Annotated in this window: 49 protein-coding genes, 3 pseudogenes and 1 riboswitch (2 of these 53 cut by a window edge); of the genes and pseudogenes, 15 read left to right on the top strand and 37 right to left on the bottom strand. The window is 71.8% G+C overall.

Annotated features, from left to right (window positions below; translation table 11 throughout):
* From IG90_RS0103575 to IG90_RS0103555, 5 genes are all read right to left on the bottom strand, one after another.
* Positions 1 to 1466, bottom strand: the 5' portion of a protein-coding gene (locus IG90_RS0103575) for a sensor histidine kinase (protein ID WP_030577319.1). Its footprint begins 1078 nt before the window's first position; the window shows 1466 of its 2544 coding nt (coding positions 1-1466); the start codon lies at positions 1464 to 1466; the stop codon falls past the left edge of the window.
* 181 nt (positions 1467 to 1647) lie between these two features.
* The gene (locus IG90_RS0103570; RefSeq protein WP_030577316.1) at positions 1648 to 2382 is read right to left on the bottom strand and encodes an ABC transporter ATP-binding protein; all 735 of its coding nucleotides are present in this window, start codon (positions 2380 to 2382) and stop codon (positions 1648 to 1650) included.
* Positions 2383 to 2515: 133 nt separating this feature from the next.
* Positions 2516 to 3289 (bottom strand): DUF3710 domain-containing protein, encoded by a 774-nt coding sequence (locus IG90_RS0103565; protein ID WP_030577313.1) that lies wholly within the window; start codon positions 3287 to 3289, stop codon positions 2516 to 2518.
* Position 3290: 1 nt separating this feature from the next.
* Positions 3291 to 3821, bottom strand: a complete 531-nt coding sequence (dut, locus tag IG90_RS0103560) for a dUTP diphosphatase (RefSeq protein WP_030577310.1) — start codon at positions 3819 to 3821, stop codon at positions 3291 to 3293.
* A complete protein-coding gene (locus IG90_RS0103555; protein ID WP_030577306.1) occupies positions 3818 to 4402 on the bottom strand; it encodes a PaaI family thioesterase in 585 nt (194 codons plus the stop codon). The genes dut and IG90_RS0103555 overlap by 4 nt, the downstream gene beginning before the upstream one ends.
* 58 nt (positions 4403 to 4460) lie before the next feature.
* On the opposite strand from IG90_RS0103555, the gene IG90_RS0103550 reads away from it, so the two are divergent.
* Positions 4461 to 4919, top strand: a complete 459-nt coding sequence (locus IG90_RS0103550; protein WP_030577302.1) for a DUF3093 domain-containing protein — start codon at positions 4461 to 4463, stop codon at positions 4917 to 4919.
* 30 nt (positions 4920 to 4949) lie between these two features.
* Here the strand turns inward: IG90_RS0103550 and IG90_RS0103545 are convergent, their stop codons facing one another.
* The 4 genes from IG90_RS0103545 to IG90_RS0103530 form a co-directional block, all read right to left on the bottom strand.
* A complete protein-coding gene (locus tag IG90_RS0103545; protein WP_030577299.1) occupies positions 4950 to 5912 on the bottom strand; it encodes a hypothetical protein in 963 nt (320 codons plus the stop codon).
* A gap of 13 nt (positions 5913 to 5925) precedes the next feature.
* Positions 5926 to 6222, bottom strand: a complete 297-nt coding sequence (locus IG90_RS0103540) for a DUF4193 domain-containing protein (RefSeq protein WP_030577297.1) — start codon at positions 6220 to 6222, stop codon at positions 5926 to 5928.
* Positions 6223 to 6626: 404 nt separating this feature from the next.
* On the bottom strand, positions 6627 to 7871 hold the full coding sequence (locus IG90_RS0103535) for a sensor histidine kinase (protein WP_030577294.1): 1245 nt from the start codon (positions 7869 to 7871) through the stop codon (positions 6627 to 6629).
* Positions 7872 to 7876: 5 nt separating this feature from the next.
* Positions 7877 to 8530, bottom strand: a complete 654-nt coding sequence (locus IG90_RS0103530) for a response regulator transcription factor (RefSeq protein ID WP_030577291.1) — start codon at positions 8528 to 8530, stop codon at positions 7877 to 7879.
* Positions 8531 to 8915: 385 nt separating this feature from the next.
* On the opposite strand from IG90_RS0103530, the gene IG90_RS44670 reads away from it, so the two are divergent.
* The gene (locus tag IG90_RS44670) at positions 8916 to 9089 is read left to right on the top strand and encodes a hypothetical protein (protein WP_164493914.1); all 174 of its coding nucleotides are present in this window, start codon (positions 8916 to 8918) and stop codon (positions 9087 to 9089) included.
* Positions 9090 to 9194: 105 nt separating this feature from the next.
* On the opposite strand, the gene IG90_RS0103520 is transcribed toward IG90_RS44670, so the two are convergent.
* Together IG90_RS0103520 and IG90_RS0103515 are read right to left on the bottom strand one after the other, a co-directional pair.
* Positions 9195 to 9995: an inositol monophosphatase family protein gene (locus tag IG90_RS0103520; RefSeq protein ID WP_030577289.1), complete on the bottom strand. Its 801-nt coding sequence runs from the start codon at positions 9993 to 9995 to the stop codon at positions 9195 to 9197.
* A gap of 36 nt (positions 9996 to 10031) precedes the next feature.
* The gene (locus tag IG90_RS0103515) at positions 10032 to 11159 is read right to left on the bottom strand and encodes a ferrochelatase (RefSeq protein ID WP_030577286.1); all 1128 of its coding nucleotides are present in this window, start codon (positions 11157 to 11159) and stop codon (positions 10032 to 10034) included.
* Between the two features lie 217 nt (positions 11160 to 11376).
* On the opposite strand from IG90_RS0103515, the gene IG90_RS0103510 reads away from it, so the two are divergent.
* Positions 11377 to 12624 (top strand): MFS transporter, encoded by a 1248-nt coding sequence (locus IG90_RS0103510; protein WP_030577282.1) that lies wholly within the window; start codon positions 11377 to 11379, stop codon positions 12622 to 12624.
* Positions 12581 to 13903 (top strand): D-arabinono-1,4-lactone oxidase, encoded by a 1323-nt coding sequence (locus tag IG90_RS0103505; RefSeq protein ID WP_030577278.1) that lies wholly within the window; start codon positions 12581 to 12583, stop codon positions 13901 to 13903. Before IG90_RS0103510 ends, IG90_RS0103505 begins: the two co-directional genes overlap by 44 nt.
* Before the next feature lie 96 nt (positions 13904 to 13999).
* Here IG90_RS0103505 and IG90_RS0103500 read toward each other — a convergent pair whose 3' ends face one another.
* Positions 14000 to 15055: a hypothetical protein gene (locus IG90_RS0103500; RefSeq protein ID WP_030577275.1), complete on the bottom strand. Its 1056-nt coding sequence runs from the start codon at positions 15053 to 15055 to the stop codon at positions 14000 to 14002.
* A 576-nt stretch (positions 15056 to 15631) separates the two neighbouring features.
* On the opposite strand from IG90_RS0103500, the gene sepH reads away from it, so the two are divergent.
* Complete coding sequence (gene sepH, locus IG90_RS0103495; RefSeq protein ID WP_030577271.1) at positions 15632 to 16687, top strand: septation protein SepH; 1056 nt, start codon at positions 15632 to 15634, stop codon at positions 16685 to 16687.
* Positions 16688 to 16774: 87 nt separating this feature from the next.
* On the opposite strand, the gene IG90_RS0103490 is transcribed toward sepH, so the two are convergent.
* Positions 16775 to 17605, bottom strand: coding sequence for a sulfurtransferase (locus IG90_RS0103490; RefSeq protein WP_030577269.1), 831 nt, complete (start codon positions 17603 to 17605; stop codon positions 16775 to 16777).
* Between the two features lie 233 nt (positions 17606 to 17838).
* Between IG90_RS0103490 and IG90_RS0103485 the strand changes: the two genes are divergently transcribed.
* Positions 17839 to 18633, top strand: coding sequence for a VOC family protein (locus IG90_RS0103485; RefSeq protein WP_030577266.1), 795 nt, complete (start codon positions 17839 to 17841; stop codon positions 18631 to 18633).
* A gap of 180 nt (positions 18634 to 18813) precedes the next feature.
* Here IG90_RS0103485 and IG90_RS45495 read toward each other — a convergent pair.
* From IG90_RS45495 to IG90_RS44200, 3 genes and pseudogenes are all read right to left on the bottom strand, one after another.
* Positions 18814 to 18915, bottom strand: a pseudogene (locus tag IG90_RS45495) (thymidine kinase); the annotation flags it as partial.
* Positions 18914 to 19354, bottom strand: coding sequence for a hypothetical protein (locus IG90_RS44665; RefSeq protein ID WP_030577263.1), 441 nt, complete (start codon positions 19352 to 19354; stop codon positions 18914 to 18916). The pseudogene IG90_RS45495 and the gene IG90_RS44665, both read right to left, overlap by 2 nt.
* A gap of 2 nt (positions 19355 to 19356) precedes the next feature.
* A complete protein-coding gene (locus IG90_RS44200) occupies positions 19357 to 19509 on the bottom strand; it encodes a hypothetical protein (protein ID WP_157846337.1) in 153 nt (50 codons plus the stop codon).
* Between the two features lie 13 nt (positions 19510 to 19522).
* Between IG90_RS44200 and IG90_RS47015 the strand changes: the two are divergent.
* Positions 19523 to 19588, top strand: a pseudogene (locus IG90_RS47015) (integrase); the annotation flags it as partial.
* 45 nt (positions 19589 to 19633) lie between these two features.
* Here the strand turns inward: IG90_RS47015 and IG90_RS0103470 are convergent.
* From IG90_RS0103470 to IG90_RS0103450, 5 genes are all read right to left on the bottom strand, one after another.
* Positions 19634 to 20206, bottom strand: coding sequence for an O-methyltransferase (locus tag IG90_RS0103470; protein ID WP_033893627.1), 573 nt, complete (start codon positions 20204 to 20206; stop codon positions 19634 to 19636).
* Between the two features lie 276 nt (positions 20207 to 20482).
* On the bottom strand, positions 20483 to 21133 hold the full coding sequence (locus IG90_RS0103465; RefSeq protein WP_030577256.1) for a thymidine kinase: 651 nt from the start codon (positions 21131 to 21133) through the stop codon (positions 20483 to 20485).
* Between the two features lie 47 nt (positions 21134 to 21180).
* Positions 21181 to 22368: an alkaline phosphatase family protein gene (locus tag IG90_RS0103460; protein WP_030577253.1), complete on the bottom strand. Its 1188-nt coding sequence runs from the start codon at positions 22366 to 22368 to the stop codon at positions 21181 to 21183.
* Positions 22368 to 22964 (bottom strand): DUF5998 family protein, encoded by a 597-nt coding sequence (locus IG90_RS0103455; protein WP_030577251.1) that lies wholly within the window; start codon positions 22962 to 22964, stop codon positions 22368 to 22370. The genes IG90_RS0103460 and IG90_RS0103455 overlap by 1 nt, the downstream gene beginning before the upstream one ends.
* 51 nt (positions 22965 to 23015) lie before the next feature.
* Positions 23016 to 25946: a bifunctional acetate--CoA ligase family protein/GNAT family N-acetyltransferase gene (locus IG90_RS0103450; protein WP_030577249.1), complete on the bottom strand. Its 2931-nt coding sequence runs from the start codon at positions 25944 to 25946 to the stop codon at positions 23016 to 23018.
* Positions 25947 to 26120: 174 nt separating this feature from the next.
* On the opposite strand from IG90_RS0103450, the gene IG90_RS0103445 reads away from it, so the two are divergent.
* Positions 26121 to 26402, top strand: a complete 282-nt coding sequence (locus IG90_RS0103445; RefSeq protein WP_007449776.1) for an HPr family phosphocarrier protein — start codon at positions 26121 to 26123, stop codon at positions 26400 to 26402.
* Between the two features lie 161 nt (positions 26403 to 26563).
* Here the strand turns inward: IG90_RS0103445 and IG90_RS0103440 are convergent, their stop codons facing one another.
* The 4 genes from IG90_RS0103440 to IG90_RS0103425 form a co-directional block, all read right to left on the bottom strand.
* The gene (locus IG90_RS0103440) at positions 26564 to 27271 is read right to left on the bottom strand and encodes a GntR family transcriptional regulator (protein ID WP_030577246.1); all 708 of its coding nucleotides are present in this window, start codon (positions 27269 to 27271) and stop codon (positions 26564 to 26566) included.
* A 177-nt stretch (positions 27272 to 27448) separates the two neighbouring features.
* On the bottom strand, positions 27449 to 28264 hold the full coding sequence (locus IG90_RS0103435) for a M23 family metallopeptidase (protein WP_030577243.1): 816 nt from the start codon (positions 28262 to 28264) through the stop codon (positions 27449 to 27451).
* Positions 28265 to 28277: 13 nt separating this feature from the next.
* Positions 28278 to 28444: riboswitch (cyclic di-AMP (ydaO/yuaA leader) on the bottom strand.
* Positions 28445 to 28667: 223 nt separating this feature from the next.
* Positions 28668 to 30038, bottom strand: coding sequence for a M16 family metallopeptidase (locus IG90_RS0103430; RefSeq protein ID WP_030577240.1), 1371 nt, complete (start codon positions 30036 to 30038; stop codon positions 28668 to 28670).
* A 26-nt stretch (positions 30039 to 30064) separates the two neighbouring features.
* On the bottom strand, positions 30065 to 31438 hold the full coding sequence (locus IG90_RS0103425) for a M16 family metallopeptidase (protein ID WP_030577237.1): 1374 nt from the start codon (positions 31436 to 31438) through the stop codon (positions 30065 to 30067).
* Positions 31439 to 31706: 268 nt separating this feature from the next.
* Here IG90_RS0103425 and IG90_RS0103420 point away from each other — a divergent pair, with 268 nt between their 5' ends.
* Complete coding sequence (locus IG90_RS0103420; protein ID WP_030577234.1) at positions 31707 to 34160, top strand: DNA gyrase/topoisomerase IV subunit A; 2454 nt, start codon at positions 31707 to 31709, stop codon at positions 34158 to 34160.
* Between the two features lie 37 nt (positions 34161 to 34197).
* Here IG90_RS0103420 and IG90_RS0103415 read toward each other — a convergent pair whose 3' ends face one another.
* Positions 34198 to 35343: a CobW family GTP-binding protein gene (locus IG90_RS0103415; RefSeq protein ID WP_030577231.1), complete on the bottom strand. Its 1146-nt coding sequence runs from the start codon at positions 35341 to 35343 to the stop codon at positions 34198 to 34200.
* Positions 35344 to 35366: 23 nt separating this feature from the next.
* The gene (locus IG90_RS0103410; protein WP_030577228.1) at positions 35367 to 36521 is read right to left on the bottom strand and encodes a citrate synthase/methylcitrate synthase; all 1155 of its coding nucleotides are present in this window, start codon (positions 36519 to 36521) and stop codon (positions 35367 to 35369) included.
* A gap of 109 nt (positions 36522 to 36630) precedes the next feature.
* Here IG90_RS0103410 and IG90_RS0103405 point away from each other — a divergent pair, with 109 nt between their 5' ends.
* The 3 genes from IG90_RS0103405 (at position 36631) to IG90_RS0103395 (ending at position 40386) form a co-directional block, all read left to right on the top strand.
* A complete protein-coding gene (locus IG90_RS0103405; RefSeq protein WP_030577225.1) occupies positions 36631 to 37881 on the top strand; it encodes a citrate synthase in 1251 nt (416 codons plus the stop codon).
* A gap of 142 nt (positions 37882 to 38023) precedes the next feature.
* The gene (locus IG90_RS0103400; RefSeq protein ID WP_030577222.1) at positions 38024 to 39715 is read left to right on the top strand and encodes an ATP-binding protein; all 1692 of its coding nucleotides are present in this window, start codon (positions 38024 to 38026) and stop codon (positions 39713 to 39715) included.
* A complete protein-coding gene (locus tag IG90_RS0103395) occupies positions 39712 to 40386 on the top strand; it encodes a DUF7342 family protein (RefSeq protein ID WP_030577220.1) in 675 nt (224 codons plus the stop codon). The genes IG90_RS0103400 and IG90_RS0103395 overlap by 4 nt, the downstream gene beginning before the upstream one ends.
* 12 nt (positions 40387 to 40398) lie before the next feature.
* Here IG90_RS0103395 and IG90_RS0103390 read toward each other — a convergent pair whose 3' ends face one another.
* From IG90_RS0103390 to IG90_RS0103380, 3 genes are all read right to left on the bottom strand, one after another.
* The gene (locus tag IG90_RS0103390) at positions 40399 to 41991 is read right to left on the bottom strand and encodes a solute symporter family protein (protein ID WP_030577218.1); all 1593 of its coding nucleotides are present in this window, start codon (positions 41989 to 41991) and stop codon (positions 40399 to 40401) included.
* Entirely contained in the window at positions 41988 to 42455 is a 468-nt protein-coding gene (locus tag IG90_RS0103385; RefSeq protein ID WP_030577215.1) for a DUF485 domain-containing protein, read from the bottom strand. The genes IG90_RS0103390 and IG90_RS0103385 overlap by 4 nt, the downstream gene beginning before the upstream one ends.
* A 230-nt stretch (positions 42456 to 42685) precedes the next feature.
* Positions 42686 to 44812: a DNA gyrase/topoisomerase IV subunit B gene (locus IG90_RS0103380; RefSeq protein WP_030577212.1), complete on the bottom strand. Its 2127-nt coding sequence runs from the start codon at positions 44810 to 44812 to the stop codon at positions 42686 to 42688.
* Positions 44813 to 45259: 447 nt separating this feature from the next.
* Between IG90_RS0103380 and IG90_RS0103375 the strand changes: the two genes are divergently transcribed.
* Complete coding sequence (locus tag IG90_RS0103375) at positions 45260 to 45496, top strand: DUF7455 domain-containing protein (protein WP_030577209.1); 237 nt, start codon at positions 45260 to 45262, stop codon at positions 45494 to 45496.
* Between the two features lie 121 nt (positions 45497 to 45617).
* Here IG90_RS0103375 and IG90_RS0103370 read toward each other — a convergent pair whose 3' ends face one another.
* From IG90_RS0103370 to IG90_RS0103345, 6 genes are all read right to left on the bottom strand, one after another.
* Entirely contained in the window at positions 45618 to 46448 is an 831-nt protein-coding gene (locus tag IG90_RS0103370) for a S1 family peptidase (protein WP_030577206.1), read from the bottom strand.
* A 95-nt stretch (positions 46449 to 46543) separates the two neighbouring features.
* Positions 46544 to 48091, bottom strand: a complete 1548-nt coding sequence (locus IG90_RS0103365; protein ID WP_030577203.1) for an RNA polymerase sigma factor — start codon at positions 48089 to 48091, stop codon at positions 46544 to 46546.
* Between the two features lie 323 nt (positions 48092 to 48414).
* Positions 48415 to 49281: a FadR/GntR family transcriptional regulator gene (locus tag IG90_RS0103360; protein ID WP_030577199.1), complete on the bottom strand. Its 867-nt coding sequence runs from the start codon at positions 49279 to 49281 to the stop codon at positions 48415 to 48417.
* A 181-nt stretch (positions 49282 to 49462) separates the two neighbouring features.
* Positions 49463 to 51199 (bottom strand): ATP-binding cassette domain-containing protein, encoded by a 1737-nt coding sequence (locus IG90_RS0103355; RefSeq protein WP_030577196.1) that lies wholly within the window; start codon positions 51197 to 51199, stop codon positions 49463 to 49465.
* A 144-nt stretch (positions 51200 to 51343) separates the two neighbouring features.
* Positions 51344 to 52102, bottom strand: a complete 759-nt coding sequence (locus tag IG90_RS0103350; RefSeq protein WP_030577193.1) for an NUDIX hydrolase — start codon at positions 52100 to 52102, stop codon at positions 51344 to 51346.
* A gap of 168 nt (positions 52103 to 52270) precedes the next feature.
* Positions 52271 to 53650 carry a DUF4192 domain-containing protein gene (locus IG90_RS0103345; protein ID WP_030577190.1) on the bottom strand — a complete coding sequence of 460 codons (1380 nt, stop codon included), beginning with the start codon at positions 53648 to 53650 and terminating at the stop codon, positions 52271 to 52273.
* Between the two features lie 168 nt (positions 53651 to 53818).
* On the opposite strand from IG90_RS0103345, the gene IG90_RS46605 reads away from it, so the two are divergent.
* Both IG90_RS46605 and IG90_RS41375 read left to right on the top strand, forming a co-directional pair.
* A complete protein-coding gene (locus IG90_RS46605; protein WP_267958696.1) occupies positions 53819 to 53947 on the top strand; it encodes a hypothetical protein in 129 nt (42 codons plus the stop codon).
* A 171-nt stretch (positions 53948 to 54118) separates the two neighbouring features.
* Positions 54119 to 54335: pseudogene (locus IG90_RS41375) on the top strand (recombinase RecQ); the annotation flags it as partial.
* Between the two features lie 199 nt (positions 54336 to 54534).
* Here IG90_RS41375 and IG90_RS0103330 read toward each other — a convergent pair.
* A protein-coding gene (locus tag IG90_RS0103330; RefSeq protein ID WP_030577187.1) for a leucine-rich repeat domain-containing protein crosses the window boundary here: on the bottom strand, positions 54535 to 56786 show its 3' portion. The gene runs 43 nt beyond the window's last position; only the last 2252 of its 2295 coding nucleotides appear in the window; its start codon lies off the right edge, out of view — the gene reads right to left on this strand; the stop codon is at positions 54535 to 54537.

Raw genomic sequence — 56786 nt, 5'->3', positions numbered from 1 at the left:
AGCCGGGCGGCCTGGTGGGTGCGCCGGGCCGCGAGGTCGACCACGGAGGAGACCGCCACCGCCACCGCGAAGAAGATCACGATGGCGACGAGGTTCTCGGGGTCCTGGACGGTCAGGGTGTGGGTGGGCGGGGTGAACCAGTAGTTCAGCAGCACGGAGCCGACGGCGGCGGAGGCCAGCGCGGGTCTCAGTCCGCCGAGCAGGGCCGCGGCCACCGTCAGGAAGAGGAAGAGCAGGACGTCGTTGGCGAGGCCGGGCGCGTCCTCCATGCTGCGCAGCACCACCGCGAGCAGGACCGGGCCGAGGACGCCGACGAGCCAGCCCCAGATGATCCGGGCGCGGCCGAGCCGGGCGCCGCGGGCCATGGGCAGTCCGCGGCCCTTGGCGACCTCTTCGTGGGTGACGATGTGGACGTCGAGGTCGGGACCGGACTCACGGGCGACGGTCGCGCCGACCCCGGGGCCGTAGATGTACTGCCAGGACTTGCGGCGGCTGGAGCCCAGCACGATCTGGGTGGAGTTGACGCCGCGGGCGAACTCCAGCAGGGCGGCCGGAATGTCGTCGCCGATGACGTGGTGGAAGGTGCCGCCGAGGTCCTCGACCAGGGTGCGCTGGACGGCCAGTTCCTTCGGGGACGCCGAGGTCAGGCCGTCGCTGCGGGCGATGTAGACGGCGAGGATCTCACTGCCGGAGCCCTTGGCCGCCATCCGGGAGGCGCGGCGGATGAGGGTGCGGCCCTCGGGCCCGCCGGTCAGCCCGACGACGATGCGTTCGCGGGCCTGCCAGGGGGTGCGGATGTTGTGCTCGCCCCGGTACTGCTGGAGGTACTCGTCGACCCGGTCGGCGACCCAGAGCAGGGCCAGCTCGCGCAGGGCGGTGAGGTTGCCGGGGCGGAAGTAGTTCGAGAGCGCGGCGTCCATCTTGTCGGGCTGGTAGATGTTGCCGTGTGCCATCCGGCGGCGCAGTGCCTGGGGCGACATGTCGACCAGCTCGATCTGGTCGGCCCGGCGGACCACCTCGTCAGGTACGGTCTCGCTCTGCCGGACGCCGGTGATCGACTCGACGACGTCGCCGAGCGACTCCAGGTGCTGGATGTTGACCGTGGATATGACGTCGATCCCGGCCTTGAGGAGCTCCTCGACGTCCTGCCAGCGCTTGGCGTTGCGGGAGCCGGGGACGTTGGAGTGGGCCAGCTCGTCCACCAGGGCCACGGCCGGGGCGCGCGCCAGGACGGCGTCGACGTCCATCTCGGTGAGGACGGTCGAGCGGTAGCCGATCTCGCTGCGCCGGACCTGCTCCAGGCCGTGCAGCAGCGCCTCGGTGCGCGGCCGGGCGTGGTGCTCCACGAACGCCACCACGCAGTCGGTGCCGCGCTCGACCCTGCGGTGGGCCTCGGACAGCATCGCGTACGTCTTGCCGACGCCCGGTGCCGCGCCCAGGTAGATCCGGAGTGTGCCGCGTCCCATGGCCCCATTGTCTTCTTCCGTCCGGCGGCGTCCTGTCGACGGCCGGTGGCGCCCGGTGCGGCTGCCGCCCTCGACGCTACTCCGCCGCGGGCGATGGTTCGGTGCCGGGAGTGCAGGTGGGGGGCGTATTGACGGAACCCTGATACGCGGCGGGGCGGGTGCGGGCGGTGCTACGGGGAGGTCAGCCGTGTTCGACGATGTGGCCGTCGCTCAGCTCCAGGACCCGGTCGGCGAGGCCCAGCAGCTGGGGGTCGTGGGTGGCGACGAGGGCGGTGACGTTCTCACTGCGGACGACCGCGCGGAGCAGTTCCATCACGGCGAGCCCGGTCTCGGCGTCGAGCTGTCCGGTGGGCTCGTCGGCGATCAGGAGGGCGGGACGGTTGGCGAGGGCGCGGGCGATGGCGACGCGCTGCTGCTGGCCGCCGGAGAGCTCACCGGGACGCTGCTCGGCGTGGTCGGCGAGGCCGACGAGGGAGAGCAGCAGGGCGACCCGCTCGTCACGCTCGGCCGGGTCGGCCTTCCGTAGCCGCAGGGGTACGCCGACGTTCTCGGCGGCGGTCAGGATCGGGATGAGGCCGAAGGACTGGAAGATGAAGCCCACCCGGTCCCGGCGCAGCTCCAGGAGGCCCTTCTCGCCGAGCCCCGCGAGCTCGGTGCCGTCGACGGTGATCCGGCCGTCGTCCGGGGTGTCCAGGCCGCCGACCAGATTGAGCAGGGTGGTCTTGCCGGAGCCGGAGCGGCCCTTGAGCGCGACCAGCTCACCGCGGGGGATCTCGAAGGAGACGCCGCGCAGGGCGTGCACGGCCGCAGCTCCGGTGCCGTACGAGCGGTGCAGGTCCTCGACCGTGACCATGACCGGACGCGCCGGGTCCTCGGCAAGGGCCGTGCCGGACTGCCCGCCGGTGCTCTCGGTCATGCTGCTCCCCGTACTCGCGTGGCCTGCGTCGTCGCCCGTCAGTATGTGCGTGTGGCCCACACCCGGGCAATGGCCGGTGGGCCGCACCCTTGGGAAAGGGCGCGGCCCACCGGCCTGTGCTGAGAAACACGCCCTAGCGGACCTCGGTGATCTCGGGGCCGCGCTGGAGCTGGCCCATGCCGCCGGAGAACTTCGAGCTCTCCTGGTCCTCCTGCTGCACGCCCTCGGGCACCATCTGGGCGTCGTTGGGGAGCTTGAGTACGATCGGGTCGCGGGGGGCCATCGGGCCGTCGCCGCGGACGACCACGGTGTCCCGGAAGATCGTCTCCAGCAGCCCGGCGGCCTCCGGCTGGACGGCGCCCTGGCCGGAGATCACCCCGCGCAGGAACCAGCGCGGCCCGTCGACCCCTACGAAGCGCACGAGCTGCACACCGCCCGTGCCGTCCGGAAGCTGTACGGGGACCTGCGCGCGCAGCTCCCAGCCCAGCGGACCCTCGACCTCGTCGATGACGCCGCCCTGCTGGGTGATGCCCGAGGCGATCTCGTCGCGGACCTCGCCCCAGATGCCCTCTTTCTTGGGGGCGGCGAAGGCCTGCAGCTGGACCGCGCTGTCGCGCAGCACCACGGTGGCGGCGACGATCGCGTCGCCGGCCACCTCGACGCGCAGTTCCATGCCCTCGACCCCGGGGACGAAGATGCCGCCCAGGTCGACCCGGCCCTCGCCGGGCTGGGAGACCTCGGTGCTGTCCCAGGGTCCGTCCGGCCGGGGGGCCGGCGGAAGGTTCATCCGACGGGTGCCCTCGGCGGCACCGTCGCCGCCCTCGGGCTCGTCGGCGACCTGCTCGGCCTCGCGCACCTCGTCCGCCGCGTCCTCGGCGGAACCACTCTTCTTGCGACGTCCGAACACGTCACTGTCCTTCCCGGTCGGATACGACCGAAGCGTAGCTGTTCCCACCGTGGGTGATCCCGCCCTCGGCGCCGTCCACCGACGCGTGGCCGCCGGTGGACCCGAAGCCCCCTTCGGCCCGCGCCGAGCCGGGAAGTTCCGCCACCTCGTGGAAGCGCACCTTCTCGACCTGCTGGACAACCAATTGGGCAATCCGGTCGAACCGTTCGAATCGCACGCTCTCGCGTGGATCGAGGTTGACCACGATCACCTTGATCTCCCCACGGTACCCGGCATCCACGGTCCCTGGGGCATTCACGAGGGCCACTCCGCAGCGGGCTGCGAGGCCTGAGCGCGGGTGCACGAACGCGGCATACCCGTCGGGCAGGGCGATCGACACACCGGTGGGCAGCACCGCGCGCTCGCCGGGGGCGAGTTCGGCGGCCTCGGTGGTCACCAGGTCGGCCCCGGCGTCGCCCGGGTGTCCGTACGCCGGGATCGGCACGTCCGGGTCGAGGAGGCGGATCAGTACGTCGACGGGGTTGCGGGTCACGGGTTCACCTCGAAGGCGCGGGCACGCCTGACCTGGTCGGGGTCGGACATGGCCTCCTGGATCTCGGCGGGCCGGCCGTTGTCGATGAAGTGGTCGACCTTGACCTCGACGAAGAGGGCGTCGGCCCGGACCGCGACGGGGCCTTCGGGGCCGCCGATCCGGCCGGTGGCGGTGGAGTAGATCTTCCGGCCGTGCACGGCGGTGATCCGGGCGTCGAGGTGCAGCACGGTGTCCACGGGGACGGGGCGGACGAAGTCGGTCTCCAGCCGTCCGGTCACCGCGATCGTGCGCAGCAGCCAGTTCAGCGAGCCGAGGGTCTCGTCCAGCGCCGTGGCGAGCACACCGCCGTGGGCGAGGCCGGGGGCGCCCTGGTGGGCGGGCTGCACGGTGAACTCGGCGGTGACACTCACGCCTTCACCGGCCCGCGCCATCAGGTGCAGTCCGTGCGGCTGTCCCCCGCCGCAGCCGAAACAGTGTTCGTAGTGCGCTCCGAGGAGCTCGCCGGGGGCGGGCGCGTCGGGGTGCCGGACCGGCGCGACGGCGTCGGCCGGGGGTGTCAGAGCTGCTGATGTTCCACTCACAGGCGCAGACCTTACCCGCGCGGCAGTCCGCCGGTCGCGCCGTGCCAAGCTTGGTTCCATGCAGCCTTCCGCACCGCCCTTCGACGAACGTCTCACCGCGCCCCGCTCCTGGTGGTTCATCGCCTTCGGGATCGGTATCGCCTGTGCTCTGATGCTGCTGCCGCTGGGGACCCTGCCGCTGCTCGCCGGGCTGGTCGGCGGCACGGCCGCGGCCTCGGTCCTGGTGAGCAGTTACGGCTCCGCCCGGATCCGGGTGGTGGCGGGGGCACTCGTCGCCGGCGACGCCCGGATCCCGCTGTCGGCGCTCGGCGAGCCGGAGGCGCTGGACGCGGAGGAGGCGAGGGCGTGGCGCACGCACAAGGCGGACGCCCGTGCGTTCATGCTGCTGCGCGGCTATGTGGAGACGGCGGTGCGGGTGGAGGTCACGGACCCGGACGACCCGACTCCGTACGTCTATCTCTCCACCCGGGACCCGCGGGGCCTGGCGGCGGCGCTGACCGGGGCGCCGACGGCCTGATCCGACCGCGAGGGCCCGTCGGGGGGGGGCTCAGGGGCCCTCGATCTCCTTGGGCAGCTGGGCCGGGTCCAGGGGCTGCTCCAGCGGAGGCAGCTCGGCCAGCCGGTCCCAGGGGATCTGATGCTCGCGCAGGTCGTTCCTGACCCGTTCGGCGAATTTGCGGGTGTCGCGGCGGTTCATCATGGCGCCGACGGTGGCGCCGATCATGAACGGGATCAGGTTGGGCAGATTGCGCGCCATGCGCTTCATGATCTGCTGGCGGAGCTCACGCTTCAGCTGGCCGCCCAGGGCGGCGTTGAGCGTGGTGGGCCGGGTGACGTCGATGCCGCGCTCCTCCGTCCACGACGTCAGATACGCGGTGCTGCGCTGGCCGAGATTGCCAGGGGGGCGGCGGCCGTAGACCTCGTGGAGCTCGGCGACGAGCTTCATCTCGATCGCGGCGACGCCGGTCACCTCCGCCGCCAGCTCGGCGATCATGGCGGGCGGTACGGGCATCATGGCGGCGGCCCCGATGCCTGCGCCGACGGTCGCGGTGCCCCGGCAGGCTCCCGTGATCAGCTTGTCGGCCAGTTCCTCGGGCCCCAGCCCGGGGAACTGCCTCCGCAGGGTGGCGAGGTCGCGCACCGGCACGCGCGGGGCCGTGTCGATGATGCGGTCGGCCAGCTGTGCGGCCAGTGCCTTTGCGCTCTCCCCGCCCTTGCGTACGCCCCGTTTCACTGCGTGCAGGCGGCCCCCGGTCGTGGGTTCCGCCCGGTCCTGCCGGTCCTGCTCTCCGGCCCGGTCCGGCAGTGCTGCCGCCCCGGCCACTTCGAGCGAGGCCGAACGGCCCCGCTCGTCGTCGGAACCGCCGGAGTGCTCCGGTAGGGCGGCGGACCGCTCGGCAGACGCGTTACCGCCTTCTGCCGGGCCTGTGCCGCCGGTACCGTCCTGGTTCGCCTCCGGGCCGTGCCGCCGCCAGGGGCGCCGCTTCCGGAACGGTGTCTCGCCTGCCACGGCCGACTCGACCTCAGTCGCAGTCGCGGCAGATGGGCTGACCGTTCTTCTCGCGGGCCAGCTGGCTGCGGTGGTGCACCAGGAAGCAGCTCATGCAGGTGAACTCATCGGCCTGCTTGGGCAGCACCCGGACGGCCAGCTCCTCGTTGGAGAGGTCCGCGCCGGGCAGCTCGAGTCCTTCGGCCGCGTCGAATTCGTCGACGTCGACGGCGGATGCCGCCTTGTCGCTCCGACGCGCCTTGAGCTCTTCGAGGCTGTCCTGGTCCACGTCGTCGTCGGTCTTGCGTGGGGTGTCGTAATCCGTTGCCATGTCGTCTCCCCCTCTTGGGTGTCTACGGGTGTCTCAGCGCACGTAACGCGTGAGAGGCCGGACTTGTGCCCGACCTGAGGCGGAGATTTTGCCTCACATCAAGGTCTGTTACTCAATCGACACCCAACCGGGCGCCTCGGCGAGGCTCGGCTTGGGTGGCGATGGGGACCGTACACGGTCCCGACTGTTCGGTTCGCAGGCGCTACCCCGTGTACTTCCCGTGATAACGATGCCCGAAAACCCGGACGATTACCGGCTTTCCGACAGAGTCGCGATCACGGAGAGTAGATGGTCGGAAAATCGACTCTGTGATTGATCACACACGACCCGCCTGGGAACGGGTCCTGAAAATTCCGCCCAAAGCGAACATGAAGATTCTGTGCAGAGTCGCATCGTGCAGCCTCTCAGACCGGCAGGGTGACGCGCATCACGAGACCGCCGCCCTCGCGGGGCTCCGCGATGATACGGCCTCCGTGGGCCCGCGCGACGGACCGGGCGATCGACAGGCCGAGCCCGACCCCCTTGTCACTGCCCGTGCGCTCCGTACGCAGCCGCCTGAAGGGCTCGAAGAGGTTGTCGATCTCGTACGCCGGAACCACCGGGCCACTGTTCGAGACGACGAGCAGCGCCTGCCCGTCCCGTACCTCGGTGGTGACCTCCACCCAGCCGTCCTCGGGCACGTTGTAGCGCACGGCGTTCTGCACGAGGTTCAGCGCGATCCGCTCCAGCAGGACCCCGTTGCCCTGGACCACGGCCGATCCCCGCTCGCCCCGGATCCCGACCTTCCTGGCCAGCGCCTCCGCCCGGGTCTGGTCGATGGCGCGCTCGGCGACCTCGGCGAGGTCGACCGGTTTGCGCTCGACGATCTGGTTGTCGCTGCGGGCCAGCAGCAGCAGGCCCTCCACCAGCTGCTCGCTGCGCTCGTTCGTGGCCAGGAGGGTCTTGCCGAGCTGATGGAGCTCCGGCGGGGCCTCCGGGTCGGAGAGATGGACCTCCAGCAGCGTGCGGTTGATCGCCAGCGGGGTGCGCAGTTCGTGCGAGGCGTTGCCGACGAACCGCTGCTGCGCGGTGAAAGCCCGCTCCAGCCGGTCCAGCATGTCGTCGAAGGTGTCCGCCAGCTCCTTCAGCTCGTCGTCCGGGCCGTCCAGCTCGATCCGCCGCGTGAGGTCCGTACCGGCCACCCGGCGGGCGGTACGGGTGATCCGGCCGAGCGGGGACAGGACACGTCCGGCCATGGCGTAGCCGAAGGCGAAGGCGATCACACTCAGGCCGACCAGAGCCAGCAGCGAACGGTTGAGCAGGGTGTCCAGCGCCTGCTTGCGCTGGGACTCGTTGCACGCCTTGAGCGCGGCGTTCGCCTCGTCCGCCGAGAGGCCCGGCGTGAGGGCGGGGCAGACGTTGTTGGTGAGCTGGATCTTGCTGTCGGGCAGCAGCTTGAACGGCAGATCCGTGCCCACGTGCAGCGCCTGCGCGGCCAGCATGTAGATGATCGACAGCAGCACGATGCCCGCGATCAGGAACATCCCGCCGTACAGCAGCGTGAGCCGTATCCGGATGGTCGGGCGCAGCCAGGGGTACGGGGGCTCCTGCTGCTTGGGCTCCCAGGTGGGCTTCGGAGGCGCCACGGGGGGCTCCGGGGTGGTGGCCATGGTCCTCAGATCCGGTATCCGGAGCCCGGCACGGTGACGATCACGGGTGGTTCGCCGAGCTTGCGGCGGAGCGTCATGACCGTGACCCGCACCACGTTGGTGAAGGGGTCGGTGTTCTCGTCCCAGGCCTTCTCCAGAAGCTGTTCCGCCGAGACGACCGCGCCCTCGCTGCGCATGAGGACCTCCAGCACCGCGAACTCCTTCGGGGCGAGCTGGATCTCCGCCTCGTCGCGGAAGACCTCGCGGCGGTTCGGGTCGAGCTTGATGCCGGCGCGCTCCAGGACGGGCGGCAGCGCCACCGTCGTACGGCGGCCCAGCGCGCGCACCCGGGCGGTCAGCTCGCTGAAGGCGAAGGGCTTGGGCAGATAGTCGTCGGCGCCCAGCTCCAGGCCCTCGACCCGGTCGCTGACGTCGCCGGACGCGGTGAGCATGAGCACCCGGGTGGGCATGCCGAGCTCGACGATCCTGCGGCAGACGTCGTCCCCGTGCACCACCGGGAGGTCCCGGTCCAGCACGACGACGTCGTAGTCGTTGACCCCGATGCGCTCCAGGGCCGCGGCACCGTCGTAGACGACGTCGACGGCCATGGCCTCCCGGCGCAGTCCGGTGGCCACCGCATCGGCGAGCAGCTGCTCGTCCTCGACGACGAGTACACGCACGGCGCAGTCCTTCCTTCGGTCCTTCGATGGGTTCACAGATCGAGCGGCCCACGCAGGGGCCGCTCGGACACGGGCAGCAATGCCGACTGTGCGCTTCCATCCTGCCCGCAACGCGTATAAACCGGCGGTAAGACGGCGGCGGGCCGAACCTCCCGACGGCTTCCCCGCCGGGAAGGCGGCGGCTTTCCGGGCCAGTTGAGGTTTCTCCGAGCCGCGACGTGGGGAAGAGGGCTTCACACCCGCGATCACGCCTGTCACATGGCACGCCACGGCCCGCTCCTTTTTTCCCCGGAGCGGCGGCGCGATCACCCGCTCCTCCGGCTCCCCGGCCGGGGGGATCCCGGGCACACCCCCGTGCCACCGACCCACGATGAGGGGGCGCATCATGGACGCTTTCACCGCAGGTCTGCTGCAACGCATCAAGACGACCGAGTCCGACCTCACGCGGGCGCGCGAGGACGGCGACGACTTCCTCGCGGACGTCGAGCAGGGCGAGCTGGACGATCTCCGCCGTCTCGCCGCCGAGCACGGCGTGGAAATCGGCGCCACCAGCGTCTGAGCCGTACGCCACGGGGCCCCGGACACCGTCATGGTGTCCGGGGCCCCGTGGCGTGTGCGGCGCCCTCAGGCCCCTCGTCAGGGCCTTCGCGGGCCGGGCGTCCCGTCAGTCGTGCCAGGCGCCCAGTTCGTCGAGGGCGGCCTGCAGCGGCTCGAAGACGCCGGGGGTGGCGGCCACCGTCAGGTCGCCGTCGGCGGGCCGCCCCGGGCGGCCGCCGGTCAGCGCGCCCGCCTCCCGGGCGATGAGGTCGCCCGCGGCCAGGTCCCAGGGGTGCAGCCCGCGCTCGTAGTAGCCGTCCAGCCGGCCGGCCGCCACATCGCAGAGGTCGACGGCCGCCGAGCCGCTGCGCCGGATGTCCCGGAGCCTCGGGATCAGCTGCTGGGCGATGTCCGCCTGGTGGGCACGGACGTGGGCGACGTAGTTGAAGCCGGTCGAGACGAGGGCCTGGTCGAGCGGCGGTGCGGGCCGGCAGCGCAGGGCTTCGCCGTTCGCGAACGCACCGCCGCCGAGGACCGCCCGGTAGGTCTCCCGGCGCATCGGGGCCTCGACGACGCCGACGACCCGCTCGCCGTCGCGCTCGGCGGCGATGGAGACCGCCCAGGTGGGCAGACCGTAGAGGTAGTTCACCGTGCCGTCGAGCGGGTCGATGACCCAGCGGATTCCGGTGCTGCCCGGGGAGCTGGCCCCCTCCTCGCCGAGGAAGCCGTCGTCGGGGCGGAAGTCGGAGAGGTAGCCGGTGATCAGCTTCTCGGCGGCGATGTCCATCTCGGTGACCACGTCGATGGGGCTGGACTTGGTCGCCGCCACCCCCAGGTCGGCCGGGCGGCCGTCGCGCAGCAGGGCTCCGGCGCGGCGGGCGGCCTCCAGAGCAAGGTCGAGCAGTTCGGACAGGGCGGGGTCGGTCACGGGTGCTCCCAGGGGACTCGACGGGGACTTCAGGCTCTACACGTACGGGCTGTCGGCGCCCGCGGCGGCCGGCTTCGGGGCCCTGGCGGGACAGCAGCCGACCGGACAGAGGTCGTGGGAGGGGCCGAGGGAGCCCAGGGCACAGGGCCGCACCGGCAGCCCCCGCTCACGCGCGGCGCGCTCCAGGAGCAGGTCCCGTACGGCGGCGGCGAAGCGCGGGTCGTCTCCGACCGTGGCGGACCGGCGGACCGGCAGACCGATCTCGGCGGCCTTCGCGGTGGCCTCGGTGTCGAGGTCGTACAGGACCTCCATGTGGTCCGACACGAAGCCGATGGGTGCCATCACGACCGCCGGGACGCCCTCGTCGTGGAGGGTCTCCAGGTGGTCGCAGATGTCTGGTTCCAGCCAGGGGATGTGCGGGGCGCCGCTGCGGGACTGGTAGACGAGCCGCCAGGGGTGCTCGACGCCGGTCTCCTCGCGCACCGCCTCGATGATCAGCCGGGCCACGTCGAGGTGCTCGGCGACATACGCGCCGCCCTCGCCGTGCGCCTCGGCCGGGCCGGATGCGTCGGCGGCGGAGGTCGGGATGGAGTGGGTGGTGAACGCGATGTGCGCGCCCGCCCGCACGTCCTCGGGGAGGCCGGCGAGCGAGGCGAGGACGCCGTCCGCCATGGGCGTCACGAAACCGGGGTGGTTGAAGTAGTGCCGCAGCTTGTCGACCCGGGGCACGGGCAGTCCCTCGGCCGCCAGCGTGGCAAGCGACTCGGCGAGGTTCTCGCGGTACTGACGGCAGCCGGAGTAGGAGGCGTAGGCGCTGGTGGCGAGGACGGCGATCCGGCGGTGTCCGTCGGCGGTCATCTCGCGCAGGACGTCAGTCAGATACGGCGCCCAGTTGCGGTTGCCCCAGTAGACCGGGAGATCCAGGCCGTGGTCGGCGAAATCCTTGCGCAGCGCGCCGAGCAGGGCGCGGTTCTGTGCGTTGATCGGGCTGACCCCGCCGAAGAGGAAGTAGTGCTTGCCGACCTCCTTGAGGCGTTCCTCGGGGATGCCGCGGCCGCGGGTCACGTTCGCCAGGAACGGGACCACGTCGTCCGGGCCCTCCGGGCCGCCGAAGGAGAGCAGCAGCAGGGCGTCGTAGGGAGCGGGATCGCGCAGATCAGACATGACATCGATCCTGCCACCCGCCTCCGGCAGGGCGGCAACCGACATCCGATGCCCCGTCGGGAAGGACCGGGAAGGACCGGGAAGGCCGAGATCTCCGGGGTTCCGCGCACCTGTGCCGCTCCCCCGGGCCGCCCCGGAATCCGGTGTCCGGCACATCCGCCCGGCCGTAAGCTGTATCGGCCAGCTATACGCCTGACAGGCACGACCGGAGTACCCCTTGCCCAGCCCCTACCGCGCCATTTTCTCCGCCCCCGGTACCAAGGGGTTCTCCGCCGCAGGCTTCTTCGGCCGGATGCCGTTGTCCATGATGGGCATCGGTGTCGTGACGATGATCTCCCAGCTCACCGGCCGCTACGGGCTGGCCGGGGCGCTCTCCGCGACGCTGGCGATGTCGGCGGCGGTCTGTGGCCCTCAGGTCTCCCGGCTGGTCGACCGCCACGGGCAGCGCCGGGTGCTGCGCCCGGTCACGCTGGTCGCCGTGGCGGCGGTGGCGGGTCTGCTGATCTGCGCCCAGCAGGGGGCGCCGGAGTGGACGCTGTTCGTCTTCGCGGTGGGCGCGGGCTGTGTGCCGAGCGTGGGGTCGATGGTCCGGTCCCGCTGGGCGGCGATCTACCGGGGTTCCAGCCGGGATCTGCACACCGCCTACGCGTGGGAGTCGATCGTCGACGAGGTGTGCTTCATCTTCGGCCCGGTCATCTCCATCGGTCTGTCCACCGCCTGGTTCCCGGAGGCGGGGCCGCTGATCGCCGCCGCCTTCCTGCTGGTCGGCGTGTTCTGGCTGACCGCGCAGCGTGCGACCGAGCCGGTGCCTCACCCCGAGTCGCGGCACACCGGGGGCTCGGCGCTGCGCTCGCGGGGACTCCAGGTGCTGGTGGCCACCTTCGTGGCGACGGGCGCGATCTTCGGGGGCGTGGACGTGGTGACCGTGGCCTTCGCCGAGGAGCGCGGCCACAAGGCCGCGGCCTCCCTGGTGCTGGCCGTCTACGCGCTCGGCTCGTGTCTCGCGGGGGCCGTGTTCGGGCTGCTGCACCTCAAGGGGAACCCCTCGACCAGGTGGCTGGTGGGTGTCTGCGCGATGGCCGTGAGTATGATCCCCCTCCAACTGGCCGGGAACCTTCCGTTGCTGGCCGTGGCGCTCTTTGTCGCGGGCCTCGCCGTCGCACCGACGATGGTCACCACGATGGCCCTCGTCGAAGCGCACGTACCGCGCACCAAGCTGACCGAGGGTATGACCTGGACCAGTACCGGGCTCGCGGTCGGAGTGGCGCTCGGCTCCTCGGCCGCCGGCTGGGTGGTCGACGCCGCCGGGGCGAAGGCGGGGTACGCGGTGCCCGCCGTGGCGGGAGTGCTCGCGGCGGCGGTGGCGTTCCTGGGATATCGCCGGCTGGCCGGGCCGGCTGCGACGGGAGGGCGCGGGGAAGATGACCGACACCTACGCACGGACGACGACGAGCGCGTGGCGTAACTGGGCGGGTACCGTCACCGCCCGGCCTGTCCGCAGCGAGTCCCCCGCGTCCGTGGACGAACTCGCGGACGTACTGCGCCGGGCGGGCGCGGAGGGTCTGAAGGTGAAGCCGGTCGGCGCGGGCCACTCCTTCACGGCCGCGGCCGCCACGGACGGGGTGCTGATACGCCCGGACCTGCTCACCGGGATCCGGGACATCGACCGCACGGCGATGACCGTGACGGTGGAGGCGGGCACTCCGCTCAAGCGGCTCAACACCGCACTCGCCCGCGAGGGTCTGTCGCTCACCAACATGGGCGACATCATGGAGCAGACGATCGCCGGGGCGACCTCCACGGGCACGCACGGCACGGGCCGCGACTCGGCGTCGATAGCGGCGCAGATCCGCGCGCTGGAGCTGGTCACCGCCGACGGCACGGTGCTGCGCTGCTCGGCCGGGGAGAACCCGGATGTCTTCGCCGCGGCCAGGGTCGGGATCGGCGCCCTCGGGGTGATCACCGCCGTCACCCTCGCCGTGGAGCCGATCTTCCTGCTGACGGCCCGTGAGGAGCCGATGACCTTCGACCGGGTCACCGCGGACTTCGATGCCCTGGTCGCAGAGAACGAGCACTTCGAGTTCTACTGGTTCCCGCACACCGGGAACTGCAACACCAAGCGCAACAACCGCAGCGCGGGTCCGGCCGCCCCGCCCGGAAAGGTGAGCAGCTGGGTCGACGACGAACTGCTGTCCAACGGGGTCTTCCAGGTCGCCTGTTCGCTCGGCCGCGCGGTCCCGGCGACGATCCCCTCGATCGCCAAGCTCTCCAGCCGGGCCCTGTCGGCGCGTACGTACACCGACATCCCCTACAAGGTGTTCACCAGCCCGCGCCGGGTGCGGTTCGTGGAGATGGAGTACGCCGTTCCGCGCGAGCAGGCCGTAACGGCGCTGCGGGAGCTGAAGGCCATGGTCGAGCGGTCACCGCTGAAGATCAGCTTCCCGGTCGAGGTGCGCACCGCACCGGCCGACGACATGGCCCTGTCGACCGCCTCGGGCCGGGACAGCGCGTACATCGCCGTCCACCTCTACAGGGGCACGCCCCACCGCTCGTACTTCACGGCGGTCGAGCGGATCATGACCGCGCACGCCGGCCGGCCGCACTGGGGCAAGATCCACACCCGGGACGCGGCCTACCTGGCGGAGGTCTACCCGCGCTTCGGCGAGTTCACCGCACTGCGCGACCGGCTGGACCCGGACCGCCTGTTCGGCAACGACTACCTGCGGCGCGTGCTCGGCGACTGAGTTCCGTCGGCGTCCGATACGCCGTCGGCCCCGGCCCCCGCTCGGTTGCGAGGGGGCCGGGGCCGACGCGTGTCCCGCGATCCGCCAGTACGTCGGTCACTCGGTATCGGCGCCGGGCGGGGCCTGCTCCCCCTGCCCGGGGGCGATGCCCGTGCCGGTCGAGGGCGTGCCGGTTCCGGCGTCGCCGGGGGTCGAGGGGCTGGGCGGCGTCGGGTCGGGCGTGGTCTCGCCGCCGTCGCCGGAGGGCGCCGGGGTGGGGGTGGGCCCGGTGGTCGGGTTCTCACCGCCCGTGCCCGTACCGGCGCCCGGGCTCTCGCCGCTGCCGTCGCCGCCGTCCGTGGCGGGGTCCGAACCGGTGCCGCTGCCGGGGGTCGGCTGCTGGTCGTCCTCTCCCCCGTCCTCTCCCCCGTCCTGACCGGTGTCCCCGGAGGGTGCGGGGTCGGCGGGTCCGGAGTCCCGGTCACCGCCGCCGCGTACGACGGAGCTGAGCGTGGTGCCCTGACCGCCGCTCAGGTCGTTGCCCGAGATCATCTCGAAGGCGGTGATCCCGGCCATGGAGACGGCGAAGACCGCGGCGGCCGCGAGCGCGGGCCGCTTCCAGCCGCGCATCCGGGTGCCGTGGGTGACACCGTCGCTGAACGCGTCGTCGGCACCGGCCGGGCCCGCTCCGGCCCGCGGGAGCATCTGCGTACGGTCACCGGCTCCGGCCTGGGGACTTCCGGCCGGCGGGACGCGGAGCATCCGGGTCCGCGCGTCGCCGAGGTCCAGGAGCTGCGTCCGGTCGGTGTCGACGGGCGTCAGCAGCCGCGCGCTCTCCGCGTCCGGGATCACTTCCGGCACCGCCCCCGGGTCGACCGTGGGCAGCACCGTGGTGGCGTCGTCCGTCGGCTCCGGCCCCGGCTCCGGCTCCGCCCGCTGAGCGGCTGCTCTGTGCCCCGCCGGCGTCGTCTCCTTGGTGTGCACCGTCACCTGGCGGCCCTCCGGGTGGGTCACCTGGACCGTCACCTCGCGGATCTGCTCGCCGGTGCGGCGGAAGAGGTGCTGGAAGACCGAGCCGCCACAGGTGGCGACGACGCTCATCACGCCCGCGCCGGCGATCGTGCCGTACACGCCCAACTGCGATGCCAGCACCGCTGCCGCGACGGCCGCCACGGCACTCCCGGCGACCTGCGGGAGACTCAGATCTATGCGCCTTCCCTTGGGTTCTGTGTCACTTTCCGGCTTCTGAACCATTACCAGCCCCTGCTTGACATCTCTCCCACCATGCAACAAGAAGGGACATTTGAGCGAAGTGGATAGTTCCGCTTCCGTCGATTGTGTGAAGCACGACACGCATCAGGGGCATTTCATGGAGAACTGGGTATCTCAACTCCCGCGCCCCACGAGAACTTCGGCGGCGCGCCGGTCCACCCCGGTGGCCCGAATGGAGTACTGTGACGAGCCCTGGGGCGGACTCCGACGTGGGAATCCGCAGCCACGGGAGGGGGCCGACGGCGGCACTCGAACCGGTGGCGCCAAAGCATCACACGGGTGCTTGCTGCACAGAGCGGCCAAATCGGTCACTTTGGTTCGCAATGGGTAACCGTGTCATGGTGGTGCACCAGGACGAGCGCCCGACACGCCGGGCAACTTGGCAAGGTTGTGGCAGGCTGCACCCGGGCAGGTCACACTCGACTAGCGGAAGCAGCGACGCACGTGACGTCGGCAGGCACCACCCGGGAGGTTCCCATGCCCGAACTGCGTGTCGTGGCCGTCTCCAACGACGGCACACGACTGGTGCTCAAGGCTGCGGACAGCACGGAGTACACGCTTCCGATCGATGAGCGGCTGCGCGCCGCCGTGCGCAACGACCGCGCCCGGCTCGGCCAGATCGAGATCGAGGTGGAGAGCCACCTCCGGCCCCGCGACATCCAGGCCCGGATACGGGCCGGTGCCTCCGCGGAGGAGGTCGCCCAGTTCGCGGGCATCCCCGTCGACCGTGTACGCCGCTTCGAGGGCCCCGTGCTCGCGGAACGCGCCTTCATGGCCGAGCGGGCCCGGAAGACACCTGTGCGCCGTCCCGGCGAGAACACCGGCCCCCAGCTCGGCGAGGCGGTGCAGGAGCGTCTCCTGCTGCGCGGCGCCGACAAGGAAACCGTCCAGTGGGACTCGTGGCGCCGCGACGACGGCACCTGGGAAGTCCTGCTCGTCTACCGGGTCGCGGGCGAACCGCACTCGGCGAGCTGGACGTACGACCCGCCCAGGCGGCTGGTCCAGGCCATGGACGACGAGGCGCGCTCGCTGATCGGCGAGACCGACGATGTCGCCGCGCCCGAGCCCAGCTTCCCGTTCGTGCCCCGGATCGCCCGGCTGCCGCGCGACCGGCCGCTGGACCGGGCCCTCGACCGGCAGATCGAGCGGCCTGCCCCTGCCGCCGCCGAGCCCGAGGAGTACGTGAGCAGTGCCTCGGCCGGTGAGCGCGACTCGCTGACCAGCCTGCTGGAGGCGGTGCCGAGCTTCCGCGGTGACATGGTCGTCCCCGAGCGGCCCACGCAGCCCGAGCCGCCCGCGCTCGAACCGGCGGAGGAGGCGGGGGCGGACGAGCCGCCCGCCGCCGCTTCGGCGGGTGCGGGATCCGCGTACGCCGATGTGCTGATGCCCCGGGCGGTGGCCGGCCACCGCGACCGGCTGACCGGGACGACGGACCGTCAGGCCGAGGCGGACGGAGTCCGGCCGGGCCGCCGGGCCGCCGTGCCGAGCTGGGACGAGATCGTCTTCGGCACCCGGCGCAAGAAGCAGGACTGACCGGGAATGACGACCGGTGGGAGCGGGGTCCGTACGCGGTCGCGTACGGACCCCGCTCCCTTACCGTTCGCCCGCCGCGCGGCGGGACTACTGGGGCTCGGGCCCCGTGGCGACCGGCCGGGAGGGGTCCGAGGACCACTCGGACCAGGAGCCGGGGTACAGGACGCCGCGGAAGCCGGCGATCTCCAGGGCCAGCACCTCGTGCGCGCCGGAGACCCCGGACCCGCAGTAGACGCCCACGCCTTCGGCGCTTCCCTCCGCCCCCAGTCCGGCGAACCGGGCGGCGAGCCGCTCGGCGGGGAGGTAGCGCCCATACTCGTCGACGTTCTGCGCGGTCGGCGCGGAGACGGCCCCGGGGATGTGACCGCCGACGCGGTCGATCGGCTCCACGTCGCCCCGGTAGCGCTCCGCCGCGCGCGCGTCCAGCAGCAGACCCGACCGGGCGAAGGCCGCCGCACTTTCCGCGTCCAGCGTGGGCAGGGCCCCGGGTTTCGGCCGGAAATCGCCCTCGGGGGGGTGTGGGATCTCGGTGGAGAGGTCGCCCGTCCAGGAGGCGAGGCCGCCGTCCAGGACCCGAACGTCCCTGTGTCCCGTCCAGCGCAGCAGCCACCAGGCCCGCGCCGCGGCCCAGCCCTGACCGCCGTCGTACACCACGACGGGGGTGTCCTGGCCGACCCCGGCCCGGCGCATCGCCGCCCCGAAGGCCTCCGGATCCGGGAGGGGGTGGCGGCCGCCGTCGCCCGCCGGACCGGCCAACTCCGTATCGAGGTCGACGAAGACCGCGCCGGGCAGATGCCCGGCCTCGTAGTCGGGGCGACCGTCGGGGCCGCCGAGCTGCCAGCGGACGTCCAGGAGCACCGGCGGGCGCGGTCCGGCCGACTCGCTCGCGCATTCGGATGCGGTGATGATGGGCTTCATGGGTGCCATCCTCGCGCAGAGGCCCTGGCACCCGTAACGGCATCGGAAGGGACGGCCGACGGGATCCGGTCGTCCCTCGTCGAGAACCCGGACGACGCGGCGCGGCCGGTGCGCTTCCCGCGCCGGGGGGTGCAAGCATCTGCACGGGGCACGCGGACCGCTTCCCGACCCGGGACGGCGTCCCTGTCCCGTTCCCCCGCACGGCCACCACAACGGTCCGAGGAGACAAGACGATGACCGAGGCTCCCGCCCGGTGTACGCCCGGAACACCTTGCTGGGTGAGTCTGATCGTGCACGGCCTGACCACGACCCAGGAGTTCTACGGAGCCCTGTTCGACTGGGAGTTCCGGCCGGGCCCCCAACAGCTGGGCCCCTACGTCCGCGGACTGCTGCACGGCAAGGAGGTCGCGGGCATCGGCCAGCTGCCGCCCGACCGGCCGCTCCCGATCGCCTGGACCACCTACCTCGCCACGGACGACGCCGACGCCACGGCGGAGACCATCCGCTCCTGCGGCGGGACGGTCGCGGTCGGCCCGCTGGACGCGGGCGAGGCCGGGCGGCTCGCCATCGCCTCGGACCCGAGCGGGGCGGTCTTCGGCATCTGGCAGGGCTCGGAGCACATCGGCACGATGACGGCGGGCGTGCCCGGCACCCCCGTCTGGAACGAGCTGGTGACCCGGGAGACCTCGATGGTCGCGAAGTTCTACCAGACGGTCTTCGGCTACGAGACGGAGGCGGTCGTCTCGGCCGACTTCGACTACCAGACCCTCCTTCTGGACGACGTCCCGGTGGCGGCCCTGCACGGGGTCGGCCACGCGCTGCCACGCGACCGGGGGCCGCACTGGATGACGTACTTCGAGGTCGCCGACACCGACCGGGCCACGGCCCGGGTGGTGGAGCTGGGCGGCCGCGTCCTGCAGCCGCCGCGCGAGGGGTCGAGCGGCCGGCTGGCGACGGTCGCGGATCCGGAGGGGGCCGTGTTCACGGTCATCAGGTCCGCCGGGAGCGGCTCCACTGACAGCCCTTAGAGCCTGCCGGTTGGCCTTCGACCGGAAAGCGGAAGCGGTCTGTTGCGTGCGATTCCGAGGCGCCGAGAGGTCCTCGTAGCGGAGCTACCAGGGCATCTCGGCAACGCCGGAAGCGTGCGTGCCAGGGCGTGGCCGCCCGGTCGGAGGTCACCCGACAGGCTCTGAGGCGTACAGGGAGCCTCAGGCGTCGGAGGCGACCGGCAGCACGTCCGGGGAGAGGCTGCCCGCGCGGGCGGATCCCGCGGTCGTGCGGCGGCGGTGGTGCCGGCGGCACCCCGGTTCACACGGGACGGTCCTCGAAACGGTGCACGACGATCCAGTAGTCGTCGTCCTCCTCGGTGAGGGCGCACAGCCGTCGGCCGTCCGGGGACATCGCGATGACCATGGAGCCGGCCCCGGGTACGAGGGCGGCGGAGAGCGCGGTGTGCGAGGTGCGCCGCACCCGGACCCAGTCGCGATCGGCCCCCCGGACCAGGAAGCAGCCCTCGTCATCGATGACGGCAGCGGTCCGCGCCTGCTCCAGCCACAGCCGGTCGGCCTCCACCAGCGCCTCCGGCGCCGAGCGCGCCACGGTGGCCCGCGGGGCCACCTCGACATTGACGAGGGCCTTGAAGGCCCGCGCGTACGAGGGCAGCCCTTCGGCGACGCCCTGCGCCACGACCTCCAGCCCGGCCTTCGCCAGCAGCGGCGCCGGCGCGCTCCCGCTCTGTTCGTCTGCCACCCTCAGCCTCCGTTCTCGTAGAGCAGGTGATGGTCGCCGCCTTCTTTGTCGATCTTGGCGTAGCGTTCCATCTCCTTGTAGCCCTCGACATGCTTGAGACTGATGTCGTCGGTGACCTTCCACGTGGCCCACAGGCCGTCGACGTCAGGGTCCACCCCGGCCAGCTACGTACTCGCCGCACAACGCCGAGAACGCGCTCGCGTCCGCAGCGCGAAGGGCATCCGCTGGGGCGGCAACCAGCCCTCGCGGCGTGATCAAGAACCCTTGCAGCCTTCCCGGCTAGAGGCGGCGTGCCGCAACAACCGCTGAACTGGCTGTCGTCGCAAGTACTTCGGTGGCGTCCAGGGCTGGATGAGTGAGGTAGAACAGGCGGAGCTCATCCACTTCGCCGCCGAAACGAGGCGGCCAATGGGGCGATGGGGTGAAGTCGTCCAGGATGAGAAGGCCACCTGGAGCAAGCAGCTCGACGACCCCCTCGGGGTCGTCACGCTTGCCTCCGCCGTCGCAGAAGAAGACGTCGAAAGGGGCATGCTGCTCAAGCAGCCTCCAGTCCCCGGTGAGGACGCTGACACGGTCGTCGTCCCCGAAGATGCAGGCCGCTCGACGGGCCAGCTCCTCATCACGCTCCACTGTGACCAGGCGGGCACCGGCACCCAGGCCACTGTGCAGCCAGGCGGTGCCCACGCCCGAGCCGGTGCCGCTCTCCGCAATGACCCCGTGAGGCTTCGCCGCAGCGGCCAGGCCGAGCAGCCTGCCTATTTCCGGGATGCAACTCTTCTTGAATCCCGCCTCGACAGCGACACGCTCCGCGGCTACCACGCGGGGCGGAACCGCACGTTCTGCCATGATCACGAATCCCCCTTCACCGTGAGCATGACGCTATCCGCCAGCAGTGGCGTCCGTACGGAGTTCCGCCTGTCCGGCACCGGCGAACCTTCCCGGTCACAGCACTTGATCGCCGACCAGGACGGCCCGAACCCGCACGTCAACCCCCGAAGGACTTCCAGTGCCGGCCGCCAAGAGACGCACCAGGTTTCGAACGGTTCCCGCAATGCCGTTGGCCGGCCTCTGCGGCGGGGAAGACCTGCCATCGGACAGCGGACTGTCCGGGCCGCTACGCCCCGGCGGTCAGGCGTGGTTGACCGGGAGGACGTCCGGGGAGAGGGCGCCCGCGTGGGCCGCGGTCGCGGTCGTGCGGCGGCGGTGGTGCCGGCGGCAGAGCACCTCGTAACCGACCTCGCCCGCCTGCCGGTTGACGTCGCCGACGACGACCTGGGCGCCCTCGACGACCATCTCGCCGTCCACCGTACGGGCGTTGTGCGTGGCGCGGGCGCCGCACCAGCAGAGCGCCTCGACCTGGAGGGCCTCTATCCGGTCGGCCAGCTCGATCAGCCGCTGGGAGCCGGGGAACAGCTTGGTGCGGAAGTCCGTGGTGATGCCGAAGGCGAAGACGTCGAGCCCCAGGTCATCGACGACACGGGCCAGTTGGTCGATCTGCTCGGGGGCGAGGAACTGCGCCTCGTCCACGATCACGTAGTCGACCCGGCCGCCCCGGCTGACCCGGCCCACGATGTGCGCGTACAGGTCCATGCCCTCCTCGGCCTCGACGGCGTCCGTCACCAGGCCGAGCCGGGAGGAGAGCTTGCCCTCCCCCGCGCGGTCGTCCCGGGTGAAGATCACGCCCTGGAGCCCGCGTGCCGAGCGGTTGTGACCGATCTGCAGGGCCAGCGTGCTCTTTCCGCAGTCCATGGTTCCGGAGAAGAACACCAGCTCGGGCATGAGGGGTCGAGCGCCTTTCTGAGGGGGGGTGGGCACGGCGGGAGGGGTTACGAGCGTACTTCGAGGAGCGGGACGAGCTGTTCCACGGGAGTCAGGGAGCCGTGCACGCCGACCATCGCCGACTCGTGGGGCTCGTTGACGGAGGCCGTAATGATCACGTCGTCGTGGGCGGCGGCGACCACGTCGCCGATCCGTCCGTACACCCGCTCGTCGACCGTCGGCCCGAACCAGCCGGCCGCGATGGCCTCGTCCCGGCTCGCGATCCAGAACTGCTCGCCGAGCACCTCGCGCCAGACGGCCAGGACGTCGGCCTGTGCGCCCGGCACCGCGTAGACGTGGCGGGCGCGGCCTTCGCCGCCGAGGAGGGCGACGCCGGCGCGCAGCTCCCAGTCCTCGTCGAAGTCGATCCGGGACTGCTCGTCGAACGGGATGTCGATCATGCCGTGGTCGGCGGTGATGTAGAGCGCCGAGCGCGGCGGGAGCTGCTCGGCGAGGCGTCGGGCGAGCCCGTCGACGTACATCAGCTGGCCGCGCCAGGCGTCGGAGTCGGTGCCGAAGCGGTGGCCCTTGCCGTCGACCTCGCTGTAGTACGTGTAGACGAGCGAGCGGTCGCCGGCGGCCAGGCGCTGGGCGGCGACGTCCATCCGGTCCTCGCCGGAGAGCCGGCCGAGGAAGGAGCCGCCGCTGAGCGCGACCTTGGTGAGGGGGGTCTGCTCGAACGTCGGTGCGGAGACCTGCGCGGTGTGCACACCCGCGGCGTCGGCGAGCTGGAAGACCGTGGGGTAGGGCTGCCAGACCTTCGGCGGCGTCCAGGGCCTCCAGCGGAGCTGGTTCATCAGCTCGCCGGTCTCCGGGTTGCGCGCGGTGTATCCGGGCAGGCCGTGCTCGCCGGGCGGCAGCCCCGTGCCGACCGAGGCGAGCGAGGTCGCGGTGGTGGCGGGGAACCCCGCGGTGAGCGGGCGGCCGGTGCCGCCGCGTGAGGTTGGCAGGAGGGAGTGCAGGAACGGGGCCTCGTCCGGGTGGGCCTTGATCTGCTCCCAGCCGAGGCCGTCGATCAGGAAGACGCAGTTGCGGTCGGCCGGGGTCAGCTCGGGGATCGCGGCGGTGAACCCCGGCACCTGCTGTCCGGCGACGAGGGTCGGCAGCAGGTCGGCGAGCGAGCCGCTGCCGTACTCGGGCACGGGCGCGGTGTCGAGGGGCAGCGGGACGGGATCCTGCCAGGCGGGCTGGGCCATCAGCGGCCGGTCGCCGCGGTGGCGGCCGTGGCCTCGGAGAGCGACTGCGCGAAGGCGAGGGTCTGGCGCACGGCGTCGGGGCCGTCACCGGCCTCGCTGACCCGCAGGCTCAGATCGTCGGCGGTGGAGCTGCCGGTGTAACCGTGGTCGGCCTCGCAGTTGGCGTCGCCGCAGGCGGCGGGCTCCAGGTCAATCCGGGAGACCGCGCCCCAGCCGATGGTCAGGACGACCTCGCGGGGCAGGGTGCCCGGGACGTACTTCTCCGGGTTGGCCACCACCCGGCTGACCACGACGGAGGAGATCCGCTCCAGCTTCACCGACTCGGTGGAGGTGGTGGCGTACGGCGTCGGGGAGCTGGTGTCGGCGGCCTGCTCGTCTGTGTGGCTGACGATGAACCGGTGCTCGGTCAGGACGAGGACCGTCACATGGCGGCGCACCTCGTTGGAGTCGAACGTGGTCTCCTGATGCACCAGGTACGAAGCGACCGGTTCCCCGCCGACGGCGGCCTCCACCGCCTCGGCCACGAGGGCCGGGTAGTAGCCGCTGCGCTCGATCGCCGCGCGCAGCCCCTGGGTCGTCGTACCGGTCTTTGCCATGAGCACCATCCTACGGCGGACCGGTGACTGCCGGGGACGCCCCGGTGGGCCTCAGTAGTTCGGAAGGCGGCGGGGGCCGAGGTCGCTCCGGGCGGGTGGCGGGGCGAGCCGGACGCTCGCACCGAGCACGGTCAGTCCGTGCGGGGCGACGACGACCGGTTCGAGGGCGACGGAGACCACCTCGGGGTGGTCGTCGACCAGCCGGGACAGCCTCAGCAGCAGCTCTTCGAGCGCGGCGGTGTCGACCGGGGCCGCACCCCGCCAGCCGAACAGCACCGGGGCCGCCCTGATGGACCGGATCAGCTCGGCGGCGTCGCGGTCGGTGGCGGGGACCAGCCGGTGCGCGGTGTCACCGAGCAGTTCGGAGGGCGCGCCGGCGAGGCCGAAGGAGAGGACGGCCCCGGCGGCCGCGTCGATGGAGGCCCGCACGACGGTGTCGACGCCCCGCGGGGCCATCGCCTGGACGACGGGGAGCAGTTCGGCGGGCTTGCCGAGGAGGTCGGTGAGGTCTCCGTACGCCCGGCGCAGCGCCTCCTCGTCGGCGAGGTCGAGGCGGACCCCGCCGAGGTCGGCGCGGTGGCGCAGGTGGGGCGCGGTGGTCTTGAGGGCGACGGGGTAGCCGAGCCGGTCCGCCGCGGCGACGGCCGCCTCCGGGTCCGGGGCGGGCAGGGTGGGGCGGACGGCGACGCCGTAGCGGCCGAGCAGCTCGCGGGCCTCGTCGTGGGTGAGCGGGCGCCCGCGCGGGTCGGGGGCGGTGGTGAGCTGTGCCTCGATCAGGGCGGCGGCCCCGGGCTCGTCGATGGTGTCGTCGAGGAACTCGGGGATCTTGCCGGGCACGGCCGCCTGGCGCCGCCACTGGGCGTACTTCACGGCCTCGGCGAGGGCCCGTACGGCGCGTTCGGCTGCGGGGTAGGCGGGAATGCGGCCGGGGCCGGTGGTTTCCGCCCCCGGGTCGGTGGCGACCTGCGGGCCCTTGCCCGTGGCCGGGTCGGTGGCGACCCGCGGGCCCTTGCCCGTGGCCGGGTCGGTGCCCGTGGCCGGGCCCGTCGTGGCTGTGGTGGCGGCCCGCGCCTGGGCGGCGGGCGTCACCGTGCGGGGGCGGGGCGCGGCGGTGCTGCTCGCGGCGGCCAGCGCCTCGGCGAGGCCGCCGATCTCGACGTGGACGACGGCCACCGGCTTGGCCGAGCCCCCGGCCACGGCCTTGTGCAGGGCGGCGGCGAGCACCTCGCCGTCGCCGGTCTCGGCCTCCCCGTTCTCCCCCACCCACGGGATGGCGGTGACGATCACCGCGTCGCAGGTACCGTCCGCCAGCGCCTCGGCCAGCGCGTCCCGGAAGTCCTGCGGGGAGGCGGCCGTGGTGAGGTCGATCGGCGGGCGCGGGCGCAGCCCCTCGGCGAGGCAGGCATCGTACGTCAGGAGACCGAGGGACTCCGAGTTGCCGAGGATGGCGACCCGCGGGCCGGCCGGGAGCGGCTGGCCCGCCAGCAGGAGCCCGGCGTCGACCATCTCGGTCACGGTGTCGACCCGGATGACGCCGGCCTGGCGCATCAGCGCGGAGACCGTGGCATCGGGGATGCGGCTGACCGGGACCGCGTGGCCGGGCGGGGTGGAGCCGCTGTGCCGGGCGCCCTTCACCACGACGACGGGCTTCACGGCGGCGGTGCGGCGGGCGAGGCGGGTGAACTTGCGGGGGTTGCCGAGCGATTCGAGGTAGAGGAGGGCGACGTCGGTGTCCGGGTCCTCGAAGGAGTACTGGAGGAAGTCGTTGCCGGAGACATCGGCCCGGTTGCCCGCCGAGATGAAGGAGGACAGCCCCGCGCCGCGCCGGTGGAGGCCGGAGAGCAGGGCGATGCCGATCGCGCCGGACTGGGTGAACAGGCCGATCCGGCCGCGGGCGGGCGACTCCGGGGCGAGCGAGGCGTTCAGCCGGACGGACTCGGCGGTGTTGATGATGCCGAAGGCGTTCGGGCCGATGATCCGCATGCCGTACGAGCGGGCCTGGCGGACCAGCTCGCGCTGGAGTTCGCGGCCCTCGGCGCCCCGCTCGGCGTATCCGGCGGAGAGGACGACCAGACCCTGGACTCCGTGCTCGCCGCAGTCGGCGACGGCCTCGGGGACCCGGTGGGCGGGGACGGCGATGACCGCGAGGTCGACCTGTTCGTCGATCTCGCCGAGTGTGCGGTGGGCGGGGACCCCGTCGAGGGTGGTGAGGTCCCCGTCGAAGGCGCGGTTCACCGCGTACGTACGGCCGGTGTAGCCGGAGGCGAGGAGGTTGCGCAGGACCGTGCGGCCCACCCCGCCGGGAGTGCGGCCGGTGCCGATGACCGCGACGGAGCCGGGGGCCAGCAGCCGCTGCACCGAGCGGGCCTCGGCGCGCTGTTCACGGCCGCGCTGGACGGCGAGGGACTTCTCGGTGGGTTCGAGGTCGAGGGTGAGGTGGACGGAGCCGTCCTCGAAGCTGCGGCGCTGGGTGTAGCCGCCGTCCCGGAACACCTTGATCATTTTGTTGTTGGCGGGGAGCACCTCGGCCGCGAAGCGCCGGATGCCGCGCTCGCGGGCGACCGCGGCGATGTGTTCGAGGAGCGCCGACGCGACGCCGCGGCCCTGGTGGGCGTCCTGGACGAGGAAGGCGACCTCGGCCTCGTCGGCGGGCGCGGAGGCGGGGCGGCCCTGGTCGTTGATGCGGTCGTAGCGGACGGTTCCGATGAACTCGCCGCCGATCGTGACCGCCAGTCCCACCCGGTCGACGTAGTCGTGATGGGTGAAGCGGTGCACGTCCCGGTCGGATAGCCGCGGATACGGGGCGAAGAACCGGTAGTACTTCGACTCGTCGGACACCTGCTCGTAGAAGCTGACCAGTCGCTCGGCGTCGTCCGTGGTGATCGGTCTGATGCGCGCGGTGCCACCGTCGCGGAGCACCACGTCCGCTTCCCAGTGGTCGGGGTACGCGTGATGCGGACTCTGCTCCGGCGTGGGCTCCATGGGCAAAGCCTACGGCGGCGACACCGGTCGCGGAGGGGATCGGCGCCGGGGGCGGTCCGAGGAGGCCCGGACCGGGGCATCCGGAGCACGGGGCCGGACGGGAGGCCGGGCACAGCACCACGCACTGCATGAGAGACTGGTCTAGACAACCGTTGATATGTGAAGGGCAGAACCATGGCTGAGCGCCGCGTAAACGTCGGTTGGGCCGAGGGCCTGCACGCCCGCCCCGCTTCCATCTTCGTCCGGGCCGCCACGGCTTCCGGCGTCCCCGTGACGATCGCCAAAGCCGACGGCAACCCGGTGAACGCCGCCTCCATGCTCGCCGTGCTCGGGCTGGGCGCGCAGGGCGGCGAGGAGATCGTGCTCGCGTCCGACGCGGACGACGCCGAAGCCGCTCTGGACCGGCTGGCGAAGCTGGTCGCCGAGGGCCTGGAAGAGCTTCCCGAGACCGTCTGACCCGAGCGGATCCGGCCCGGCCGGATGCGCCAGGCGCGAGAGCCGTGACCCTTTCGAGGATCACGGCTTTTTCGCTTTTCCGGAAATAGCGGCGCTTCAGCAATTCGGGCAGCACAAATGACACTCCCCGGAATCACTTCTCTTTGTATACGGCTCTGTTGTTAATGGCGGACGCCCGCGGTGTTTACGTCATGTTGCGAAGTCCTCACGCGGGGAAGGGGTGCGGTGCGCCGCCCCGGCGGATCCGGGCGGCGCAGCCGGTGGGATCCGGTGGCGCGTTCGACGTGCTGGGCGGTCAGCGCCCTCGCCCGCTCCGCGTCACCGCGCGCCACGGCGTCCACGATGGCGCCGCGCTCGGCCCAGGCGTCGGCCGGGCGGGCCGGCTGCTCGACCGCGTACATCCAGGCGATCTTGTGCCGGAGCTGGGTGAGCAGCGCGATGAGGCCGGGGCTGCCGGAGGCCTGGGCGAGGGTCTCGTAGAACCAGCCGCCCAGCGAGCGCAGATCCTCGCCCTCGCCCCGGCGGGCCCGCTCCTGGCCCAGCCTCACCAGGCCCCGGAGCACCTTCAGATGGGCTTCCGTGCGGCGCTGGGCGGCGCGAGCCGCGCCCAGTGGCTCCAGGAGCATCCGCACCTCCAGAAGATCGGCCGCCTCCTGCACGGTGGGCTCGGCGACACAGGCGCCGGCATGTCTGCGGGTGACCACGAAGCCCTCGGACTCCAGCGTGCGCAGGGCCTCGCGGACCGGGACCCGGGAGACCCCGTAGCGGCGGGCCAGCAGCTCCTCGGTGAGGCGGCTGCCACGCTCGTACACACCGGAGACGATGTCGTCACGGATCGCCGTGCATACCGAATGCGCGGGAATGCGCATGTCCGAACCTCCGCCTTGATCCCCGCGAAACGCGGCCGCCCGACGTCTGTTCCGTGACTCTATTGCAATCCGCCGGAATTTCCGATGGCAGGCCGGAATCCATGGATATCTTCAGGCCGGAATTGCAGAAGGCCCCGGCGGGTGCCGGAGCCTTCGGGTGGGGTAGCGCGGGTGGGGTCAGACGTTCAGACCGTGCGAGCGCAGGTAGCCGACGGGGTCCATGTCGGAGCCGTACTCGGGGCTGGTGCGGGCCTCGAAGTGCAGGTGCGGGCCGGTGGAGTTGCCGGTGGAGCCGGAGAGGCCGATCTGCTGGCCGGAGGCGACACTCTGGCCGACGGAGACACCGATCGAGGAGAGGTGGCCGTACTGGGTGTACGTGCCGTCCGTCATCCGGAGCACGATGTTGTTGCCGTACGCGCCGCCCCAGCCGGCCTCGACGACCGTACCGGCGCCGACAGCGACGACGGAGCTGCCGGAGGGGGCCATGAAGTCCACGCCGGAGTGGCTGCCGGAGGACCAGAGCGAGCCGCCGGTCTTGTAGCCGGTGGTGACGTGGGAGCCGGCGACCGGGAGGTGGAAGGCGTTGAGCCGGGCGCGCTCGGCGGCGCGGGCGGCACGGGCCTTCTCCTCGCGGACCTCCTCGGCGCGGGCCTCGGCCTTGCGCTCGGCCTCCGCCTTCGCCTTGGCCTCGGCGGCCTTGGCCTTGGCTTCGGCGGCGGCCTTGGCCTTCGCCTTGGCGATCGCGTCCGCCTGCTGCTTCTGGGCCTGTGCCTGCGCGTCGATCTGCTCGGCGAGGGTGGCGTCGAGGGCGATGGCCTGGGTGAGGCCGGTGTCGACGACCTTGGCGGCCTCGTTGTCCGCGGCGATGGCCGGGGAGGCCAGTGAGCCGATGACTCCGGTGGCGGCCAGGGCCGCGATGCCGGCGGCCTGGGCGCTCCGGCGCGTGAGGCGGCTCGGGGCACGGTGCTTCCCGGTGGCACGGGTGAACGCCATGGAGGGGCTGATCCTTTCCTTCCTTCTCGCCTACCGGGTTAGCTGACGGGTTCGGAGCAGGAAGGTCTCCTACGGATCCCCGCGCCGGTTCACGGCACGGGCCTCCGATTCACCCCAGGGACTGCGTGGGTCCCCGGCTCCCCAGGCTCGCGCCTGACGGGGACTCGGCGATGACTGCCCGGCGCCGCGGATGCGGCATACGAGTGGCGGACAGCCGGGCCGACGCTAGGCGGGGCGACTTCCCAGCACCAAACGGACAGGGGGATTTGTCGCGCATCCCACAGGGCAGACCGGCAACCTCTCCCTCAAAGCTGGCGAAGTTCACCATTCAGGCGAAAAGGGAGGACCCCGACGAACTTTCGTCCGCCGGGGTCCTGTTCGCGGCGGTGTGCCACGGGTGCCGTCAGCCGGTGACGACGGACACCTCGCCGATGCCGAGCGCCCGCACGGGCTCCTCGATCTGCGCGGCGTCCCCCACGAGGACCGTGACCAGCCGGTCGACCGGGAAGGCGCTGACCACGGCGGCGGTCGCCTCCACGGTGCCCGTCTCGGCGAGCCGGGCGTAGAGGTGCGCCTGGTAGTCGTCGGGGAGGTGCTGCTCGACCTGGTCGGCCAGGGTGCTCGCGACGGAGGCGGCGGTCTCGAACTTCAGCGGGGCGACGCCCACCAGGTTCTGCACGGCCGTCTCGCGTTCGGCGTCGGTCAGTCCCTCGGCGGCCAGCGTCCGCAGGACCTTCCAGAGGTCGTCCAGCGCCGGTCCGGTGGACTCCGTGTCCACCGAGCCGCTGATCGCGAGCATCGCCGCGCCGCCCGAGTCGGGGCCGCTGGAGCGCAGCACCTGGGCGAAGGCGCGCACCCCGTAGGTGTAGCCCTTCTCCTCGCGCAGCACCCGGTCCAGCCGGGAGGTGAGGGTGCCGCCCAGGCAGTACGTACCGAGCACCTGCGCGGGCCACACGCGCTCGTGCCGGTCGGCGCCGATCCGGCCGATCAGCAGCTGGGTCTGGACCGCACCGGGGCGGTCCACGATGACCACGCGGCCGGTGTCGTCCGCCGTGATGGGCGGCACCGGGCGGGCCCGGCCTGCGTTGCCCGACCAGTCGCCGAGGGTCTCCGCCAGCAGCGCGTCCAGGTCGATGCCCGTCAGGTCGCCGACGATCACGGCCGTCGCGGTGGACGGGCGGACATGGGCGTCGAAGAAGGCGCGCACGGCGGCCGCGTCGATCCGCCGGACCGTCTCCTCGGTGCCCAGGCGCGGGCGGGACATCCGGGCGGTGGCCGGGAACAGCTCCTTGGAGAGCTGCTTGGCGGCGCGCCGGGACGGGTTGGCCTGCTCGTGCGGGATCTCGTCGAGGCGGTTGCCGACGAGGCGCTCGATCTCGCTCTCGGCGAAGGCCGGGGCTCGCAGCGCCTCGGCGACCAGACCGAGGGCCTTGGCCAGCCGGGAGGCCGGGACCTCCAGGGAGACCCGGACACCGGGGTGGTCGGCGTGCGCGTCGAGGGTGGCGCCGCAGCGCTCCAGTTCGGCGGCGAACTCCTCGGCGCTGTGCTTGTCGGTGCCCTCGGAGAGCGCCCGCGACATGATCGTGGCCACGCCGTCCAGGCCCTCGGGCTCGGCCTCCAGCGGCGCGTCCAGGAAGATCTCCACCGCGACGACCTGCTGGCCGGGACGGTGGCAGCGCAGCACGGTCAGCCCGTTGGGCAGGGCGCCGCGCTCGGGCGCCGGGAAGGCCCAGGGGCGGGCCGTGCCGGCGGTGGGCTGCGGGTGGAACTCCATGGCTACTCCAGTCACGGCGGCGTCGCTCACTTGGCCGCCCCCTCGTGCGCGTCGGTGCCCTCGGTGCCGTCTTCGCCCTCGCCCGCCTCGTCGGCCGGCTCGACGGGCTCGTACACCAGCACCGCCCGGTTGTCGGGGCGCAGGGCCGCCTCGGCCGCCGCGCGCACCTCCTCCGCGGTGACGTCCAGGACCCGGCCCACGGCGCTCAGGGCTAGCTGCGGGTCACCGAACAGGACCGCGTAGCGGCAGAGTTCGTCGGCGCGGCCGGCGACCGTGCCCAGCCGGTCCAGCCACTCGCGCTCCAACTGCGCCTGGGCCCGCTCCATTTCCTCGGGGGTGGGCCCCTCGGCGGCGAACCGGGCCAGCTCCTCGTCGACGGCGGCCTCGATCTGCTCCACCTCGACCCCGCCGGACGTCTTCACGTCCAGCCAGCCCAGCGAGGGCGCCCCGGCGAGCCGCAGCAGCCCGAAGCCCGCCGCTACCGCCGTACGGTCGCGGCGGACCAGGCGGTTGTGCAGCCGGGAGGACTCGCCGCCGCCCAGCACGGTGAGCGCCAGGTCGGCGGCGTCACAGGCACGGGTGCCGTCGTGGGGCAGGCGGTAGGCGGCCATCAGGGCGCGCGCCGGGACCTCCTCGTGGACCACTTCGCGCAGCTGCTCGCCGATGATCTCGGGCAGCGTCCCGTCGCGCGGCGGCTGCTTGCCGTCGTGGGACGGGATGGAGCCGAAGTACTTCTCGATCCAGGCGAGGGTCTGCTCGGGGTCGATGTCGCCGACCACCGAGAGCACCGCGTTGTTGGGCGCGTAGTAGGTACGGAAGAACGCGCGGGCGTCCTCCAGCGTGGCCGCGTCCAGGTCGGCCATGGAGCCGATCGGGGTGTGGTGGTAGGGGTGGCCCTCGGGGTAGGAGAGGGCGGTCAGCTTCTCGAACGCGGTGCCGTAGGGCACGTTGTCGTAGCGCTGGCGGCGTTCGTTTTTGACGACGTCGCGCTGGTTCTCCATGGACTCCTCGTCGAGCGCGGCGAGGAGGGAGCCCATCCGGTCGGCTTCGAGCCAGAGAGCCAGCTCCACCTGGTGGGTGGGCATGGTCTCGAAGTAGTTGGTCCGCTCGAAGCTGGTCGTCCCGTTGAGCGAGCCACCGGCCCCCTGGACGAGCTCGAAGTGGCCGTTCCCCTTGACCTGTCCCGAGCCCTGGAACATCAGGTGCTCGAAGAGGTGAGCCAGACCGGTGCGTCCCTTGACCTCGTGGCGCGAGCCTACGTCGTACCAGAGGCAGACCGCGGCGACCGGGGTCAGATGGTCCTCGGAGAGCACCACACGCAGGCCGTTGGCCAGGCGGTGCTCGGTCGCTGTCAAGCCGCCGGAGCCGGCCTGTGCGGTGGCCGTGTGACCCATGGGCATGTACGTCCCTTCGATCGCGATACTGGACTTCCTGCCAGACCTGCCACTCTAAGCAAGCGCACCGGCACCTGGCGAAGTTCCCGTTCCGTGGATGTTTCCGTCGATGGTGTCGCGGACGCCGCGCGGGCGTGCCGCCCCGACCCGCTTCGGACGGGTCGAGGTCGGCGTTGTCAGTGCGGCGGTCCACAATGGACCGCGTCACTAGCTCGTGTTGTACCGAACAAGCTCAGGTTGTCCGAACAGAATCTGTGAAGGAGTCGCAGCCGCGATGGCCCGCCGTAGCACGAAGACCCCGCCGCCGGACGACTTCGAGGAGAAGATCCTCGACATCGACGTCGTCGACGAAATGCAGGGCTCCTTCCTCGAGTACGCGTACTCGGTGATCTACTCCAGGGCCCTGCCCGACGCCCGCGACGGCATGAAGCCGGTGCACCGCCGCATCGTGTCCCAGATGAACGAGATGGGACTGCGTCCCGACCGCGGCTATGTGAAGTGCGCCCGCGTCGTCGGCGAGGTGATGGGCAAGCTGCACCCCCACGGCGACGCCTCGATCTACGACGCCCTGGTGCGCATGGCGCAGCCGTTCTCGATGCGGCTTCCCCTGGTCGACGGCCACGGCAACTTCGGTTCCCTCGGCAACGACGACCCGCCGGCCGCCATGCGGTACACCGAGTGCCGGATGGCCGACGCCACCTCGCTGATGACCGAGGCGATCGACGAGGACACCGTCGACTTCCAGTCGAACTACGACGGCCAGGAGCGCGAGCCGGTCGTCCTCCCCGCCGCCTACCCCAACCTCCTGGTCAACGGGGTCTCCGGGATCGCCGTGGGCATGGCCACCAACATGCCCCCACACAATCTGGGCGAGGTCATCGCCGCCGCCCGGCACCTGATCAAGCACCCGGGTGCCGACGTCGAGACGCTGATGCGCTTCGTGCCCGGCCCCGACCTGCCCACCGGCGGCCGCATCGTCGGGCTGGGCGGCATCAAGGACGCGTACGCGGCGGGCCGGGGGACGTTCAAGATCCGCGCCACCGTCTCCGTGGAGAACGTGACGGCCCGCCGCAAGGGCCTCGTCGTCACCGAACTGCCCTTCACCGTCGGGCCGGAGAAGGTGATCGCCAAGATCAAGGACCTGGTCTCGGCGAAGAAGCTCCAGGGCATCGCGGACGTCAAGGACCTCACCGACCGGGCGCACGGCCTGCGTCTGGTCATCGAGGTGAAGAACGGCTTCGTGCCGGAAGCGGTGCTGGAGCAGCTCTACAAGCTGACGCCGATGGAGGAGTCCTTCGGCATCAACAACGTGGCACTGGTCGACGGCCAGCCGCTCACCCTGGGCCTCAAGGAGCTGCTGGAGGTCTATCTCGACCACCGCTTCGAGGTGGTGCGCAGGCGAAGCGAGTTCCGCCGCACCAAGCGCCGCGACCGGTTGCACCTGGTCGAGGGCCTGATCGTCGCGCTCCTCGACATCGACGAGGTCATCCGGATCATCCGGGACAGCGACAACTCCGCGCAGGCGAAGGAGCGCCTGATGGCGCACTTCTCGCTGAGCGAGATCCAGACGCAGTACATCCTGGACACCCCGCTGCGCCGGCTCACCCGGTTCGACCGGATCGAGCTGGAGAGCGAGCGGGACCGGCTCACCGGCGAGATCGACGCGCTGACCGCGATCCTCGAGTCGGATGCGGAGCTGCGCAAGCTGGTCTCCTCCGAGCTGGCCGCCGTGTCGAAGAAGTTCGGCACGGACCGGCGCACGGTGCTGCTGGAGTCGGCCGGTTCGCAGATCGCGTCCGTGCCGCTGGAGGTGGCGGACGACCCGTGCCGGGTGCTGCTCTCCTCGACGGGCCTGCTGGCCCGCACGGCGAACGCGGAGCCGGTCGAGATCTCCGAGGACGCCCGGCGGACCAAGCACGACGTGATCGTGTCGGCGGTGGCCGCGACGGCCCGCGGCGACGTCGGGGCGGTGACCTCCACGGGCCGGCTGCTGCGGCTCTCGGTGATCGACCTGCCGCAGCTGCCGGACACGCACGCGGAGCCGAATCTCTCGGGCGGGGCACAGATCTCGGAGTTCCTCAGCCTGGAGGCGGACGAGGAGCTGATCTGCCTCACCACGCTGGAGGAGTCCTCGCCCGGCCTCGCGATCGGCACCCTCCAGGGCGTGGTGAAACGCGTCGTGCCGGACTACCCGGCGAACAAGGAGGAGTTGGAGGTCATCACCCTCAGGGACGGTGACCGCATCGTGGGCGCGGCCGAGCTGCGTACGGGCGAGGAGGATCTGGTGTTCATCACCTCCGACGCCCAGTTGCTCCGCTATCCGGCGGCCTCGGTGCGCCCGCAGGGGCGGCCCGCCGGAGGAATGGCGGGCGTCAAGCTGGCGGCCGGGGCCGAGGTGCTGTCGTTCACGGCGGTGGACCCGGCGGCCGAGGCGATCGTGTACACGGTGGCCGGCTCGCACGGCACGCTGGACGACTCGGTGCTGACGTCCAAGCTCACGCCGTTCGACCAGTATCCGCGCAAGGGCCGGGCGACCGGCGGGGTGCGCTGCCAGCGGTTCCTGAAGGGCGAGGACGTCCTGGTGTTCGCCTGGGCGGGCCCCACCCCGGCACGGGCCGCGCAGAAGAACGGCACCCCGGCGAAGCTGCCGGAGCCGGACCCGAGGCGGGACGGTTCGGGCACGCCGCTGCTGGAGCCGGTGGCCGTGATCGCGGGACCGCCGCTGTAGGCACTCTGTTCGTACGACGGGGAGCGGCCCGGGGGCGTCACGCCTCCGCGGCCGCTTCCTGTACGTCCAGGGAGCCCGCCTCCTGTTGTACGTAGCGGAGCACGCCCCACATGGCGCGCTCGACGGCGGCGGCATCATCGGACTCATCGGGGGTGGGCTCGTCCGCGCGGCAGGCGGCGAGTCCGGCCAGCAGCGCTTCGGCGTCGATGCCCGCGCCGATCATGACGAGCTGGGTGAGCCGCTGTTCGCCGCGCGCCCACGGCCGGGGGACGAAACGCAGGAAGCGGCCGACCGCGTGCAGCGCGTACGTGTTGTCCCGGTCCCCCACGCCGAAGTCCGCGAACCCCTTGATCCGGTAGAGCCCTTCGGGCCGGGAGTCGAGGAACGCCATGAAGCGGCGGGGGTCCAGCGGCGCGTCGGAGGTGAATTCCACGCTCTCGTACGCGGCGTGGAGGTGGTCGTCGTGCCCCCCGCGCCCGTCCTCCCCGTCCCCGTGCTCCCCGTGTCCGTCGCACGCCTCCTCCCGCAGCAGGTCCTCGAAGGTGAGCTGGCGGACCTTCTCCTCGTGGTCGGGCCGCAGAGCGGGGTCGAAGAGCAGCTCGGGGTCGATCCGGCCGTGCACGGCGGAGATCACGGCGGCCGGGCCGCTCAGCTCGGCGACCGTCGCTCGCAGCCGCTCCCGCTCGGCCTCCCCCACCCGGTCGGTCTTGTTCAGGACGACGAGGTCGGCGACGGTGAGATGGCGGTCGAGCTCGGGGTGCCTCTCACGGGTGTTGTCGAACTCCGCCGCGTCGACGACCTCGACGAGCCCCCCGTACAGGATGTGCGGGTTGTCGCTGGCCAGCAGCATGCGCACGAGTTCCTGGGGTTCGGCCAGCCCGCTCGCCTCGATGACGATCACGTCCAGCCGGGCGGCGGGCCGGGTCAGCGTCTCCAGGAAGGTGTCGAGTTCGCTCGCGTCGACGGCGCAGCACAGGCAGCCGTTGCCCAGCGAGACCGTCGAGCCGACCTGCCCCGAGACGGTCATGGCGTCGATCTCGATGGCCCCGAAGTCGTTGACGATCACGCCGATCCGGGTGCCCGCCCGGTTGCGGAGCAGATGGTTCAGGAGCGTGGTCTTACCGGAGCCGAGGAAGCCCGCCAGGACGACGACCGGGATCTGCGGGGTGCGGGGCGGGGTCAACGGGAGCCTTCCTGCGGGCGTCGTCAGGGTGCCGGGACCGGCTGCGGCGGGGGTGCGCCGACGTAGCGGGCCGCCGGGCGGATGATCTTCGAGTCCTCCGCCTGCTCCAGGATATTGGCGCTCCAGCCGACCACCCGCGCCGCACAGAAGGTGGGGGTGAACATCGCGCGCGGCAGCCCGCACAGCTCCATGACCACTCCGGCGTAGAACTCCACGTTGGTGTGCAGCTCCCGGCCCGGCTTGAGCTCGGCGAGGATGGCCTCGACCTGGCGTTCCACCTCCACGGCGAAGTCGACGAGCGGGCCGCCGAAGCCCCGTGCGAGGGACTTGAGCATCCGGGAGCGCGGGTCCTCGGTGCGGTAGACGGGGTGGCCGAAGCCCATGATGCGGCGGCCGGCGAGGACCTGTTCGCGGATCCAGCCGTCGATGCGGTCCGGGGTGCCGATGGCGTCGAGGGTGTCCAGGGCCCGGCTGGGGGCTCCGCCGTGCAGCGGCCCGGAGAGCGCGCCGACCGCCGCGACCAGGCAGGCGGCCAGGTCGGCTCCGGTGGAGGCGACGACCCGGGCGGTGAAGGTGGAGGCGTTGAAGCCGTGGTCGACGGTCGAGATGAGGTATTGCTCGACGGCCCTGGCGCGCTCGGGCTCCGGCTCCGCCCCGGTCAGCATGTACAGGTAGTTCGCGGCGTGCGGCAGGTCCACGCGCGGCTCGACGGGCCGCAGGCCCTGGCCCAGGCGGTGGAGGGCGGTCAGGATCGTGGGGACGGCCGCGCAGGCGGCGAGCGCGTCCTCGCGTCGGCGGTCGGCCCCGATGTCGTACACCGGGCGGAATCCGGCCGAGGCGCCGAGCAGGGAGAGCGCGGTACGGAGTCCGGCGAGCGGGCCGGAGACGGCGCCGGCGCGGGCGATGGCGGGCAGCGCCTCGCGCACCTCGGCGGGCAGGGTGCGCAGTGCGGCCGTGCGGGCGGCGAAGTCGGCGGCGGCGGCCCGGTCCGGCAGTTCGCCGTGGACCATCAGGTACCAGACGTCCTCGAAGCTGCGGGATTCCGCGAGCTCGATCGCCGAGTACTGGCGGTAGTGGTAGAAGCCCTCGCGGCCGCGGACGTCGCCGAGGGCGGTGTCGGTGACGACGACACCGGCGAGACCGCGGGGGACGGCAGGGGTGACAGGGGTGGTGGTCATGGCTGCTCTCTCCTCCATGTATGCAACATTGATTTGACTGTCCATGCTTGACTTGAGTTCTGTCAATATTGATTGAATCAATGTATATGCGAGTGGATACGGTGCTTCCATGACGGATCAATCAGCGCATGGCGAGCAGGGGCCGCCGCCCCGGCTCACCACACGGGAGGCCGCCGAGCTGCTGGGCGTGAAACCGGAGACGGTGTACGCCTACGTCAGCCGGGGCCAGCTGAGCAGCGCGCGGGCCGCCGGTGGGCGGGGCAGCACGTTCGACGCCGACGAGGTCCGCGCGCTGGCCCGGCGCTCGGGACGGCGGGATCCCACCCCGGCCGGGGGCGACCTCGCCTTCCGCACCGGCATCACGCTCATCGAGGACGACCGCTACTTCTTCCGCGGGGTCGATGCCACGGAGCTGGCCCGGCGGTACGGCTACGAGGAGGTCGCCGAGTGGCTGTGGACGGGTGAGCTGCGCCCCGGCGCCCGGTTCACCGCGTCCGCCGGGACCCTCGCGGCGGCCCGCCGGACGGTCGGCGCACTGCCCGCGCACAGCGGGTCGACGGACCGGCTGCGGGTGGCGGTGACCGCTGCGGCGGCCACGGATCCGCTGCGGTTCGACCTGTCGCACGAGGCGGTGCTGAGCAGCGCCAGGAGCCTGATCCCTACGCTGGTGGGCGCCCTGCCGGCGCTCCGCGACCCGGCGCCCGAAGGGGGTTCCCTGGCGCGAGGGCTGTGGTCACGGCTCACCACGGAGCCGGCCGACGCCCCGTCCCTCGCCGTGCTGGACGCGGCGCTGGCGCTCCTGATCGACCACGACCTGGCGGCCTCCACCCTGGCCGCCCGGGTCGCCGCCTCCGCGCGGGCCCACCCGTACGCCGTGGTCTCGGCAGGGCTCGGCGTGCTGGAAGGGCCGCTGCACGGTGCGGCGAGCGGTCTGGCGCACCGGATGCTGCGGGAGGCGGTGGACCGGGGCAGCGCGGTCCCCGTGGTCGCCGATCACCTGCGGACCGGGCGGCGGGTGCCGGGCCTGGGCCACCGGCTGTACCGGGGCGAGGACCCCCGGGCAACGGTCCTGTTCGCCCTGCTGGAGGACGTGTCGCAGGCCGCCGACGCGCTGGCGGCGGCCCGCGAGGTGGTCGGCACGACGGCACGGCACGCGCCGCTGCACGCCAACGTCGACCTGGCCCTGGCCGTTCTGTCCGTCTCCCGGGGGATGTCCGCGGACGCGGGCGAGACCGTGTTCGCGGTGTCCCGCACCGCGGGCTGGATCGCTCACGCGCTGGAGGAGTACGGGGAGCGCCCGCTGCGCATCCGCCCCAGCGGGCAGTACGCGGGACCCCGGCCGCCGCAGCCACTGCCCTGACGGGCACGCGCCCCCAGGTCCGGACCGAGGGGCCGGCAGCGCACATTGACCACGGCGACCACGGTCAGGACGCGCGCGGCGCTACCCGGCGGCGCGCTGCCGAGATTTCCACCCCGGCCGCCCGGCCCTTACCGTTCGTACGATGAACGCCCCACCGAAGCCCGGCAGGGGACCGCGCCGGTTCGGCTGGCCCCAGCGGGTCTTCTCCCAGGTCCTGCTGATGCAGCTCGCCATCATCACCGGTGTGACCGTCCTGGTCACCGGCCTGTTCCTGGCTCCGCTCAGCGCCCAGCTGGACGACCAGGCGATGCGCCGCGCGCTGGCCATCGCCCAGAGCACCGCCGCCCAGCCGGGGATCGTGGAGGACCTGAGCACCACGGACCCGTCCGACCGGGGGCCGGTCCAGTCGGCCGCCGAGCGGGTCAGGCGGGCGACCGGAGCGGAGTACGTCGTCGTCATGGACCGGCGCGGGGTGCGCTGGTCGCACCCCGAGACCGACCGGATCGGCGCGGTCGTCTCCACCGATCCCGGTGAGGCGCTGCGCGGCCGCGAGGTGATGGAGATCGACAGCGGAACCCTCGGCCGCTCGGCACGGGGCAAGGTGCCGCTGTTCGGCTCCTTTGGCGAGGTGATCGGCGCGGTCTCGGTCGGGATCGAGTACGACAGCGTCCGTGCCCGCCTCCTCGGGGCGATCCCGGGACTGCTCGCGTACGCGGGCGGAGCCCTGGCCGTCGGGGCGCTCGCCGCGTACCTGATCTCCCGCCGGTTGCAGCGCCAGACCCATGACCTGGCGTTCTCCGACATCTCCGCGCTGCTGACCGAACGCGAGGCCATGCTGCACGGCATCCGCGAAGGGGTCGTCGCCCTCGACGGGGCCGGACGCGTCCGGCTGCTGAACGACGAGGCGCAGCGGCTGCTGGACGTCGGCCCGGACGCGGCGGGCCGGCCGCTGGAGGAGGTGCTGGGCGACGGCCGGACCGCGGACGTGCTGGCCGGGCGGGTGGTCGGCGACGACCTGCTGGCGGTACGGGGCAGCCGGGTGCTGCTGGCCAACCGGATGCCCACGGACGACGGCGGAGCCGTGGTGACCCTGCGCGACCGGACCGAGCTGGAGCACCTGGGCCGCGAACTCGACTCCACCACGGGGCTGATCGACGCCCTGCGCGCCCAGGACCACGAGCACGCGAACCGGCTGCACACCCTGCTGGGGCTGCTGGAGCTGGAGATGTACGAGGACGCGATGGAGTTCGTCACGGAGGTGGTGGGCGTCCACCGGGCGACGGCCGAGCAGGTGACCGAGAAGGTCCGGGACCCGCTGCTGGCCGCCCTCCTCGTCGGCAAGACGACGGTCGCCGCCGAGCGTGGCGTCTCACTGCGCCTGGCCCCCGGCACGCTGCTGCCGGACCGGGTGGTCGACCCCCGGGGCCTGGTCACCGTGGTGGGCAACCTCGTCGACAACGCCACGGACGCGGCGGCCGGATCGGACGGGGCGCGGATCGAGGTCGGACTGTGCACGGAGGGTCGTACGGTGATTCTGGAGGTACGCGACAACGGCCCCGGCGTCCCCCGGGAGCAGCACGCGTCGATCTTCACGGAAGGCTGGTCCACCAAGGACGTCCCGGCGCACGGCAGGCGTGGCCTCGGGCTCGCCCTCGTACGGAGGCTCGCGGAGCGCCAGGGAGGCAGCGTGACGGTGTCCGGGGTGGACGGAGGCGGTGCGGTGTTCGGGGTCGTACTGCCGGAGGCTCTGGCCGAGCCCGGACCACAGGCCTCGACCGAACCCGGCGGCCCGCCGTCGCCCACACATCCGGCCACGACGGGAGAGCAGCGGTGATCCAGGTCCTGGTCGTGGACGACGACGTGCGGGTGGCACGGATCAACGCGGCGTACGTCACCAAGGTCCCCGGATTCCGGGTGGCCGCGCAGGCCCACTCGGCTGCCGAAGCGCTGGCAACGGTCGAAGAGGTCCCGGTGGACCTGATTCTGCTGGACCATTACCTGCCGGACCGCAACGGCCTCTCCGTCGTACGGGAACTGCGCCGCCTCGGCCGTCAGGTCGACGTGATCATGGTGACGGCCGCCCGGGACGTCGCGACCGTGCAGGACGCGATGCGGCACGGCGCGCTCCAGTACCTGGTGAAGCCGTTCACGTACGCGGGCCTGCGCTCGAAGCTGGAGGCGTACGCGGCTCTGCGGCACACCCTCGACGGGGGCGGGGAGGCCGAGCAGGCGGAGGTGGACCGGCTCTTCGGGGCGCTGTGGGCGGCGGGCGAGCAGGCCCTCCCCAAGGGCCACTCCCCCACCACCGCCGAGCTCGTCCGACAGGCCCTGCGCGCCGCCGAGGGCCCGCTCTCCGCCCAGGAGATCGCGGACAGCGCGGGGATGAGCCGCCAGACGGCCCAGCGCTACCTGAAGCTGCTGGAGCGCACCGGGAAGGTCCGGCTGACACTGCGGTACGGGGAGACGGGCCGCCCGGAACACCGCTACGCCTGGGCCGGGGCCTGAGGCCCGCGCCCCCTACGCCGCCCCCGCCCCCGTCAGCGCCCGGACCTCGGCCTCGGCGTGCCTGGCCCCGTCGGGCTCCTCGGGCGAGGTGACCGTACCGATCCAGCCGGCCAGGAAGCCGAGCGGGATGGAGACCAGGCCCGGGTTCTCCAGGGGGAAGAGCTGGAAGTCGACGCCGGGGAACAACGACGTGGGGCTGCCGGAGACGACGGGCGAGACCAGCACCAGCACGACCGCCGGGACAAGCCCGCCGTACACCGCCCAGACAGCACCCCGGGTGGTGAAGTTGCGCCAGAACAGCGAGTAGAGCAGGGCCGGGAGGTTCGCCGACGCGGCCACGGCGAAGGCGAGGCCCACCAGGAACGCGACGTTGAGGTTCTGGGCGAGCAGTCCGAGGCCGATCGCGATCACGCCGATCCCCGCGGCGGCGACCCGCGCCACGGCGACCTCGCCGTACTGCTTGCGCCCGGGCCGGCGGAGTGAGGCGTAGAGATCGTGGGCGACGGACGCGGACGAGGCGAGCGTGATGCCCGCGACGACGGCCAGGATGGTGGCGAAGGCGATGGCGGCGACCACGGCGAAGAGAATCGCTCCGCCTGTGGACCCTTCACCGCCACCGAGATGGAGGGCCAGCAGCGGAACCGCGGTGTTGCCCGCCGCGTTCGAGGAGCGGACCTCGGCGGAGCCGACGAGGGCGGCGGCGCCGAACCCGAGCACGATCGTCATCAGGTAGAAGCTGCCGATCAGGCCGATGGACCAGACGACGGAGCGGCGCGCGGCGCGGGCGGTGGGCACGGTGTAGAAGCGCGACAGGATGTGCGGCAGCCCCGCCGTGCCGAGGACCAGGGCGACACCCAGGCTGATGAAGTCGAAGCGCGAGGTCCAGTCCCCGCCGTAGCGGAGGCCGGGGGCGAGGAAGTCCTTGCCGTGGCCGCTGCGTTCGGCGGCGGTGTTGAGCAGGTTGTTGACGTTCCCGTGGAAGTGGACCAGGACGAGCACGGTGAGCGCGACGGCCCCGGCCACCAGCAGGACGGCCTTGACGATCTGGATCCAGGTGGTGGCGCGCATGCCGCCGAACGCCACGTAGATCACCATGAGCGCGCCCACGCCGACCACGGTCCAGGACCGGGCCGCGTCGCTCGTACCGCCGAGGAGCAGGGCCATGAGGCTGCCCGCGCCGACCATCTGGGCCACCAGGTAGAGCGCGGAGACGGTGACGGAGGAGGTGCCGAGCGCGGTGCGCACGGGGCGCTCCGCCATCCGGGCGGCGACCACGTCGGCCAGGGTGAACCGGCCGCAGTTGCGGACGAGTTCGGCGACGAACAGCAGGACGACCAGCCAGGCGACGAGGAAGCCGACTGAATAGAGCATGCCGTCGTAGCCGAAGAGGGCGATCAGCCCGGAGATCCCGAGGAAGGAGGCGGCCGACATGTAGTCGCCGGCGATGGCGAATCCGTTCTCCATGGGCGAGAACAGGCGTCCGCCGGCGTAGAACTCCTCGGCGGAGCCCTGCCGGTTGCGGCCGGCCCAGGTGGTGATGAAGAGCGTCACCGCGATGAACGCGCTGAACAGCAGCAGGGCGAGTGTCTGGTGGTCGCCTCTCAACGTCCGAGCCCTCTCGTCATCTCGTGGCCCAGGCCCCGCGTCATCTCCTGGGTGTCCCAGCGCAGATCGAGCGCGGCCCGGTCCCTGCGCAGCCGCGCGTGCCGTGCGTACGCCCAGGTGAGCAGGAACGTGGTGAGGAACTGGCCGAGACCCGCCACCATTGCGACGTTGACCGCGCCGGCGACCGGGCGGGCCATCAGCCCGGGCGCGGTGGTCGCGGCGACGACGTAGGCGAGATACCAGAGGAGGAAGGCGAGGGCGGCGGGGGCCACGAAGCGGCGGTAGCGGCGGCGCACCTCGCGGAAGGCGGCGCTGCGGTGCACCTCCAGATAGATGTCGGCCGCGTTGGACACCGGGGCCGGTCCCGCCGCACCGGACGCGTCGACGCCGGTGACACTTCCCGTCCCGTCCTGGTCGCCCCAGCCGGAGGCCGGTACGTCGTCCCACGGGTCGTCGAGCCGCACTGCCGCGGTCTCCGGCCCTGCTTCCTTCTCCACCGAACAACTCCCCTGATCCGCGGACCTTTTCGGCCGCATGGCCAACCATGGGCGGTTCGGGAAGATCCCGGGCGCGTCATTCGCCCTACTTCACCCCTTCAGGTGACAGGAGTCCCGGACGGCTGCGCGAACCCCGGGAAACGTACGCGGCCCCCGCTCCGGTGGGACGGGAGCGAGGGCCGGGCGGGTCTACGGGGTCAGGCGTCGATGCGCGAGCGGTCCAGGGTGGCCGCGGATCTGGTGATGAACTCCTTGCGGGGCGCGACCTCGTTGCCCATCAGCAGGTCGAAGACCTGCTCGGAGGATTCCAGGTCGCCGATGTTGATGCGCCGCAGCGTGCGGTGGCGGGGGTCCATCGTCGTCTCCGCCAGCTGATCGGCGTCCATCTCGCCCAGGCCCTTGTAGCGCTGGATCGATTCCTTGATCCGGACGTTCTTGCGCCGGAGCTCCAGGAGGGTCTGGCGCAGCTCGCTGTCGGAGTAGGTGTAGACGTACTTGTCCTGGCCCCTCTTGGGCTGGACCAGCTCGATCCGGTGCAGCGGCGGAACCGCGGCGAAGACCCGCCCCGCCTCGACCATCGGGCGCATGTAGCGCTGGAAGAGGGTCAGCAGCAGGGTCCGGATGTGGGAGCCGTCGACATCGGCGTCGGTCATCATGATGACCTTGCCGTAGCGGGCGGCGTCGATGTCGAAGGTCCGCCCGGACCCGGCTCCTATGACCTGGATGATCGCACCGCACTCGGCGTTCTTCAGCATGTCGGAGACGGACGACTTCTGTACGTTGAGGATCTTGCCGCGGATCGGCAGCAGCGCCTGGAACTCGCTGTTCCGGGCCAGCTTGGCCGTGCCGAGCGCCGAGTCGCCCTCGACGATGAACAGCTCGCTGCGCTCGACGTCGTCGCTGCGGCAGTCGGCGAGCTTGGCGGGCAGCGATGAGGACTCCAGCGCGGTCTTGCGGCGCTGGGCGTCCTTGTGCTGGCGGGCCGCGATCCGGGTGCGGGCGGCCGCCACGGCCTTCTCCAGCACCGCCCTGGCCTGGGCCTTGGCGTCCCGTTTCGTCGAGGTCAGGAACGCCTTGAGCTCCTTGGCGACGACGTTGGACACGATCCGGTTGGCCGCCGAGGTGCCGAGCACCTCCTTGGTCTGGCCCTCGAACTGCGGCTCGGCGAGCCGTACGGTGACGACGGCCGTGAGCCCTTCGAGGGCATCGTCCTTGACGACGTCGTCCTCGGCGACCCGCAGCATCTTGGCGGAGCGCAGCGCCTCGTTCACCGTCTTGGTCAGGGAGCGCTCGAACCCGCTGACGTGGGTGCCGCCCTTGGGGGTGGCGATGATGTTGACGAACGACCGTACGGTCGTGTCGTACCCGGTGCCCCAGCGCAGGGCGATGTCGACGGCCAGCTCGCGGGTGACCTCGGTGGCGGTCATGTGGCCGCGGTCGTCGAGGACGGGGACGGTCTCCTTGAAGGTGCCCGTGCCGGTCAGCCGCTGTACGTCGCAGACGGCCTTGTCCTGGGCCAGGTACTCGCAGAACTCGCTGATGCCGCCGTCGAAGCGGAACGTCTCCTCGGTCTTGCCCTCCCCGTCGAGGCCCCGCTCGTCGCGGACGATGATCGTGAGGCCGGGGACGAGGAAGGCCGTCTGGCGGGCACGCTGGTAGAGCGTGTCCAGGTTGAGCTTGGCGTCCTTGAGGAAGATCTGGCGGTCCGCCCAGTACCGCACCCGGGTACCGGTACGGGTCTTGGGGACGCGCTTGCCCTTGCGCAGGCCGTTGGCCGGGTCGAACGGGCTGTCCGGCCCCTGCTCGGTGAACATGCCGGGGACACCGCGCCGGAAGCTGATGGAGTGGGTCGCGCTGTTCCGGTCGACCTCGACGTCCAGGCGGGCGGAGAGGGCGTTGACGACGGACGCGCCGACGCCGTGGAGGCCGCCGGAGGCCGCGTAGGAGCCGCCGCCGAACTTGCCTCCGGCGTGCAGCTTGGTCATGACGACCTCGATGCCGGAGAGGCCCGTCTTGGGCTCGACGTCGACCGGGATGCCGCGGCCGTTGTCCCGGACCTCGACGGAGGCGTCGTCGTGGAGGATGACCTCGATCTGGTCGCAGTGGCCGCCGAGGGCTTCGTCGACGGAGTTGTCGATGATCTCCCAGAGGCAGTGCATCAGGCCACGGCTGTCGGTGGACCCGATGTACATCCCGGGGCGCTTGCGGACCGCCTCGAGACCTTCGAGGACGAGAAGGTGCCGCGCGGTGTAGTTGGAGCTGTCCCGGTCGCCGCCTGCTCCGGTCAGCATCGCGGTGGACGGCACGGACGTTTCGGCGGTCACGCGGTTCGCTCCTCGCTGAATTTCATCTGGGGCCCCCGTGGGTACAGGGCTCGGCTTCGGTTGCCGCTGAGAGCCTACAGAGGCCTGGTAGAGCGGTTGTAACGCCACCCTCGGGGAATCCTCATGCTAGTCGAGCTTCTTCCAGGCTCGCATGGGTGTTCGATCATTCGTTGGAGTGACATGCACATCACGTTCCCTTCGACGCATGAACCATTTAGGCTCCGGGCACGTCCTCATGAACAAACCGGCAAGCCGGCCGGCGGGACCAACCCCCTAGACAAGCAATGCGAAACCGTAGCGCTCCGCATACGGCACATTCGCCGCCAACCGGCGACAGACAGCCACACCGAGAAGAAGTTTCGAAGAAAAGCCACGAGCGGGAACGTTTTCGGCCTGGTTGGATGTTGACCCTGGTACGACAGCTCGTCGAGCTAGAGAAGAGGCGACGTGACTACTGTTCTGACCCCCGCGAGCCCGCTGACCGCAGCAGACCGCTGTGACCGTTGCGGCGCCCAGGCATATCTGCGCGTCGTCCTGATCAGTGGCGGTGAACTGCTCTTCTGTGCCCACCACGGGCGCAAGTTCGAGCCGGAACTCAAGAAGATCGCCGCGGAAATACAGGATGAGACGGATCGGCTCACCGCCGTGCAGACTGCGGCGGCTGCCGACGAGGACCAACACTGACACCTCGCATCCACGACGAGCCAGGGGCCGGTCCAGGACCGGCTGACGGGCGGCTCCCCCACCGGGGGAGCCGCCCGTTCTCGTCGTACCGGCCGGACCGCCCGCGCGGCCGTGGCGCGGCTCAGATGCGGCCCGCGGCCCACTCCAGGGCGGCGGAGACCCGTGTGTACACCCCGGGGCTGCCGGCGCGCCCGCAACCACTGCCCCAGGACACCAGGCCGATGAGCCGCCCACGGGCGACCAGCGGTCCGCCGCTGTCGCCCTGGCACGCGTCCCGGCCACCCGCCGGATCGCCGGCACAGACCATCGCCGAGGCCTTGTACGTGCCCTCCTGGCCCCCCGGGTAGGCCCGCGCGCAGTCGTTGTCCGGCAGGACCTGGACCCGCGCGGAGCGCAGCACAGAGGCGTACGTGCCGCTTCCGGTCGTGTCGCCCCACCCGTAGACGTCCGCGGCGGTCCCGGCCCGGTAGGCGGCGTCCCCGCCCCTGGCCATCGGGATGACTCCGCCCTTCGGCAGTGCGCGGGACAGGGTCAGCACCGCGAGGTCGCCGGCGTTGGAGTCGGGGTCGTACGCCGGGTTCACCCAGAGGCCCCGGACCGGGATCTCCTGGCCGCCGGAATCGCCCAGCCGCTCCCGGCCGGCGATCACCAGCAGGTCCTTCACCCGGTCCGCCGGTCCGCCGAGCGCCTCGTCACTCAGGCAGTGGGCGGCCGTCAGGATCTTCGTGGGCGCCACGGCGACGCCGCCGCAGAACTGGCCCGAGCGCGCCCCTCCGAACCGGTCCCGGCTCGACAACGCCACGGCCCAGGGACTGTCCGCCACAGGGGCGGGCCCGCCGCCGACGATGATGCTGTCCGCGACCGCCGCGGAGGGCGAGGCGAGCGGCAGCACGGCCGCGGCGGCGGTCAGGGCGAGCACCCCGGTCAGGGCGCGGACGACGGGACGGGGCATGCCGGTATCGGGGCGACCCTCCGCCTTGCGATCGCACGCACCAGACGCCGCCGAGCCCGCCCTCCGGGCGGACGGCGCTACTTTCGAAACACGCCCTAGTCGAGGTAGTCGCGCAGTACCTGGGAGCGCGACGGGTGACGAAGCTTCGACATCGTCTTCGACTCGATCTGACGGATGCGCTCACGCGTCACGCCGTAGACCTTGCCGATCTCGTCGAGCGTCTTCGGCTGACCGTCGGTGAGACCGAAGCGCATCGAGACCACGCCCGCCTCACGCTCGGAGAGCGTGTCGAGCACCGAGTGGAGCTGCTCCTGGAGGAGCGTGAAGCTGACCGCGTCCGCCGGGACGACGGCCTCGGAGTCCTCGATCAGGTCACCGAACTCGCTGTCACCGTCCTCACCCAGAGGGGTGTGGAGGGAGATCGGCTCACGACCGTACTTCTGGACCTCGATGACCTTCTCGGGGGTCATGTCGAGTTCCTTGGCCAGCTCCTCCGGGGTGGGCTCGCGGCCCAGGTCCTGGAGCATCTGACGCTGCACGCGCGCGAGCTTGTTGATGACCTCGACCATGTGCACCGGGATACGGATGGTGCGGGCCTGGTCGGCCATCGCGCGGGTGATCGCCTGACGGATCCACCAGGTGGCGTACGTGGAGAACTTGTAGCCCTTGGTGTAGTCGAACTTCTCGACCGCGCGGATCAGACCGAGGTTGCCCTCCTGGATCAGGTCCAGGAAGAGCATGCCGCGACCGGTGTAGCGCTTGGCCAGGGAGACCACCAGACGGAGGTTGGCCTCCAGGAGGTGGTTCTTGGCCCGCCGGCCGTCCTCGGCGATGATCTCCAGCTCGCGCTTGAGCTTCGGTGCGAGCTTGTCGGCGTTCGCCAGCTTGTCCTCGGCGAAGAGACCGGCCTCGATGCGCTTGGCGAGCTCGACCTCCTGCTCGGCGTTGAGGAGGGGAACCTTGCCGATCTGCTTCAGGTAGTCCTTGACCGGGTCGGCGGTGGCGCCGGCGACGGCGACCTGCTGGGCAGGTGCGTCGTCCTCGTCGTCGTCGGAGAGGACGAAGCCCTTGTTCTCGCCCTCGCCCTCCTCTTCCTCGGCCTTGCCGGCCTTGACTTCCTCGGCAGCCTCGTCACCGTCGAGCAGCTCGTCGTCCTGCTTGCCGGACTTCTTCGCCGCTGTCTTCTTGGCCGCCGTCTTCTTCGCGGCGGTCTTCTTGGCAGCGGTCTTCTTGGCTGTCGCCTTCTTGGCGGGAGCGGCCGCGACGGCGTCGTCGGCCACCGCGTCCGCACTCTCGGCCGCCGGGGCGGCGGTGGCCGCGACGGTCCTGGTCACGGCGGTCTTCGCCGCGACGGTCTTGGTGGCGGTGCGCTTGACCGGGCTCTTCGCTGCGACGCTCTTGCGGGCGCGCTTCGGCGACTCCGCGGCACTGACCATCAGCGTCACACCCTCTTCCTCGAGGATCTGGTTGAGGCTGCGCAGAACGTTCTTCCACTGGGTTGGCGGAATCTGGTCAGCCTCGAAGGCCCGACGCACGTCATCGCCGGCGATCTGCCCATCAGCCTTTCCCCGCTCGATGAGCGCCATCACAGACTCGGACTCGGCGATCTCCGGCGGGAGCGTACGGGATGTGCTGGCCGACACGAACAACCTCTCGGAACGATGGAAACGGCTTCCGGCCCTGCCCTGGAGAGGGCTGGAACCGACGACCGTCGACTGGGGATGTCGCCGACGGCGCGGGTTTGGCCTCAGAACTGCACAGCGCACCCAAGGGCTGCTGTATTCCTTCCGCGACGGTCACCTCTTAAGTCATCGCGCTGCTTCGAGGAGTGTTACGGCCAATCCGCGTGGCCCGAGTCACACCTCATTCACGACGAACAGGACCATGGGTGACATCCCCCCACAATTGTGCCGCCGGACTCGTGCGGTCCGGCGGCACCGGGCCCATGCATCCGGCCACGCCCCGGTCAGTGCTCGCGCGGCGCGGGAACCACACGCTCGACGTCGGGATGGACGACGAGCAGTTGACGCATGGCCGTCTCGGCGGCACCGGCGTCGCCCGAGGCCAGAGCGTCGGCGATGCACGCGTGGTGGGCGAGCGAGGTCTCGCCGGGCCGGTCACAGCCGGTGACGGGACCGCCGGAGACATGGAGGGCGGCCGAGACGATGCCGGAAAGGTGTTCGAGCATCCGGTTGCCCGCGGCCTGGATCAGCAGGGCGTGGAACTCCGCGTCGGCGCGGGAGAAGGTGGTCGCGTCCCCCTGCCCCATCGCGTGCCCCATGATCTCCACCATGTCACCGAGCCGCTGCTGGATGTCATCCCTGCCATGCCCGGCCGCGAGGCGGGCGGCGAGCGGTTCGATGGTCCAGCGGAGCTCGGCCAGCTCGCGGCGCTGGTCGTCACGCTGCGGACCGAAGGCCCGCCATTCGATGATGTCGGGATCCAGCAGGTTCCAGTCGCTGACCGGCCGGACCCTGGTCCCCACATTGGGGCGCGCGCTGACCAGCCCCTTGGCTTCGAGGACGCGCAGGGATTCGCGTACGACAGTGCGGGAGACCTCGAATCGCTGGCCGATCTCCTCGGGAACGAGGGGGCGGTCCGCACCGAGGTCGCCGGAAACGATCATCTGGCCCAGCTGCTGGACGAGTTGGCCGTGGAGACCGCGCCCCCGGCTGGCCGACCCCCGTCGGCTCGCCCGCCCAAGCTCGGAATCGGAACCGCCCCAGGCCCTGGACGCTGCACGCTCGCCGGCCTGCGCCTCCGTATAGGGATAGCGGTCGAGTTCGCCCGAGCCGGCCAGGCCGGAGTCGGCGGTGCGGGCGGCGGTCATCATGGTGTGCGCAAGGGTACTCACGCATCCTTTTTCGGCGCGGCTCGCCCGCCCCTTGAGGTCTTTGGTGAAAAGCACACGAAAGGGTGATCGGCGCTCGCTCCACAATTGACGCCATATACCTATAGACCGGGCATTCCTCAGGGAGTTACGGGCCCCCGCCCTCGACCCGGGGCGACGACGATCACCAACGCGCCTTTCCCCGAAGGCTGGTGAACAGATACGCGCAGATCAGGGCTGACAACGACAGGGCGAGTGCGGTCCCGACGGGCTGCGCCACAACCCGCGCGACGGCCAGGACCCAGTGGTCCACCTCCTGCGGGAGCTGCCACCCGGCCAGTTCACGCAGCCGGCCCGGGAGCCCGGTGACCGATCGCGCGGACGGCGCCGCGAAGAGCTTCTGCACCAGCGGAACGACGAGCACCGGAACCGCCAGCACCGCGGCGACGCCCGCCCCGGCCACCCGGAAGACGCCGGCCGCCAGCAGCCCCGCCCAAGCGCAGCCGACCGTCAGACCCGCCCAACTCGCACCCAGTGCAACGGCGTTCGAAGGCATCTCGATCAACTCCGGCCCGTAGACGAGCCGCAGGCTCTGCGCTCCGCACACCACGGCGAGGCCCGCGAGCAGCAGAGCGAAGCTCGCGGTCACGGTGAGCTTGGCCAGCAGCAGCCCGAGCCGCCGGGGCACCGTTCCGCGAGCGGCGGCGAGTGCCGGATAACGGAACTCGTCCCCGAAGGACAGCGCCCCCAGCAGACCCGCGCCGAGCGCGGCGGGAGGAAGCGGCAGCAGAGCGGGCCAGGCGGCGAGCACGCGCGGCAGAGCGGTGCCGTCGGTGCGGGCGAGCAGGACGGACACCGCGGCCGACGCCACCAGAACGGCCGCCATGATCATGGTCGTTGTCCGGACGCCGAGGGAGCGTCGCAGTTCGTACCGGAGGGGGCGCAGGGGGCCGCGTGCGGGGCGCACCCGGATCGGGGGCGGCAGCTCGGACAGGGCGGCGGCCGAGTCGCTCCGTTCCGCGCTCCCGACCTCCGCGGGGGCGGCGGGCCCGGTATCGCCGATCTCGTCGGCGAGCTGGTGCACGGGGACGCCGTGCCGGTAGGCGGTGTCGCCGACCTCGGCGCAGTTGCTGCCGTAGACCGTCAGTCGGCCGCCGGCTTCCTCGACCACTTCCACAGAGCGCTGAGCGGCGCGGGCCTCGCGGCTGACCACGGCCGCCAGCCGGGCCGCGTGCGGGGTGCGGACCGCGACCCGGGCCCGGAGCCGGGTGCGGGCGAAGTCGGCGACGTCCTGGTCGGCGACGAGACGCCCGCCGCCGATGGTGACGACACGGTCGGCCGTACGGGCCGCCTCCTTGGGGTCGCCGGTGGTGTGGAGGACCGTGCCGCCCTGGGCCGCGTGCGCGCGCAACAGCCCGTACAGCCAGCTGTTCTCCCGTGGGGACAGCCCTTGCGCGGGTTCGTCCAGGATCAGGGTGTGGGGGTCTCCGAGCAGCGCGGACGCGAGGCTGAGCCGACGGTCCATGCCCACCGAGAGGGTGCCCAGGCGTTGGTCCCCGAGCCCGGCGAGACCAACGACTTCGAGCACCTCGTCGGCCCGGGCGGCGGGCACGCCCGTGGCCGCGCAGAGCATACGGAGCTGCCCCCGGGCAGTCCGGGAGGGATGCCCCGGTACGTCGCCGAGCAGTACGCCCACTTCCCGCGCCGGGTGGGCGATGCGGTGCAGCGGCCGCCCCCGGAAGTAGGCGACGCCCCGGCCGGCGTCCAGTTCGAGCATCAGGCGCAGGGCCGTGGTCCTGCCCGAGCGGGGGGCGCCCAGCAGGGCCGTGACATGGCCGGGCAGAGCCTCGAAGGTCAGATCGTTCACGGCGGGCGGAGCGTCGCGACGGGGGGTGCTGGTGAGTCCGATGGCCTGGAGCATCGCTTCTCTCGCGTCTCTCGCGGAAGGTGAGACCGCTCGGCGGCAGAGGGGTACCGCAGTAACATAACGCGACATTTCCGACTTTTGGCGCAAGGGTGGGGCGACAGGCGTTCCGCGGGGCCATCGCAGCGGAACGCCGGTGACTCAGACCTCGGGCCGCAGCATCGGCGGATTGAGCACCGTGGCCGCCCCGGCCCGGAACAACTGCGCGGGCCGGCCGCCCTGCCGCGTGGTCGTCCCGCCGGAAGGCACCAGGAATCCCGGCGTTCCGGTGACCTTGCGATGGAAGTTGCGGGGATCGAGGACCACGCCCCACACGGCTTCGTACACCCGGCGCAGCTCGCCGACCGTGAATTCCGGCGGGCAGAACGCCGTGGCCAGCGAAGAGTATTCGATCTTGGAGCGGGCGCGCTCCACACCGTCGGCCAGGATCCGCGCATGGTCGAAGGCCAGCGGCGCCGCCTGCTCACCCTCTCGCCCGGTGCCGGGGTGCAGCAGATCCTCGACCGGCGCCCAGCGAGCACTGTTGGCATCGCCGCCCGCCCGGGGCGCCGGAAGGTCCGGCGCGAGGGCGAGGTGGGCGACGCTGACCACCCGCATCCGGGGGTCGCGCGCCGGATCTCCGTACGTGGCCAACTGCTCCAGATGTGCGCCGTTGCCCGCAGCCGGCTTCGCCGGGTCGTGGGCGCAGAGGCCGGTTTCCTCGACGAGTTCACGCGCCGCCGCCGACTCCAGATCCTCGTCCAACCTGACGAACCCGCCGGGCAGCGCCCATCGGCCCTGGAACGGGGTCTCGCCACGGCGGACGACCAGCGCGCAGAGCGCGTGACGGCGCACCGTGAGCACGACCAGGTCGACGGTGACAGCGAAGGGCGGGAAGGTCGACGGGTCGTAGGGCGGCATGTCGCGATCATAGTCGTCTGCCTGACGATAAACAGTCCCTTCGGCATGCTCGTGATCAGTCCGGGTTCCACTGTCCGGATACGTCGCGGTCGATGCAGAGCGGATCATCCACGCGGAGCGGCGGCCGCGGCGCGAGGGTTTCGCGCCGCGTCGGATCCGGGCCAGGGGTCATCGGCGCGTCCTGGTGCCGCGTCGGCCGTACCGCCGGGCCTCGGGCGGCCGCCGCCCGGCCACCGGAGTGCGGGGACGGACCGAGCCGCGTGCCGTCCTCCCCCGTTCGGTGCCCGGGGGCCGGGGAACGCGTCCTCGGCTCCGGCCCCCGTCGGGCAGCGGGCGGACCTTGCGGACGTGCAGCGGAGTGGCGCCCCGGACGGCGGCGGTGTCCACCGTCGCCTCCGGCACCCCGGCACCGGAGGCACTCTCTTCGGCCGTGGCCTCGCGCAGGCAACGGCGCAGGGCTTCCGGATCGAGCCCTTCGTTGCAGGCCCGATGGAGCAGTTGGGCGAAGGTGTAGTCGGGATCGGCGCGCAGCGCCAGCGTCAGGGCTACCCGCGCGCCCGGCTCGTCGCCCGTGGACCAGGAGACCCAGCCCGCCAGGGTGAGCGGAGCTGCGGCGTGCTCCCCGTACCGCCCGACGCAGCGCCGTGCCAGGGCACGCCACAGGCGCAGGGCGGACTGTGCTTCCGACCCCTCCATCCAGGCTGCGGCCTTGTCCCGGGTCTCCCGGTCCTGGAGCCCCAGGATGACCGCAGCGGCTTCGTCGGAGCCGATGAGCTGGTCGTCCCCGGAGTCCGCGAGCGCGGGGGGCGCCGGCTGCGCCTGTTCGATGCGGCTCATGAGCATGCGCGCCAGCTGGAGGGTCTCCGCCGCGACCTCGCGCCTGGCCCGCTCGTCGAGGAGCCTGGGCACCAGCTCCGGCACGGCCCTGTCCAGGGCCTCCTGTTGCGTGGTCACGTCGACCGGCGCCCTCCAGGGCTGGAGCCGCGCTTCCATGTCGCGCAGCGTGCCCCGGACGTGGACGCCCGCGTAGGTGGCGGCCGCGGCCATCACCGTGGTGCCGGGCATGGCCAGGGGGTTTCCCTGGTCGGGGCAGCACCGGGGGTCCGGGCAGCAGTAGGACCAGTAGCGGCCGTCGGAGATGCAGAGCGCTTCGAGGACCGGAACGTCGAGCGCTCCGCACGCCGTGCGCAGACGCTGCGCGAACGGCCTGAGCCGCTCCATGGTCAGCCGCCCGCCCGAGCCGTCCGGCGAGTCCTGGCAGAGGAAGATCACGATCGCGTCGGGCCGTCCTTCACGGCGCTCGCTCCCCGAGATCAGGCACTCCGCGAGCTGATCGGCGACCGGCCCCCACTCGCCGGGCGCCTGCGGAATTCCGAGGCGGAGCCGGCCGCCGAACCGGCCCCGGCCACCGTGCAGAGCGACCATCACGACGCTGTCGTTGGGGTAGAAGCCCATGAGATACGGGAGGGCGTCGGCGAGCTCGGCGGGTCCGCGCAGGGTGATCTGCTGTTCCCCGGCCGGGCCGGTGGATTCGTGGTGCTTGTTCATGGCTTGACGGTCCCGCAGCCCACCAGATCCCGCGACCCCTGTGGATAACGTTATCCACAGGTGCTCGCCCCGTCGTTCGCGGGTTGTCGTAGCCATCGGGTTGCATGGGGGTATGACCAACGCAGATCGTCAGCACTCAGGGCTTCGGCCGATTCCGTCCTCGCCCGCGTGGTGGGCGATGCCACAGGTAAGGCCGTGCTGCGCGAGGACCAGTGGGTGGCCATCGAGGCGCTCGTCGCCGACAAACGCAGAGCTCTGGTCGTGAAGCGCACCGGCTGGGGCAAGTCCGCCGTCTAGTGCCGTGTCAGCCAAGGTTTGCCCGGTGAGGAGCGGCGTCAGGTGCGTGCTCTCGGCGGGCCGGCCGGAAGTCCTTGTACTGGACGTACTCGGGCTTTCGGCCGGTGTGGCGAGAGTGCGTGCCGGGCGTCGCGACGGGGCGAACCTTGGCTGACGCAGCACTAGGGCGCGGCGACCGCGCTGCTCCGCGCGCAGGGCAGCGGCCCGACGTGATCGTCTCGCCGCTGCTTGCGCTGATGCGCAACCAGGTGGCGGCGGCACGGGCCGGGATCAGCGCCCGTACGATCAATTCGTCGAACACGGAGGAGTGGGAGAGCGTCCAGGCCGAGGTGGCGGCGGGCGAGGTCCCGACGTCCTGCTGGTGAGCTTCGAAGGCCTGAATTCTCCGCACTCGGACTCGCCCTCTGTCCGTTGTTCAGCAGGTTCTGGCGGCGCAGCGCGGGCAGGATGTCAGCCGCCCGGTCGGGAACCCAGGCAAGGAAGTGGGCCGTTTCGCCCGCGATCTCCGGAATCCGGGTGATCCGGCATGGGCACCTTGTCGAGGTCGGCCAGGGGCCGGGCGGCCGGCGGCGTGGCGGGTTCGGGGTTCATCGGCCGCCGCCGAGGGACCGGTGGCCGCGCTGGGCCCGGCGCCACCGCTGGAACTCGTGGGAGGCGGCCATGTCGGTGAAATCGCCGAAGGACGGATCGCGGGTGAGGGCCTGGTCGGCGACCCGGTAGGCGTCGTCGGTGCGGCCGAGGGCGAGCAGGACACGGACCTGGGTGTCGCGGACGAAGTCGTAGTCCGGGCTGCCTGCGACGGTCAGCGCCTGCTCGACGGCGGCCAGGGCGCGTTCCGGTTCGCCGCTGTGCAGCAGATGCCAGGCGAGGGCGTTGCCGGTGCGGCGTTTGACCTCCTCCTGGAAGGCGCCCTCGTCGGTGAAGTGCCAGATCGTGTCGGGCACCAGGGCGAGTGTCTGCTCGGCGTAACGGATGAGCTTACTGTTCAGGGCGGGGCGGTCGGGGTCTGGTGCGCCGTCGGCGAGGTGGCCGAGGGCGTCGACCAGGCCGTAGTGGGCGTAGAGCTGGTCGTAGGCGGAGTAGCGGGCGCCGGGGGCGCAGAGGGCGATAGCTTCCTCGAAAGCGGTCGCGGCCTCATGGTGATCCTGTGCGTGGAGTCGGGCGCCGCCGTTCCTCACCAGGGCGTGCACGGCTTGCCAGTTCGGGTCGTGGACGACGTCGCGGGTGCCGGTGTCACGCAGGTCGATACGGACGTGTGGGAACGTGCCGCGCAGCCGCTCCAGTGTGAGCTGGTCGAGCTGGGAGTACCGCAGACCCACGAAGTCCAGGTGGCGCAGGGCGAAGAACGGCTCGGGGAGGGTGGTGAGTTCGTTGAACGACAGGTCGACGTGCCGCAGGTTCGGGGTACGGGCGAACGCGTCGTCGGGGAGTGTGCGGAAGGGCTTGCGTACCTTGCTTCCCTTGAAGATCTCCTTGCCCCAGCGGTCGATCTCCAGGTGTTCCAGCGTGGTGATGTCCCAGATGCCGGAGAGCAGGTGGCGGCCCGGCGGGTGCTGGTCGGATCCCGAGGTGCGTCCGCTGAGCCGCAGCACGCGCAGCCGGGGCAGCCGGGCCAGCTCGGGCAGACGCGTCACCCGGTCCGACAGGCAGTCGTTGAGGTTCAGTTCCTCCAGCTCGTGCAGGCTGAGCAGTCCCTCGGGGGCGGAGGCCAGCCAGGTCCCGGACAGGTTCAGGGAGCGCAGTCCGGTCAGGCGGGTGACGACCGCGGGAAGTCCGACCGGGGTGTCGCTGACGTAGCGCCCTTGGCGGAAGCGGGACAGGTCCAGTTCGCGCAGTGAGTGCAGCCGGTCCAGCGACTCCGGGAGTCGGCAGGTGAGGTGCGAGGCGCGCAGCACCTCAAGCCGGCCGAGGTCACCGAGGGAATCCGGCAGACCCGTGAAGACGGTGAAGTCGTTGCCGGAGATGTCCAGCACGCGCAGATTCCCCAGGGTGCCTATGGATGCCGGCAGTTCGGTCAGTCCGGTTCCCGACACGTCCAGTTCTTCCAGGGCGGTGAGCTCGCCGATGCGCGGGGGGAGGCCGCCGAGGTCACCGTTGTCCGCGAGTGACAGGGCACGCAGCCGGGGGAACGCGAGCAGCTGCTCCGGGACGGCCCTCAACCTCCTTGCTGAGAGATCGAGATCGGTGACCTCCTCGGCCCGATCGAGCAGGGCGTCCAGCTCGTCCAGGGTGGTCAGGTGGCTCGGGCGCCCGCCCGCTCGCAGCACCTGCCGCCCCTCACGCAGAGCCTCCTCGATCTTGTGGGCGTTCGCCTCGCCGTGGTCGTCAAGAAGTTCGGGCAGCAGGATGGTGTGCAGTTCGTCGTCGTCGAAGTCGACCGGGCAGTTGCTGCGGCAGCGGTCAGCGACGAGCAGGGCCTGCGGCTGCTCGGCGACAACGAGGTTGAAGTACAGCGTGCTGATGAGGACTTGGGCGCGGGTGCTGCCACACACCGTGAGGATGCCGCCGTCGTCACCGTACGAGCAGCAGATGCCGCCCGTCACCTCGAGGTCGTCGCGCACCACCACGCTGGGACAGCCCGCCAGGATCACGTTGCGGGCTCGCAGGCTGCCGGTCACGACGAGGAGGTTGCCGCCGCTGTGGTCCCACCAGTCCAGGTCGCCGTCGACGGTGAGATCGCCGTCCACGATGGTGTTGTAGGGCACCCAGTCGTCGTCCCCCTCCGGCCCCAGGTGCCCGGCGACATGCAGTCCGCCCTCGTACAAGCGGATCTCCTGATCCTCGGCGAAGTCGGCGTACGGATACCGCACGTCGGCGGAGACTCGGAACCGCTCCTCCG

This window comes from Streptomyces anulatus, from assembly GCF_000721175.1.
Lineage (GTDB): Bacteria > Actinomycetota > Actinomycetes > Streptomycetales > Streptomycetaceae > Streptomyces > Streptomyces anulatus_C.
Note: the sequence above shows the minus strand (reverse complement) of the source record. Positions and strands in the feature narration are given on the sequence as shown.

What these genes read in the sequence shown, in the direction of transcription:
- IG90_RS0103350 (WP_030577193.1), bottom strand. Translation starts at nt 52,102, where the DNA reads ATGCCGCCCTACGACCCGTCGACCTTCCCGCCCTTCGCTGTCACCGTC.
- IG90_RS0103515 (WP_030577286.1), bottom strand. Translation starts at nt 11,159, where the DNA reads ATGTCTGATCTGCGCGATCCCGCTCCCTACGACGCCCTGCTGCTGCTC.
- IG90_RS0103345 (WP_030577190.1), bottom strand. Translation starts at nt 53,650, where the DNA reads ATGAACAAGCACCACGAATCCACCGGCCCGGCCGGGGAACAGCAGATC.
- IG90_RS0103450 (WP_030577249.1), bottom strand. Translation starts at nt 25,946, where the DNA reads ATGGAGCCCACGCCGGAGCAGAGTCCGCATCACGCGTACCCCGACCAC.
- IG90_RS0103445 (WP_007449776.1), top strand. Translation starts at nt 26,121, where the DNA reads ATGGCTGAGCGCCGCGTAAACGTCGGTTGGGCCGAGGGCCTGCACGCC.
- IG90_RS44670 (WP_164493914.1), top strand. Translation starts at nt 8,916, where the DNA reads ATGGACGCTTTCACCGCAGGTCTGCTGCAACGCATCAAGACGACCGAG.
- IG90_RS0103505 (WP_030577278.1), top strand. Translation starts at nt 12,581, where the DNA reads ATGACCGACACCTACGCACGGACGACGACGAGCGCGTGGCGTAACTGG.
- IG90_RS0103425 (WP_030577237.1), bottom strand. Translation starts at nt 31,438, where the DNA reads ATGCCCATGGGTCACACGGCCACCGCACAGGCCGGCTCCGGCGGCTTG.
- IG90_RS0103490 (WP_030577269.1), bottom strand. Translation starts at nt 17,605, where the DNA reads ATGAAGCCCATCATCACCGCATCCGAATGCGCGAGCGAGTCGGCCGGA.
- IG90_RS0103370 (WP_030577206.1), bottom strand. Translation starts at nt 46,448, where the DNA reads ATGCCCCGTCCCGTCGTCCGCGCCCTGACCGGGGTGCTCGCCCTGACC.
- IG90_RS0103435 (WP_030577243.1), bottom strand. Translation starts at nt 28,264, where the DNA reads ATGGCGTTCACCCGTGCCACCGGGAAGCACCGTGCCCCGAGCCGCCTC.
- IG90_RS0103405 (WP_030577225.1), top strand. Translation starts at nt 36,631, where the DNA reads ATGACGGATCAATCAGCGCATGGCGAGCAGGGGCCGCCGCCCCGGCTC.
- IG90_RS0103550 (WP_030577302.1), top strand. Translation starts at nt 4,461, where the DNA reads ATGCAGCCTTCCGCACCGCCCTTCGACGAACGTCTCACCGCGCCCCGC.
- IG90_RS0103540 (WP_030577297.1), bottom strand. Translation starts at nt 6,222, where the DNA reads ATGGCAACGGATTACGACACCCCACGCAAGACCGACGACGACGTGGAC.
- IG90_RS0103440 (WP_030577246.1), bottom strand. Translation starts at nt 27,271, where the DNA reads ATGCGCATTCCCGCGCATTCGGTATGCACGGCGATCCGTGACGACATC.
- IG90_RS0103535 (WP_030577294.1), bottom strand. Translation starts at nt 7,871, where the DNA reads ATGGCCACCACCCCGGAGCCCCCCGTGGCGCCTCCGAAGCCCACCTGG.
- IG90_RS0103455 (WP_030577251.1), bottom strand. Translation starts at nt 22,964, where the DNA reads ATGGCAAAGACCGGTACGACGACCCAGGGGCTGCGCGCGGCGATCGAG.
- IG90_RS0103485 (WP_030577266.1), top strand. Translation starts at nt 17,839, where the DNA reads ATGACCGAGGCTCCCGCCCGGTGTACGCCCGGAACACCTTGCTGGGTG.
- IG90_RS0103355 (WP_030577196.1), bottom strand. Translation starts at nt 51,199, where the DNA reads ATGCTCCAGGCCATCGGACTCACCAGCACCCCCCGTCGCGACGCTCCG.
- IG90_RS0103460 (WP_030577253.1), bottom strand. Translation starts at nt 22,368, where the DNA reads ATGGCCCAGCCCGCCTGGCAGGATCCCGTCCCGCTGCCCCTCGACACC.
- IG90_RS0103430 (WP_030577240.1), bottom strand. Translation starts at nt 30,038, where the DNA reads ATGGAGTTCCACCCGCAGCCCACCGCCGGCACGGCCCGCCCCTGGGCC.
- sepH (WP_030577271.1), top strand. Translation starts at nt 15,632, where the DNA reads ATGCCCGAACTGCGTGTCGTGGCCGTCTCCAACGACGGCACACGACTG.
- IG90_RS0103400 (WP_030577222.1), top strand. Translation starts at nt 38,024, where the DNA reads ATGAACGCCCCACCGAAGCCCGGCAGGGGACCGCGCCGGTTCGGCTGG.
- IG90_RS0103570 (WP_030577316.1), bottom strand. Translation starts at nt 2,382, where the DNA reads ATGACCGAGAGCACCGGCGGGCAGTCCGGCACGGCCCTTGCCGAGGAC.
- IG90_RS0103465 (WP_030577256.1), bottom strand. Translation starts at nt 21,133, where the DNA reads ATGCCCGAGCTGGTGTTCTTCTCCGGAACCATGGACTGCGGAAAGAGC.
- IG90_RS0103410 (WP_030577228.1), bottom strand. Translation starts at nt 36,521, where the DNA reads ATGACCACCACCCCTGTCACCCCTGCCGTCCCCCGCGGTCTCGCCGGT.
- IG90_RS0103420 (WP_030577234.1), top strand. Translation starts at nt 31,707, where the DNA reads ATGGCCCGCCGTAGCACGAAGACCCCGCCGCCGGACGACTTCGAGGAG.
- IG90_RS0103360 (WP_030577199.1), bottom strand. Translation starts at nt 49,281, where the DNA reads ATGATGACCGCCGCCCGCACCGCCGACTCCGGCCTGGCCGGCTCGGGC.